This is a genomic window from Bacillus nitratireducens (assembly GCF_001884135.1).
Classification (GTDB): Bacteria; Bacillota; Bacilli; order Bacillales; family Bacillaceae_G; genus Bacillus_A; species Bacillus_A nitratireducens.
In genome coordinates this window covers 1-57545 of record NZ_MAOC01000022.1, presented here as the reverse complement: position 1 = coordinate 57545, position 57545 = coordinate 1, and the positions used below count along the sequence as shown (strand labels likewise).

Below are 57545 nucleotides of genomic sequence, written 5' to 3'. Positions count from 1 at the left end.
TTTATCCCTACCTTCTACAATGATGTAACCTTGTTCATTTACTTTTACAAGATCACCTGTGCGATAAAATCCATCCTTTGTAAATGATCGTGCATTATGCTCTTCTGCTTTATAATAGCCTCGAATTGTATATGGCCCTCTTGTTAATAAACTACCTACTTCACCAGGTTTTACATCGTTATCATTTTCATCAACAACCCGTACTTCATCGAATGTAGACATCGGTCTACCTTGTGTATGAATGATGATTTCTTCAGGATCATTTAATCTCGTGTAATTTACTAACCCTTCTGCCATACCGAACACTTGCTGTAACGTACATCCAAATGTAGGGCGAATACGCTTTGCAACTTCGGCACTAAATTTCGCACCTCCTACTTGAATCACTTGCAAGCTCGATAAGTCGTTATTACGGGAAGATGCCGCATCCAGCCAAATCATTGCTAATGGCGGAACGAGGGCGGTAATCGTAACTTTTTCTTTTTCTATAAGTGCAAATACCTCGTCTGGGCTCCCTCCAGTTGCCAACACTACTTTTCCACCTGCATAGAAAGTTCCAAATGTCCCTGGAGAACTCATCGGGTAATTATGTGCTACTGGAAGAATTGCCATATAGACGCTCTCTGCATTTAAATTACAAATTTCAGCGCTAACACGTAAACTATAAATATAGTCATCATGCGTTCTAGGAATTAATTTAGAAAGCCCTGTTGTCCCTCCCGATAATTGGAGAAACGCAACATCACTTGGCTTAACTTCTGGTAATGGAACGTAATCTATATATAGATCACTTATGTTCACAAACTCTTCTTCTTCTCCCGCTACAATTACATGTTGTAAAGTGGGCACTTTCTCTTTCACTTCTCTTGCTAGTTTTCGATAATCAAAGCCGAGAGCCTTATCTGAAATAACGTAAGCACTCGCCTCACCAAACTCACAAAAATAACTAATTTCACTGCTTCGATGTGAAGGTAGTGCAAAAACAGGAAGTGCTCCAATGCGAAATAGCGCAAAGCATATTTCGAAAAACTCGATAATGTTAGGTAATTGGATTACAACTCGATCCTCTTGCTTTACTCCTAAATTCAGTAAGCCTGCAGCTAAGCGATCTACTTTTTTATCAAGCTCACTATATGTTATATGCGTATCACCACTTACAACCGCAATTTGATCTCCATATTTTTCAGCACGCTCTCTTAATAACGAACCAAATGTTTCTCCAAGCCAACATCCTTCTTCTCGATAACGATTTGCAAATTCTTCTGGCCATTCCGTATAACCTGTTAACATTCTTTCTTCCCCCTATTTTTCATTCAGCGAATTATCTCTTAGTCCTAAAGCCTTCAGCATTGTTTGGAACTTAGCTGATGTTTCTGCTAACTCATCTTCTGGTTTTGACTCAGCAACAACTCCTGCTCCTGCAAATAATCGAAGTTTATTTTCTTGCACTTCAGCACAGCGAATTGTAACAATCCATTCACCATCTCCATTTAAATCGCTCCATCCTAGCATTCCTGTAAAGAATTCACGGTCAAATGGCTCAATTTTTTGAATAGCCTCTCTCGCTTCTTCCATCGGCGTTCCGCAAACTGCTGGCGTAGGATGAAGAGCAATCGCTAATTCCAAAGAAGTAGTATTTGGATCCTTTAGTTCACCTTTCACTTCAGTAGACAAATGCCACATCGCTTCACTATGAATAACGGATGGTTTTTCTGGAACATGTAATGTATGACAGTATGGACGAAGCGCAGCAGCAACCGCTTCCACTACTACCGCATGTTCATGTAAATCTTTCGGAGAAGAAAGTAACTCCTCTGCTCTTCTCTTATCTTCTACTGGATCATCACTACGTGGTCTTGAACCAGCTAACGGATTAGAAATAACTTGCATACCATTACGTGAAACGAGTAATTCAGGACTTGCTCCAATTAATGTCTTATTACACTCGTTTTCATCTTCCGGTAAATTCACAGCAAATGTATAACCGTGCTTATTATGCTCTGCTAATTCGCGAAGTAGTTTTTGTTTATCAATCTTCTCTGAAGATTTAACATCTAACGATCTGGATAGAACGATTTTCTTTAAATCTCCGTCCTGAATTTTTTCAATCCCTTGCTTCACACCATTCATATAAACTTCAGGAGCTGGAACTGGTGTCATTTCGAATGTCAGTTTCTCATTTCGTTTTATCTCATTTGTTGTCTCTAACTGTAAACGCTCAGTAATTCTACTATGTTCTGGTACGATAAGTTGAACTTCTTTTCTACGATCAAAAGGCAAAGCACCAACAACGATAGGATTCGGATTTCCAGCTTGTTTTGCATTACTTAATACCGCTTGTACAAGTTCTGGAAAACTTTCAATTTCATGATGCTTTACTGTAGTAAACTCTCCTTCTGTCAATATCGTTCGAGTTGGTGAAGCAAAAAAGAACGAAGATTCAGTTTTATAATCTTCTAATAATTTTTCTGACAGTTCCTTTACGGCTATAAGTTCATTCATAGTATTAAAACCTCCTGAATTTTTTATTAAACTCCTAATGTAGCTCCGCCATCGACACATAAATTGTGCATTGTAATATGACTCGCTTTATCAGAGGCTAAAAACAATACTGCTTCAGCAATTTCTGAAGGTTGTGCAATTTTTTGTAACGGAATACCGAGTCTATATGTATTTTGAGAACCAGCAATTATATTTTCAGCTCCATTCTCATCAGCCCATAATAATCTTTGCATTTCAGTTTCAGTAGAACCTGGAGAAACTAAGTTACAGCGAATGTTATACGCTGCAAGTTCTAACCCTAAACATTTCATAAACATCGTCGTTGCAGCTTTTGATGCAGCATACGCAGCCATCTCCATTCTCGGAGTATTTGCCGCATTTGAGCCAACTGTAACAATTGCCCCTGACTTTCTTACCATCATACGTTTACTTACTGCTCGGGACATATAGAAAACTCCTGTAGTATTTACAGAGAATGTTTTATGCCAATCTTCATCACTTAAAGAGTGAATCGCTCCCATGCGTAAAACACCAGCAACATTTACTAATATATCTATTGGTGCTATATCATTTTCAATACCGTTTATCATATCTTCAACAGCGGCACTATCACTCACATCTAAATGAAACGTCTTAATACGGTTTTCATTTAGTGCATAATGATTTAAGAACATATTAAGCCCTTCTGCATTTTGATCAACCGCAATAACTGTAGCTCCTCTTTCTAAAAACATTTTTGCTACAACACTACCTATACCTTGCGCTGCACCTGTTACTAAAACGGTTTTTTCATCAAATTCCCCTAGGCTCATTTCCTCTATCCCTTCATATAAAAATTAATCAAGTTTAACAACACAAATGATAACGATTTTCATTATCACTTATGATGTAAAAAATAATACACTTACTAAACTAATTGGTCAAGTGTACTTTTCATCAAATCAAACCCATTGATAATGATTTTCATTTTCTCTATCTACATCGAAATGATAATGTTTCTCAATATACTTGTCAATCTTTTTTTATTTTTCAGATAAAATATTTTTTACGTTTCTATGCCCGACTGCATCCATAAGCATTAAAATGTACTTTAAATAAAAATTTAATCCATAATTCCTTATCATCTTTTTTGAAATTGAAAAAGAGAACCTGTAGATTTCTTCGCCCACAATACTTTATCAAAAATTTAAGTTTTTCTTTTCTCAATATTTTTCTGAAAATATTTTACTTTACATCTTTCATTTCTCAATGCATATCTTATATATAATCTAAGATTTTCATATATTATGCGTGACTCAATAATATTCCAATATAATCCAATCAGATATTTTAATAACTCTTTTATCAGTAAAATTCCGTAAATAATAAAGACCGGTTAGAGAAAAACTATTAAAATTAGATCATAAATAAAAAAGGAAAGTGGTTCGATATCCACTTCCCTTTCGTAATTTTATTATGTATCGGAAAAAAGCACCCTATTTTATAGGGTACTTTTTAGTTGCCTTAGTGCTATAGAAAATTTAAATACTTACGCTACACTGCGATACTCTTCTTCTTTTTCTTTTTTCTGATTAGGTGCTTGAATTAAAATTGCGATAATAAATGATACGACACATAATACGCCGATCACCATGAATGTTGGTTTAAATCCACCTAGAACTGCACCTATAAAGGAGCCAGCGAGCGCTCCAAATCCAAATCCTTGATACACAATTCCGTAGTTTTTACTATGGTTTTTCATACCGAAGAAATCACCAACAATAGCTGGGAAAATAGTGATATTTCCACCAAAGCAAAACGCTACACTTGCTACACAGACGAAGTAGATACCATAGTTTAAATCTACGAAACTTAAAACTAAGACTGAAGCCGCCATAACAACAAAAGTACCAGTAACGATTTTTAAACGGCCGATTTTATCTGATAACGGTCCTAGAATAATACGACCTAATGTATTGAAAATTGCAACCATAGCCACCGCATTAGCTGCTGTTGCTGCGCTAAGCCCTACAAGTTGAACACCGATGTCTTTTACCATACCAATTAAGTATAAGCCACTCATACATGATGTAAATAACATAATAAATAATAAGTATACTTGTTTTGTGCCTAACATTTCTTTTGTTGTATATTCCTTAGTTTTTGTTTCATGAACTGCACCTTGATCAGCAGCTTGATGGATTAAACATGCGCCAATTACAATCATAGCTGTAACAATTAAACCCCAGTATATAAACGCTTGTGATACACCAACTGATTCAATCAACTGTGCATTAATGTATTTAAAGATTAAGCTACCCGAACCATATGCAGAGACAGAAATACCAGCAATTAAACCTTTACGCTCTGGAAACCACTTTATTAAATTGGATAGTGAAGTGATATATGCTGTACCATCTGCATAACCTACAACAACTCCCGCTAATACATAAAGCAATATTAATGAGGAAGCTTGTGAACTAAGTATTAATCCTAGTCCTAATGCTAGTCCAGCTATCATAATAAGTTTACGAAGTCCCCATTTTTCTTGCAATTTACTCGCAAATAAAGTTGAAAATGCTAAGGAAAGACTAGTAATTGAGAAAGTTATAGCAACAGCGTTTAGACTCCAACCGTATTTACTAACTAATGGCTGATTGAATAAACTCCATGTATATATCGTCCCAAGCCCCATTTGTACTATGACTGTGCCAAGGACAACAAGCCATGGATTAACAGTTGATTTTTTCATATCATTCCGCCTCCTCTTTCTATTTCAATGCTATTCGCTAAATATGCTTTTTTTATTTTCATTTTCGCCACCTCATTCGATTTAACTACTTCATTGTATAAGATGTTTTCACTTATGTAAGCACTTACAAGATAGAGCGTCAAAAATATGGAATCAGTTACAGAAAACGAAGGGTGAAATACAAAAAACTACTTGTTAAATACGTAACAGCTTTTATAATGTTTTACATCAATACGACTTATGTGTGTTTTCATATCCTCTTTTATAAAAAGTTATGCGCCCTGTTACACCATGGCTAGACTCCAAAATTTTGATTATCCTATACAACAAAAAAACACCATATTCTTTTTAACGCTCCAGCTTTGTAACCTGTTGCGCCCGCATTCCTTGATACAAGTCATTTAATAGTCCTATAAACTGGCTTTTCGTTACAAGGCTTGTGCTCAAAAATCCCACTCTTTTTGTATTTCCAATTTCGTACATAAAAATAGAAAATATACAATCTATTTACATAATGTTGCACTTTCAGTTTATTAAACAACAAATATTTTATTGATAAATAAAACTAAACATTCACTAATATATCTATACGTGGTTTAATATATATAATAAACAAACAATTCCGTCTTTTATAAGGAGGTACTATGAAAGCAAACGTAGGGGATACTATACTATTTCAACGAAGTAACTTAAAGATTACAGGATCTGTACTAAAACTATACACTGAATCGGTCTTAGTTGAAGTTACAGATGTGAGCGGTGGTACTTTTGAATTTGACCGAACAATTGTAAATCATAAAAATTATAAAATTTTAAATGCAAATAAATAAAACAATACAAAATAGCCCCTGCTTAACAGCGGAGGCTATTTTGTATAATAACACTTCATTAATTTATATATCCTAAAACACTAACAATCTTGCTTGCTTTTAAATTATTAATGTAATAATAAATTTCTAACCCTCTTCTCTCAGCTCTTAACACTTTACCTTTCATTTTTGATAAATGCTGCGAAACAGTCGATTGAGGAATATTTAATATTTCTGTTAATTGTGTTACATTACAAGTTTTGCGTGCACTTAATTCATTTACGATTTGTAATCGTATTGGATGCGCCATTATTTTTAAAATATCCACATCTTCTTCAGTTACTACACTTTTTTTTATCTCGCTCGTATGTGTTGTCATAAGACATTCCCCTTTTATTTGAATTCCTTTTTATTTATAACTGCTTCTAAATAAAATGATATCTCTAACATACAATTAAGACCCTTATATAGGAATAATTGGATTTTCATCATTTAAAAACACAAATGTTATAAAATTTTATTTATTTGGTACATATACATAATATAATTTCAATTTGTGCTGTATGTGAAGTTCGCATAAATTTAGGGTGAAGATTTTTCAAATAATTAAAACGTTTTTTGATACTATAGGATTCATTTAACTTTCTATATTTTTTTACAGAACTAATAATTCTACCTATAATTAACTATCTAGCGTTTTTAACACATGTTAGGCATTTGTATATACTATTACAAAACACATTATTATTGAGGGGGAATTATAATGCCAACACCATCACAAGAACAAGTTGAAGAAGCTCGTGAAACATATGTCAGTCGTATTATTTTAGTTGGTGGTTCAGCTTTATTTTTAACAGGTGGTGTTATATCTGCGATTTCAGCTTTTAAAAGTTATAACCGTTTGGCAAATACGCCACCTTCTTCAGACAACTCATAGATATATAGTAAAAGGCAGTCTCAATGTGAAACTGCCTTTTGTTTGTCATAATGTCCACATTTAATCCACTTGCAGAAATTATCTACTTCTCTTTTGCAAGATTTCTAGTAAAGTTAGAGATCGAGCAGAACTCGTTTCACAAACTTTGAAGAAAAACGCAAAAAATGAGGAAGGGAACATATAATCTCTCCCCTTCCCAAAGTAATTAACATTAAAGAACAATTTCAGAAAAGCTCGACGAGGTATTCGAAAAGCGTGACCAAAACTGTGACTAGTAATAAAAACCGAAAAAATCGACCTATTTCACTACAAACCTCGTCTGACTACACCCATCCTTCTGCTTCGTTACTTCTAATACAGCTGGCATTGCGTTTTTCAGCTCTTGAACGTGTGAAATGACACCGATAAAGCGGCCTGATTTTTGTAAGTCGATTAGGGCGTCAACTGCCTTCGTTAATGACTCTTCATCTAATGAACCGAACCCTTCATCGATAAACATCGTTTCGATGGAAATACCACCTTCATACGCTTGAATTACGTCTGCCATTCCAAGTGCTAGGCAAAGTGATGCGTTAAATTTCTCACCGCCAGATAATGTTTTTACATCTCGGGTTTGACCTGTGTATGCGTCATATACATCTAAGCCTAATCCACTTTGTCGATTTCTCTTTTCAACTCGTTCACTTCGTTTTAAATAAAATTGTCCATTTGATAATTTACGTAATCGTTCGTTTGCGATTTGAACGATTTGTTCTAGATACTCAATTAAGATGTAACGTTCAAAGGATATACGACTTTCATTATCGCCTTTCATTACTTCATATAAATCAACAAGTTCTTGGAATGCTTTTTCTTCCTCATGAATTTGTTCATCAATTCGTTTAATGTTTTCATGTAAATCAGAAATATATGTTACCGCATTTTGCGCACGTTGACGTTTTTCTTTTATTATATCAAGATTAATTTGTAATTCTGTTATGTGTTCACCTAACGCCGTAATATCCATGTACTCTTTATCTTTTAATTCAGCATGTAACTCTTCAATTTGTTTTGCAAGCACTTCAAGAGATGAATAATAACTTTGAATTTCTTTTTGTAACATCTCCATCTCGATATCATTTAATTTAGCTTCTTTATACATGATTTGATCTGTAAATCCGCTCTGTTCAAGCTCTTTCATAAAGCGCGCGAAAGTCTCTTCTTTCTTCACTTTTGTACTTTCAAATTGATTAGAAGCACTTTCCTGTTCTGCTTGAATACGTATATTTTCATTTTGCCAATGTTGATACGCTTCCTGCACTTTCTTCCATTCGTCTTCCATTAATCTGAGTTCATGCATAGCTTGGTCAAACTGAACTTTCCAAGCTTGTACTGTTTGTAAGCTTTCAGGAATACTTTTCTTATCATGTTCATATGACGTACGAAGCTGCATACACTCAATTTCTATACGGTGCTGCTCTATTTCTACCTCACGCTTTTGTTTCTGAAGTACATCTACTTTTTCTTCTACGCTTTTTATATTCACAGCAGTTTGCTTACGCGTTTCTTCGCTTGCTTTTAACGTATTCACTTCAGTTGCTAATTGTTTTCCCTTTTGAACAAGCGCACTGTATGTTTCAACTAATTCTTCCGAGCGATAGCCTCGCTTCTTAACCTCTTCTATTACCTGTTCATATTGAAGATGATAGAAATTCCATTTCTCCTCTAATTGAACATGTAATTTTTCAGCAACATTCTTCTTGTCTCTTAAATCATTTAACTCTTTCTCATCAATCGCATCACTTTGCTCTGTAGCTTTTTTCGGATGGTTCGTACTACCACATACTGGACAAGATTCACCATCATGTAAATGAAGAGCTAATATACCAGCTTGTTCACTTAACCAGCGACGTTCCATATTTTCATATGCTTTAACTGCCAATTGCATCTTATTATATGCCGCTTCTTTTTCTTGCTCGAATTTTTGTTTTTCTTGCCAAACATCATATGCTTGCTTTAAAATTTTTGCATCTTCTCGCATATTCGTTAGCTCTTCTACTTTAGCTACATATTGTTCAAGCGCTACTTCTAATTGCTGTAATTCATCAGACATTAGCTGTTTTTGATTTGTATGCTCCTCTAATTGTCGATCTAAGTTTTGCATACTTTCTTTTAATTTCTCTACTTGAATTTCTGTATTTTGTAAATTCAACTGTTTCTCAGCTAATGATGCAATGATCGGTTGTAACTCTTCTAATCTTTGAACGAGTTTTTTTGCATTTTCTCTCTCAGGTTCTTTATTCTTTACTGCTTCATATTTTTCCTGAGCAAGTTCAAAGTTATTCGTTATATTTTCTTTTTTGGCGATTATCTGTTTTAACAAACTTTCAGCCTTCTGCTCATTTTGCATTGCTTCTTCGTACCATTGTTCAAATGGTAATAAGCGCTTTGCTTGTTCCGCACGTTTAAAAGATTTTTCTTTCATTTCAATAACTGTACGGTTTTCTTGTAAAGTATTATATTTCTCATTCTTTTGTTGTAAATCTATAAATTTCTCATTTACAGATTTCGCTGCATGAAAACGTGTTTCAGCATCCTTTAATTGCTTCGTTTGAACATCTTGTTCTACTTGTAATTTCTCAACCTCTGCCTTATACGCAGCTGTTTCTTGTTCTAATGCCTCTACTACTTGATGTGTATTTACATGCTCTTGTTCCACTAATGTCTCTAACAATGCTCCATCACGTATTGGCAATTTAAAAACATTACGGAAATATAGCTCTCGTTCTTTTTGTTTTTCTTGTAAGACGTCCTTCCATTGTTTGCGTTTTTGGTCAAGTAATTCACGCATTAACTTATAACGATCTGTTTTAAAAATACGACGTAAAATCTCTTCTTTATTTTCTGTTTCAGACGTTAATAGCTTTCGGAACTCTCCTTGCGGTAACATTACTATTTGGCTAAATTGATGTTTACTTAATCCAATTAAATCTTCAACTTTATTATTTACATCCGTTACATGAAAACGATCGACACAAGGAACCTTTTCTTCATTAATTACTTCATATAATTCAACTGCATGTCCTGTAATTGTTTTATTCCCTTGTTTTTTATGCCCCAGTTGTCGCTTTATTTCATATCTTTTCCCTTTTAATTGAAAGGTTAATTCCACACTTGTATAAACATTATCATCAGCAAATTGACTACGGAGCATGCTTGTATCACTACGCTCTTCCCCACTAGCTTCTCCATATAACACATAACAAATCGCATCAAAAATCGTTGTCTTTCCAGCTCCTGTATTCCCAGAAATGGCGAAGATACGATGATCTCCAAGATCGTTAAAATCGATTACTTCTTTCTGTTTATAGGGCCCAAATGCTGTCATAATTAGCTGAATCGGTCTCATCCTCGCTCACCTTCCCGTTCTTGCACTGTTTGTAATACCTCTATAAATAGACGTTCTTTCTCTTCTGATAACTCTAACCCTTTCATTTCTTTATAAAAAGCTTTTAAAAGTGATAAATCATCCGTTTTATGTCTTGAAATAGTTACTTCATTTTCATCTGTGAACTCTCGTCTTTGAATAGATCTTTCAACATGCATTGCATTTGGGTATACAGAACGTATTTTTTCCATTGGCTGCAAGACTGGATTTTCGTCTAATAATTTCACAAATACATAATCCTCATCTACTGGATGATGCAATAAGTCATCTATTTTTGCTTCTACTGTGCGCATTTTACGACGTGGTGTAAGTAACCGTTTTTCAATTGTTGTTTCACCTTTTTCATCCAGTTCCACAATATAATATCCTTTTTTATGTTTTTCTTCAGAGATAGAATAGGCAAGTGGCGAACCTGAATAACGAATTGTCTCATTACGTACAAAATGCGCTTGATGTAAATGACCAAGCGCCGTGTAATGAAACTTATCAAAATAATGGCTATTTACATATTCAGCACCACCAATTGAAAGTGGTCGTTCCGCATCACTTGTATTTTCCTCAGCCTCTCCTGAAGAAGTTACAAATGCATGTCCTACAAATACATGTCTCGCTTCTTTATCCATCGTTTCAGAAAGTTCATTCATAAAAATACGCATCGCATCATCATGAGAACGAACATCTTCATTTTTCAATATATGTCTAACAATACTTGGATCCGCATACGGAATGAGATGGAAATGAACCTCTCCGTATTCATCATTTAAAACAACAGGATTATATGGAAACTGGAATTGTCCAACAATATGTAATCCTTGTTTTTTCATTAAATTACTACCAAAATGTATACGGTCCGGACTATCGTGGTTTCCTGCAACTGCGATTACTGGTGTTTGTAAATCAATAACTATTTTTTGTAATACATCATTTAATAAGTCTACTGCTTCTGTAGGTGGAATTGCTCGGTCATATAAATCTCCTGCAATAATTACAGCATCCGGTTTTTCTTCTTCAACAGCTTGTACAAACTGATCTAACACAATTTTTTGATCTTCAGTCATATATACACCATGAACAAGCTTACCTAAATGCCAATCCGCTGTATGAAAAAACTTCATATTATCCTTCTCCTTTTAGTTTACTGATTGTAGTGAAACGAGCTGATAGTTTAGTGTAGTTTTTCCGTTCTCCCATTCTAACTTTTGGACAATTGCACTACCGATTCTTTCTTCGTTTGATTTATATAAAGGCAATATTTCTTGAACAGTAAATAGATGATAACCATCTAAATTTAATTGAAATAAATTATCTTCTATATGTAATCTTACTTCTTTTTCATTTGAAATAATTTTTGTGTGCATCTCAAATTTCATGCTAGATACAACCCCTTTTTTCTAATCTCTACATTTTAATAGTATAGTGGTCATGCAAGATTGACAAGTAAATACACTACGATGTACACACTTTTTTAATTATAAGTATTTTATGTTTTTTTACATAAAGTACGGTATGTGAAATTTTAAATCTACAAAAATAAAAATGCCATTCAGGCATCCTTATTTTTGTAAGTACTCTTTCATAACGTAGTACAATACAGTTATTAAGACAATCGCTACAAAAAACGCGAATACGGCCACTACATACCCATCTTTATTTAGTAAAAAACATATGGAAATAGATATTATAAAAATCGGAAACACGAGACGCACCTTATCCTTCACTTCTTCTGTCGTATCTGTATGATGAAAATACTGTGTAATTCCTACCATAAGAGATGACAAAATAATTACCGACAATAGTAAAGGTCCTGGCATTCCGATCTCTCCTTTCTCTATTTCTAATTATATACAAACCCCACGTTCTTTAAAAGTTAGACAATTCAGCTTTTTAATTTTTTCTACATCCACTCTTTAATAAATTGTTACGCCACACATAATAACTCAATATAAATTATACATATAATAGCGCCTTCAACACTATAATTCCAAATAATTGCGCTTACAGTAATGTTGTAATATTCCTCTTCATTCTTCAAAATCCTGCAAATATAACTCGTCAAAATATGCGGAGTACATATTAATCCTTATAGCGCCAATATTAGACAAATTTATAAAGGACATTTCATCATGTATCAAGAAATAAGAATAGGAAGATATGTAAGGGAGGATTTATAATGACTGAACACGTTTTATTTTCTGTTAGCGAAAACGGCGTTGCATCTATTACTTTAAACCGTCCAAAGGCACTTAATTCTTTATCCTATGACATGTTAAAACCAATTGGGCAAAAACTTAAAGAATGGGAACAAGATGATCAGATTACAGTTATCGTTTTAAAAGGAGCTGGAACGAAAGGTTTTTGTGCAGGTGGCGACATTAAAACGCTATACGAAGCACGTTCAAATGAGATTGCATTACAGCATGCAGAACAATTTTTTGAAGAAGAATATGAAATTGATACATTTATTTATCAATATAAAAAACCAATTATCGCCTGTTTAGATGGAATCGTAATGGGCGGTGGTGTTGGTCTGACAAATGGAGCTAAATATCGAATTGTAACAGAACGTACGAAGTGGGCAATGCCTGAAATGAACATCGGTTTCTTCCCAGATGTCGGTGCTGCTTATTTCTTAAATAAAGCTCCAGGATCTACTGGCCGATATGTTGCTTTAACAGCATCCATTTTAAAAGCTCCTGATGTATTATATATAAACGCTGCTGATTATTTTATGACATCAGATTCATTACCAAATTTCCTTACCGCACTTGAAAATGTAAATTGGAATAAAGAAGATGTACATACTCATTTAAAAGAAGTTATTCGTACATTTGCAACTGCTCCAAACTTAGATGGCAATCTTTCTTCTTCATTAGAAGAAATTAATTCGCATTTTGCATTCGATACAATTGAGGGAATCATTCAATCGTTAGAGAAAGATCCAAGTTCCTTTGCCCAAGCAACGAAAGAAAAGCTATTATCAAAATCCCCTGTTTCATTAAAAGTAACATTAAAACAATTTATCGATGGCCAAGAAAAGTCAGTTGAAGAATGTTTCGCGACAGACCTTATACTCGCTAAAAACTTCATGCGACATGAAGACTTCTTTGAAGGAGTACGCTCAGTTGTAGTTGATAAAGATCAAAATCCAAATTATAAATATAAACAATTAAGTGATGTTTCAGAAGAAGATGTAAATCGTTTCTTTAACTTACTTAACGCCTAAACAACGAGGCCATATATTGTAGCTTACTCTCAGCTACTCTATATGACCTCTTCTTTTTAGTTAAATAATTTTAAATATAATTTAATTTTATTTAACTAAAATATATGTTAAACTAACGTTAATCGAATTTTCTAAAAACAACAAAGGAAGGCGGATAACATTATGGAAAATTATTTTTTGTTTATTATCATGTCTATATGTCTTATTATTCTACCCGGTCCTGATACAGCAATGGCTACGAAAAATACATTGGTTGCTGGAAAAATCGGCGGCGTAAAAACTGTTTTTGGTACTTGTGTTGCACTTTTAATTCACACTTTAGCTGCTGTAATTGGTCTTTCGGCACTTATTGTAAAGTCTGCTCTTTTATTTTCTATTTTTAAATATGTTGGTGCTGTATATTTAGTCTATATTGGTATTAAAGCCCTTTTAGCAGTAAGAAGCACAGAAGACTTAACTACAAATGAAGTTCCAATAAATAATGAAAATAAACATACTTCTTGCTTTCGCCAAGGGTTTCTTACAAATTTACTAAACCCTAAGGTTGCAGTTTTCTTTTTAACTTTTTTACCACAGTTTTTAAACCCAAATCATAATACATTTATACAACTTCTCGTTATGGGACTTACTTATCTCATTTTAACAGTCATTTGGTTTGCTTTTTATATATTTTTAATTGATAAAATTAGTGCTTTTATGAAAAAACCGAAGACACAGCGTTATATTCAAGGAGTTACAGGACTCGTCTTAATTGGATTTGGTATTAAATTAGCCTTTGAAAGAAATAATTAATACACAATAAAAAACCACTCTTTAGAGTGGTTTTTTATTGTAACAACTTACATACTATTTCTTAAAACCAACGCTCAGTTACGACTTTTTTGCGTGTATAAAATTGAACGCCATCCGTACCATTTGTACCAAGATCTCCAAAGAATGAAGCTTTGTTTCCTGCAAATGCGAAGAATGCCATTGGTGCTGGAACATTAACATTTACACCAATCATACCAGCATCAATATTGTCTCGGAATGTTTGTGCATGTTTTCCATTTGATGTATAAATAACAGCACCATTCGCAAATTTCGATTGATTTGTCAGCTTAATACCTTCTTCTAAATCTTTTACTCTTACAATACTTAATACTGGAGCGAAAATTTCATCTTGCCAAATTTTCATTTCTTGATTTACACCATCAAAGATCGTTGCACCAACAAAGTAACCTTCCCCAACTTCTTCATTGATTTTACGACCATCGACCAGTAAAGTTGCTCCATCTGTTACACCGCTATTAATATAGCCTAAAACACGTTCTTTATGAGATTCACGGATTAATGGTCCAACATAATTATCTTCGTTGAAACCGTCACCTACTTTTAGCTTTTTCGTCTCTGCTACTAGTACATCGATGAACTCATCAGCGATTTCATCTACTACTGCTACAACAGAACATGCCATGCAGCGCTCGCCACTACTTGCAAACGCAGATCCAATTACACCTTGTACTGTTTTTTCAAGATTGCAATCTGACATTACAATCGCATGATTTTTCGCACCTGCTAACGCTTGTACACGTTTTCCATGTTTCGTACCTGTTTCATATACGTAACGAGCTACCGGTTCAGACCCAACGAATGAAACAGCTTGAATATCTTTATTTTCTAAAATGCTATTTACAACATCTTTTCCGCCTTGTACTAAATTTAATACTCCTTTTGGGAAACCAGCTTCATAGAATAACTCTACAAGTCGCTCTGCTAAAAGTGGCGTTCTTTCAGATGTTTTTAATACGAATGTATTACCGCAAGCAATTGCAAGTGGGAACATCCATAATGGAATCATCATTGGGAAGTTAAACGGTGTAATACCAGCAACAACACCGATTGGATAGCGCCAAATCGACCCATCAATTCCGCTAGCAATATTCGGAAGAGCTTGTCCCATCATTAAATTTGGTGCTGATGTTGCAAGTTCTACTGCTTCAATACCACGCTGCACTTCACCAGTTGCATCCGTTAGTGTTTTACCGTTTTCTAGCGTAATGATTTTTGCAAGCTCTTCTTTGTTTCCTTGTAAAAGCTGTAAATATTTATACAATTGTCTTGAACGATTCGGAACTGGTACTTTAGACCATGTTTCATATGCTGCTTTTGCCGCTTCAACAGCTTTTTCAACATCTTCTTTCGGAGATAGCGGAACGTAAGCGATAATTTTTCCAGTCGCTGGATTTGGAACTGCTTCTACTTCTGTACCAGTAGACTCTACCCACTCACCATTAATATGATTTTTTACTCGTTTAATTTCAGTTGTAATCATTATATTCTCTCCTTTTTTATCATGGTTTTTATAAGTGCACTATTTTTGATTAGAAATTAATTGTTCGCTAACTTTCTTATATAAAGCAGCCATATCGTTTTCACCATATCCTGCCTCACTTGCTTCTTCATATACGCTTAATAGCATTTCGCTTACTGGTAAGTGAAGTTCGCTTTCTTTAGCTAAATCTACTGCAAACCCTAGATCTTTCTTTAATAAATTTACAGTAAAGCCAGGCTCATAATTTTCTGATGCAATGAAACTTTTATAATTACGCTCATAAATTCTACTTTGACCATAACTTACATTTAAAATATCAAACATTTTATCTAAATCCATATTGTTCTTTTTCGCTAATGTTAAAGCTTCACTCACACCAGCTGTATAAAAACCAATTAATAGATTGTTAATTAATTTAACAGTTGTACCGCTATCAATCTGCTCACTAACATGGAAAACATTCGCTCCAAGTACTTCCATGACAGATTCAGTTTTCTCATATACTTCTTTCGATCCACCAACCATAAACGTTAATGTACGGTTTTCTGCACCAATTACCCCGCCACTAACAGGTGCTGCTAAAAAGTCTACTTTCTTTTCCTTCGCCGCTTCCTCTAATTGTTTGTTTAATTGTGGAGATACTGTACTTGTATCAATTAAAGCAACATTCGAGTGGCTATTTTCAAATAATCCTTCTGCCCCAAAATATACCGCTTCCACAGCACGAGGTGAAGGCAAACTTGTAAAAATCACATCGCACGTCTCTGCTAGTTTTGAGATTGATAGGCCGATAATTCCTCCTTCTTTTTCAAAGGAAGCTTCCGCCTCTTTATTCAAGTCCACTCCATATACTGTGTAGCCTGATTTAACTAAATTTTTAGACATCGGAAGACCCATGTTACCTAAGCCGATAAAACCAATCTTTTTCATATCGCTTTCCTCCTATTTACACAATATATTTCCCGCGATTTATAAAAACTTTCGCAATGTCTCTCTTTTTCGTAAATAAGTTCGAGTATAAAGGCACTAATAATTGACGGATTTCAGCTAATATTTCTTGTCTATTTTGTTCTTCTGTGACAGCTGCTGAAAGAATGGAAATCGCAGCTTCTTCTACTTTACGATATCCTTCTTCACAAATAACATCTGTTATCATTTGCTTCGTACGCTCTTTTTCTTCACCATTTTTATTAATTGCTTTACTCGTACGTAAAAATGCTGATTCCATGACGTACACGTCCGTCAACATATTTGATAATACACGTGAATATTCTTGCTCCTGATCAATTTTTAAGCCCGGAGTTTTAGAGAGCGTTTTCAAAGATTGTTTCAACAATTTTTTCGCTAATAAAATGTAACGATGGTTTCTTTCTACATTTGATATATCACTTTCTACTACATGATCTTCAATTTGCTCGAATTGTTTCATTAACATTTTAGCAACCGTTAATCTATTAATTTCGTTCGTTCCTTCAAAAATACGACTAATTCTAGCATCACGATATAAACGTTCTACTTCGTATTCTTGCATATAACCGTATCCACCATGAATTTGTACAGCCTCATCTACGATATAAGCAAGTGTTTCAGAAGCGTTCACTTTATTCAGTGCACATTCAATTGCAAATTGGGACATTTTTTTCATAAGGTCCTCATCACTCTCATGAATTGCTTCATCAATTACACCTGCTGTACGGTAAGCTGCACTTTCTGCTCCATATGTAGCAATGATCATATTTGCAATTTTCTCTTGAATCATCGTAAAATCTACTAATTCCGTTTGGAACTGTTTTCGCTCTTTTCCATATTGAACTGACAAACCGATTGCTTGTTTTGCTGTTCCAATATTTCCAAAAGCAAGTTTTAGTCTAGCGAAGTTAAGAATATTAAGAGCTACGTGATGCCCTTTCCCAACTTCCCCTAAAATATTTTCAGCAGGAATAACAACATCTTCTAAAATAAGAGTCGCTGTTGAAGAACCTTTTATCCCCATCTTCTTTTCTTCTAATCCAATAGATACACCTTCACATGTTCTTTCGACAATAAACGCTGTCATTCCTTTATTTGTCTTCGCAAAAACAACGTAAACTTCTGCCATATGAGCATTTGTAATCCACTGCTTCTCACCATTCAGCTTCCAAGCAGTACCATCTTCATTCAATACTGCACTCGTTTTTGCACTTAATGCATCCGAACCAGCATTTGGCTCAGTTAAAGCATAAGCACCAATCCATTCTCCTGATGCGATTTTCGGCAAATACTTTTCTTTTTGTTCTTTCGTTCCGTAATATATGTAAGGCAACGTACCAACACCTGCGTGTATATTAAAAGAGACGCTAAATGCACCAGCGTAACCCATTTTTTCTGCTACAAGACCTGAGACAGCCTTTCCTAACTCGAACCCACCATAATCTTCTGGTACCTCAATGCCTAATAATCCAAGTTCCCCAGCTTTCTCAAATAATTGACGAGAAACTTTATAGTTATGTTGTTCAATGTTCTCAATTTGTGGAACAATTTCTTGTTTAACGAATTGTTCTGTCGTTTTTGCAATTAAATCTTCATCCCCTGAAAAATCTTCAGGTGTAAAGTAAGTATTGTTCACATCTTTATTGAGTGAAAAAAATTCATCCCAAGGTAACTTCGTTTTCTCCATCTGAATCCCCCTATCATTTCGGCCTTCATTGCTCTTTGCATATGCTCGTCTACGATGAGTGGAATATCTTTTTATTGAAAACAGAAGGCGATGAATTTTCACATCAAGCAGTTCGTTTTGCCAAAGATGTATTCTCATCGCCTTCGTTGTTTTATCTATTGATCCTCTGATAATACTGTTTTTGCAATTCCAGTATCTAGTTCTTCAAAGTCATGATATGAAATTGTTTCATATAACTCACTTCTCGTTTGCATATTAGAAAGTGCATCTTTTTGAGAACCTGTTTCCTTAATTAAAGTAAACACATTCTCATACGCTTTCGCTGCAACACGAAGTGAAGTTACAGGATAAATAACCATTTGGAAGCCCATATTCGCAAATTCCTCTGCACTATAATACGGCGTTTTCCCGAACTCAGTCATATTCGCTAATAAAGGTGCATTTACTTTACTATTAAATAGACGGAATTCCTCTTCTGATTGAAGTGCTTCAGGGAATATTGCATCTGCCCCTGCTTTTACATATGCGTTCGCTCTGTCAATCGCGGCATCTAATCCTTCTACACCGCGAGCATCTGTGCGTGCTACAATATATAAGCTTGGTGCAACTTCTTTAATCGCTTTTATTTTTTGAACTAATTCTTCTGTAGTAACAAGTTTCTTACCATTTAAATGTCCACATTTCTTTGGTAATTGTTGATCTTCAATTTGAACTGCTGCTACTTTCGCTTCTACCATTTCTACAGCTGTTCTCGCTACGTTTAATACACCGCCAAATCCTGTATCAATATCAACAAGGACTGGTAAATCTGTAGCTCTTACTAAATCTCTTGCTCTCTCTGCTACTTCAGTAGACGTCACGATGCCTAAATCTGGTAGCCCTTTACTTGCAGTGTAAGCAGCTCCCGATAAATAAAGAGCTGAGAAACCTGTATTTTTCGCAACAAGAGCCGCCATTGCATCATGAGCACCTGGAATTTGCAAAATTTCATTTGCTTCTACTAAAGCTCGGAAGCGATTCGCAAGCTCCTCTTGTGTTGACTGTTTATTCACAACCCAAGCCATTCTAAATTCCCCCTATTATTAAATTAAGAATAGATCTACAAATTCGTTTACATTCATATTTTCTAGTTTTTCTTCATTTAAACAAACTTCATGAATTTGTTCTTGTTGCTTACTAGAATAATGACCTGCCATATTTGCAGTGAATTTTTGAACAACTTTTGGAATCGCTTCGTCTCTACGGAAACGGTGACCAAGTGGGTATTCACATTCCACGTTTTCTGTTACAGTACCATCTTTAAAATGAACTTGAACAGCGTTGGCGATTGAGCGCTTGTTCGGGTCAAGGTAATCTAAACTGTACTGTTTGTTTTCAACAACAACCATCTTATTACGTAATTCATCTACACGTGGATCATTTCCTACTACATCTTCATAATCGTCCGCAACGATATCTCCTTTTAATAAACCAATTGCCGTAATATATTGTAAACAATGATCACGATCAGCTGGGTTATTTAATGGACCTTCTTTATCGATAATACGAATTGCTGACTCATGAGTTGTAATTGTAATACGATCAATTTCATCTAATCTTTCTTTAATTTCCGGATGTAATTTCACTGCACATTCTGCAGCTGTTTGTGCATGGAATTCTGCTGGATATGATACTTTAAATAATACATTTTCCATTACATAAGACTCTAGTGGTCTAGCTAATTTTAATTCTTGTTTGTTAAATAATACATCTTGGAATCCCCATCCTGGCGCAGATAATGCTGTTGGATAACCCATTTCACCTTTTAGAGCAGTCATTGCAAGATGAACACCACGGCTCGTTGCATCACCTGCTGCCCATGATTTACGTGAGCCAGTATTTGGAGCATGACGATATGTACGAAGACTAGAATTATCAATCCATGCATGTGATAATGCATTAAAGATTTCTTCACGTGTTCCGCCAAGCATTTTCGCAACTACAGCAGTTGTTGCTACTTTTACATATAATACATGGTCAAGACCAACACGGTTTAAGCTGTTTTCTAAAGCAAGTACACCTTGAATTTCATGTGCTTTAATCATCATTTCTAGTACTTCACGTACTTTTAATGGTTCTTTTCCTTCTGAAATACGAACGCGACTAATATAATCTGCTACTGCTAAAATTCCGCCTAAGTTATCAGATGGATGTCCCCATTCTGCTGCAAGCCAAGTATCGTTATAGTCTAACCAACGGATCATACATCCGATATTAAATGCACCTTTTACTGGATCTAGCACATAAGATGTTCCTGGTACACGTGTACCATTTGGTACGATTGTTCCTGGTACAACTGGTCCTAGTAATTTCGTACACTCTGGATATTGTAGTGCTAAAATTCCACATCCAAGTGTATCAAGTAATACGTAGCGAGCCGTACTGAATGCTTCGGCACTTGTAACCTCTTTATTTAATACATAGTCCGTAATTTCTTCTAATAATGCATCTTTTTGTTTGATTTCATTTGTTTTAATCATGCTAATCTTCCCTTTCTGTCGAAAATTCGTTATTATTAATGATGGGTGTCGGTCAAACACCCATCTGGCGGGCGGCGCTAACAACTCCCCAGTTGTTTTTATTTACTAAATGCATGTCGCTCGCCTATATAATTTACACGTGGACGGAACAAACGATTGTTCGCATGTTGCTCAATAACGTGCGCACATAGTCCTACTGTTCTAGAGCTAAAGAAGATTGGTGTGTAAAGTTGAATTGGAATACCAAGCATCCAATATACTGGAGCTGCGTAATAATCAAGATTCGGATAAATTCCTTTTTCCTTCTCCATGATTTTCTCTCCGGCTTCACACATTTCATATAGTGTATAATCACCTTTTACATCACAAAGCTGTTTTAAAGCTTCCTTCATCATCAGTGCTCTTGGATCCATCTTCTTCATATACACACGGTGTCCAAAGCCCATTATTTTTTCCTTGTTATAAAGTTTCTTCTGTAACAACTCTTCAAACTTCTCAACATTTCCAGCTTCTAAAAGCATGTACATAACCGCTTCATTTGCACCGCCATGTAAGCTTCCTTTTAAAGATGCAACTGCACCTGTTAAAGCACCGTATAAATCCGATTGTGTTGATGCAATTACGCGAGCTGTAAATGTAGAGTTTGGCATTTCATGTTCACTATATAAAACAAGGGAACGATCAAAGATCTTTTCCTCAAGTTCAGTTGGTTTTTTACCAGTTAACATATAGAAGAAATTCGCACTATATGACAATTCCTGAAGAGGCTCAATTGGCTCCTCATTATTTAAAATATGATAGCTATTCGCTACAATATTTGGCACTTTACTTAAAAGCTTGTACCCTCGACTTTTATTCACTTCTAACGAGCGGTTTTCGATATCACTATCGTAACCAGCTAATGCAGACACACCTGTACGTAACCCATCCATAGGATGCGTTTCCTTAGGCAATGCCTTTAGCACGTTGAATACACCTTCTGGCACTGCATATTCTTCTTTTAATTTCTTTTCAATTGTTGCTTTTTCATCTTCATTCGGTAGATGTTCTTCTAATAAAAGGTGCACAATGTCTAAATACTCTTTTGTTTTTGAGAGTTCGATTAAATCATACCCTTGAATTACAATTTCACCTTTTACTGTGTCAAGAAACGAAATTTTCGTCTCCGCTGCTACTACACCATCTAATCCCGGGGAAAATTTTTCTTCAGCTTTCATCATTATTTCCTCCAATCCTAATAGATCTTCGTGCACATAACTGTAAGCCTTTACAATACTGTGAAACTACATTTCTATTTCAATGTATCAGAGTTTTTAGAAGATTTCAATTTATTTTATAATGATAAGTTTCCTATACTTTTACCGATGTAACAATACAATTTTTCAAACATAACTTTTATTTTTTACAAAAAATTACAGACGACTTTTTACGATTTTTTAAAACGAAATATAACAATCATCCATATAATCCCACTAAATATACCTTTAACCTCTTTTCCTTTAACAAATATAAAAAAACGAGCTGTATTCATACACAGCTCGTTTTTTATAATATTCATTTCATATTCCCACAAATATAATTCTTATATAAAATTTATTTATTTTTAATAAAATTATTATTTTACATAATTAAATTAAATTTCTTCCGTTTCTTTACGATAGCTTGCAACTAATTCATAGTTTTGAAAGTACGAAAGATCATCAAAATCTATAAAAATAAACTATCATCTTTCTCAACTGACACTATTTCCCGAACTGGTTTCTCAGAAACAATTCCTAAAGAATATCCTAGATAAATTGTACTATTTCCTCCGCACATTACAATAAAGTGAAACTTTAATCAGTGGTTTTTTTGTTCATCCCCTACTGATTATTAGCCTTCATCAATCGGACGTTTACGGGCAGCAGGGCTTCCACCGAATTTTGAGGTGAGAGTCTTACTGCCCGCAAGTAGCGGGATAAATCAAATTGATTCATCATACTTTATACGCAATTCTTCCTTAAAGCATCGTCGAGCATCGTGTTCAATTGAAAATTTCACCTTCGCTCTTCCTATTTACGCAAAATCTTTTTTGCCTAATTGTTGTTTTACAGAAATGACAAATATAATTAAAGCTATTAATCCTGAAATTGCACTACCTGCGAATAAAATACGGTAACCAAACATTTGTGAAACAACTCCAAGTAAAATCGCACCTAATCCAATCCCTAAATCAAAAGCGGTAAAGAATGAAGCGTTAGCAACTCCTCTTTTACTAGGATCAACAATTGTCAGCATCGCTGCTTGCAAAGCAGGCTGTGCTGAACCGAATCCAACACCATATAATGCCGCCGCAATCATTACACCTGTCAAACCATTTGAAATCGTTAGTACAACTATCGCTAAAATAGTAATACATAGTGCCGGAAGTATGATAAAAACTTCTCCATATTTATCTAATAGTTTTCCTGAAATAGGTCTTACAATTGTTAAAGCAATTGCATATACAAGAAAGAATGTCCCAGGATTCACATCAATTGATGACGCGAATAACGGTAAAAATGTTGTTATTCCTCCATATGCAAATGATAAAAAGAATACAACAATCGTTATTGATAAAACGGATTTTTCAAACAGCTGAATTTTCCCTTTTTCTTTTTGTGGCGTGAATGGCATCTTCGTTATTAACGATAATACGACTGCCATAAAGGATAAAAGAGTTGCTAACAAGAATAGACCATGAAATGAATAATTTTGAACAACCCATAATCCAATCATCGGGCCAATTGCCATCGCGATTGTCATCGCCATGCCATACCAGCCCATTCCTTCACCACGACGTGAATCTGGAATAATATCAGTTATCGCTGTTCCAACTGCTGTTGTAGAAACAGCCCACGTCACTCCGTGAATAACACGTAAAACAGCTAAAAGGACAATAGTCGATGCTAAATTATACGAATACATCGTTATCCCAAAAAATATGAGTCCGAAAATAATAAAAGATCTTCTACCATATTGATCTAACATACCTCCAATAATCGGCCGTATTACAACTGCTGCTATTGTAAACATTCCCATCATCAGTCCAACTTGCGATTCATTTCCACCAATCTCTTTAATAAAGAGCGGGAGCGTTGGAACAAGTAAATAAAACCCCGTAAATAAAAATAACATCGCGATAGTCATTTGTATAAATGATTTCGTCCATAATCGTTCCATTAAAATCCCTCCATAAACACGTAAAATATTGCAATCAACACATCAATTGTATATTTTTCATGTTCCCTTGCCCTCCGCTAATAGACGTATCTTTTCATAATAAATGGTCTACCGTCAATTTAAGTTGGTCTTACGACTTTATACCTATGTTTTAAGCAAAAAACCTATATATGTACCTTTATATGTTCTAAAAGAATATACTATTTTATTATTAAACTTAGGAGTGATCGTTTTCATGTGGGTATCACCAAGAATAACCGCCGTTGTACCATCAGCTCCCTCAATACATGTTCCTGTCGTTCATACAGCTAGTTCCGATGTTGGTATCGAGCTTCCTGCCGCTTGGCAACAATATCAATCGACTGACCAAGTCACCCCTTCATTTTGGCATCATGGTACACACCCTAGTAGTACTACTTTTTATAGCCCTAGTTATCCAATACCTCCGACTCAAATTTTTTATCATTTCCCATCAATTTACTTTCAAAATTTCTATGGTACTTTTAACATTTAAAAATAATATTACTCTTTATAATACAAAAAGCACCAAAGAAACCGTTTTTCCCGGTACCTTTGGTGCTTTTAAAATGAATTATTTATTGTCCATTATTGGAAGGAGCCTCTCCTGTGTTCCCACCAGTAGTTGGTGGGGTTGGAGTTTCCTGCCCACCCCCAGTGGTTGGTGGATTTGGAGTTCCTTGGCCACCTCCAGTGGTTGGTGGATTTGGAGTTTCTTGCCCACCCCCAGTGGTTGGTGGATTTGGAGTTCCTTGGCCTCCACCAGTGGTTGGTGGATTTGGAGTTCCTTGGCCTCCACCATTGTTCGGTGGAGTTGTATTTCCTTGACCATTTCCATTGTTTTGTTCATTTTGCTTATTCTGTTCATCTTGTTTCTTTTGCTCTTCTTGTTTCTTTTGCTCTTCTTGCTTCTTAAGTTCATCTTGTTTCTTTTGCTCTTCTTGTTTCTTAAGTTCTTCCTGTTTCTTTAATTCTTCTTGCTTCTTCTCTTCTTCAGTTTTTTGCTGTTGGTCTTGCTTTGGTTGCTCAGTTGTATCCGGTACGCTCGTATTTGGAGATGAATCACGTTTTTCACCTTTTATACGTAACTCACTACCTTCTTGAATAACACTACTTGGCATTTTAAAGCGTGATTTATCTGTAGCCATCTCGCTCATCATTTCTTTAAAGATCAACTGTGCAATTTTCGTATTTTTACTACTAATATACTCGTCTTTACCATCTTTCATATATCCAGTCCATACTGCCATTGTATATTGCGGCGTATATCCTGCAAACCAACTATCACGAGTTGCACTTTCTGGAATTTTATATTTCGCTATTTGTTTTGAATCATAGTTTGTTGTACCTGTTTTACCAGCTACATCTAAAGAGCCCACATTTGCTGCTGTACCAGTACCAGATGTCACTACTGAACGAAGCATATCAGTAATCATATATGCTGTAGAATCAGCCATAACTTGTTTTGGTTTTTGTCCAAAACTTTGCGACTTGCCGTCTGGATAAACTACTTTCTTAACAAAGTGCGGCTTCGTATACTTACCATCATTACCAAATGCCGCATAAGCACCCGCCATTTCAGTTGGTGATACTTCGTTTGTACCAATAGCTGTAGATTCTGCTGGCGCTTTATTAAATGTAATACCTAATTTCTCAGAGAATTCCTTTGATTTATTAAGTCCTACTTCTTTTGCAGTTTTAACCGCTGGAACGTTACGTGACATTTTTAATGCTTCACGCATAGTAATTGGGCCTAAATGACTTCTGTCCGCATTTCGAAGTTCTTGTCCAGTTGAATATTTAAATGGAGAATCATCAATTTGATGATACGTAGCCCATTTTAAGTATTCAATAGCAGGGCCGTAATCAAAGATTGGCTTCATTGTCGAACCAGCTGCACGATCTAATTCAATCGCCATATTATGCCCTTTAAATACTGCTTTATTTTCACCACGCCCACTACCTATAGCGCGAACTTCTCCTGTCTTTGTATCCATAAATGTGAAAGCACCTTGGAATTTATCATTTGGGTAATCAATAATATTTGTATTTAAAATATTATCAGCTAATTTCTGTGCTTTTGGATCCAATGTTGTATAAATCTCTAAACCGTCAGAACCAATATTAGCATCTGGTAGTTCTTTTTCTACTTCTTTCACAACCGCATCCATAAATGCTGGATATGGCATTGCTTGTAGTTCAGTTGCAGTCTTAAGTCCCTTTTCTACGTCAACTTTCGATGCTTCTTCCATTTCTTGTTTTGTTATATACCCATGTCGATTCATTAATCCTAGTACAGTATTTCTTCTTTCTGTTGCCCTTTGAACATTTTCTTTTTTCGTTGGGTCATAGTTATTCGGTGCTTTTGGTAAGCCAGCTAGCATCGCAACTTCTGGTAATGTTAAATCTTTTAATTCTTTACCGTAGTAGTTTTGTGCCGCTGTTGCGATTCCATATGAACGGTTACCTAAATTAATTTTATTTAAATACATCTCTAAAATTTCATGTTTTGAATACTGTTGTTCTAGCTTATACGCTAAATATATTTCCTGAACTTTACGTTTTGACGTCTTTTCCATCGATAAGAAGTAGTTTTTAATAACTTGCTGCGTTATCGTACTTCCACCTTGAGAGCCATAATCTCCTTTAAGACTGACTAAAACCGCACGTGCAGTACCTTTAAAGTCTACTCCACTATGCTCATAAAAACGTGCATCTTCTGTCGCTAAAAATGCATTTTCTACTAATTTAGGAATTTGATCATACGTTACATTCGTCCGCTTTTCTTTCCCATATTCATATACCAAATTCCCGTCTTTATCATAAATTTTTGAGGATAACGGATTAACAAGTTTTGCTTTCTCAAGTTTTGGCGCATCCTTTATCATAACGAAAAAGGTAGCAACCCCCGCCACTAAACCAACAATACCAAGTAATAAACAACTAATTAAAAACTTACGAAAGAATGATGTTTTACCTTTTGGTTTTTGTGTTTTAGAAGCTGGCTGTTTTTTCTTTTGAACTTGTCGTCGCTCCTCTCGAGAACGATAATTTTCTGACATGTTACTTTCTCCTGCCTTTCAATTCTCCCGTTGATTTACTTAAAAATATTGAGGTCACTTTCTAAACTGAATTTAATTAAGAAAGTATATTGACCTGGAGCATTCAATATTTTCCCAATTCACAGATTATAAATTTTAGAATACTTCTTATACAAACTATTTTCACTTCTATTTTTTCTAATAATGCTGCCCCTTAAAGCATAGAATGTAAGAAGTGAATTTTTAATACCTCGTATAAATAATATACCTTTTTTTCAAATGGTCAATATTTTCTTATTTATAAATCAAAGGTGAAATAAAAATAGCACAACGATATGTACTTCGTGTGAACTTCCTTATAATTACGTATAAAGAACATTTGATATATTGCATATAAATATAATACCTCTTTAATTATTAGGATTTCAACACGACAATCCCCTTATCAAGAAGAAACCACCTAAAATGAAAAGTAAGGAGTTGCGTATTGATGAAGCTCTCTCCCGTTATCTCAAAAAATATAGTTGCTGTTGGCTATAATCCTTTTTCGATGATTTTACGTATTCAACTGAAGAATGGTATGTATGATTTCTTTAACGTACCAGAAAGTATTTACACCGGTTTATTAAACGCACACTCTAAAAGTTATTATCATAATACCTATATTAAAAATTCTTACCGCTATACTAAAATTTAAACTTGATTGGCATACAAAAAAGAAAGGCGAATCAAATTCCCTTTCTTTTTTGTATGTTTTCACTTGCAATTCACCTTCTATCTTCTTTTATTAATTTCATCGTACGCTTGAATTTGTCTTTTAAGTCGCCTGTCGGCTTTTTTATCATGTACGACAAGAACTGCGTGTATCGCTCCTGGAACCCAAAAAATTAAAGTTAAAATGAAATTAATAATCGCTTGAAACGGCTTTCCGCAAAATAAAACAGCTACCGGCGGAAGTAAAATTGCTAATAAGTACATCATGTCTAAAAAACTCCTTAATGTTTATTTTTCAATTCTCACCCATCCATCTCCTATACTAACAAACCTATGAAATTATGTTATTTCTAAAAGCATATATAAGAACTCATCATTACAAAAATCACATATAATAGTACAACTAAATGAGGAGCGTCTCACTAACGTTATCAAGTTATTTTCACTTGTTCATTTATATGTATATTCTACACCTATATGAAAAAGCCTACAAAACAATTAACACATCCATCTTGTCCTACTTCTAAAATTGAAATACTCCAAACTTCATTGAAATGAGTATTTCATCACCTTTTCTTAGATTCCAATCGTTGTTCCTCTACTATTTCGGTTAATCCAATTGCTGAAATTACAGTACCTATTGCCTGTATCCAAATACCTATTAGCCCTATTATACGTTGATCTTCTTTATCTATATTACTGTCTTCGTTTCCCTTTTCTTCTTTTGATACATTTTGAATACCTTGATATGCTTGTAATCCCGCACCTAGACTTTGCATTGAATTCCCTAATACGATAATCCACTGTATTCCATTTATCTCATTCAATGCTACTTCTACTCCTAAAAAAGCGCCAATTGATTGCAAACTATTTCCAGTAATTATAAGGAAATCATTTTCTTTCATTTGTTCATTGAGATTAAAATACGTTCCTATTACATTAGAAATATTACCTAAAGCTAATAACTCAATCCCCGTTTTTGCTAGCGCCTTATTTTTGTTATCTATAGTTACCTCTTGCTTCTCATCTTCATCTTTCGCATCATTAGTTGCTATAATTTGTAATATATATCCGAGAGCTTGTAATGAACTCCCTACAATAACAAGATCCGACTCAATCTTTTCTTCCCCTGCAAACCCTCTAGTTGTTCCAATTGCTGCTATAAGATTTCCTCCTACTTGAAACCAAGCCCCTGTCAATTCTAAATCGCGTAGGTTCATTTCCCATCACCTATATTTAAATTTTCTAGTACATTCGAAACAAACAAATATCACCTTTAATTCATTATTTTATTTTTCATATGTAATTTTGTGCATCACATAATGTACTAATAATACAAAAGAGCACCTTTCAGGTGCTCTTTTTTGACAAGGGCTTTCTCGATAAATGTCTAATTTGCAAATGCTTTCTACATACTTCAATATATGCTTGTCCTTCAAAAATGTGCATATCACATTTAATACCTATCTAAACATTAAATGCATACCGGACATGTCAATGAGTCACCGTTTTTATCTATTGATATATTTAATATATAATGAATTGCTTTATGTGACCACATTTCAGGTGTAGGAGATTCTTTTACATATTGAGGTGCACATAAGTGAAGCATTGGAGTGCTAATACTGCCACCTGGATCTAAGGCAACTACAGCCATGCCATTTGGTAGTTCCATTGCCATGGACTGCGTGATACCTTCAATAGCAAACTTCGAAGCACAATATGGCGCAAGTTCAGCCTCACCTTCTCTTCCCCAACTAGAGCTCATATTAATAATAATCCCTTTTTTTCTAGCTATCATCGCCGGGACGAACGCCCTAATGACATTTACTACCCCGTTCACATTTACACTCATTACACTTTCAAATTCTTGAGCGGGAACTTTCCATAACGGTGCGTTTTGATTAACAATCGATGCATTATTTATTAACATATCAGGAGCCCTATACTTATTAAGAATACTACTTGCCCATTTACTAACTTGTTGATGATTTGAAACATCAATTATTTGAAAATCATGTGAAGCACCATAATATTTATTAAGCTCTTCAATTTTATTTTTTGAGCGTCCACAGCCTACTATGTTCCATCCCAATTCATGAAACCTATCAACCAATGCACGTCCTAGCCCTTGCGTTACTCCAGTAATAATTACAAGTTTTCCAATGTCGTTTCGCTCCAACTTCATCTCCTCCTTTCAATTAATGTTACTCTTTTTATTCTTATTCAAATTCTTACTTAAGTATCAATTCATCTCATACTTTAGAAGTATTTTTGATAATACATATTACAAACAAAAAGAGTAACCATCATAGTTACTCTTTTTGTTTGTATCTTTATTATTTTTAAATTATATCTGCACTTTCCTACATTTCTCATATCAATAAATCTAGGTTACACAATGATGAAAGTATATTTATGTTTACGGTTCGATTTATCCAAATACTTTTCAATCCACATTTTCAACATAACATGGTCCACCTTTATCCAAGTATTTTCACGTAGACTTAAACACGCTTTTATTTAAAGTCTCAATCTCATTTTGCAACTTTTTAAATTGTTCAAAATGCATTGTTATAGATTGAGTACTATTCCTTTCAACATTTTGCTTCACTAATAAAACGCCTGTATCGTGAAAAATCGCTTCAAGTTCTTTCCTTATAGATACTTTCGTAATATATGCTGTTTTAATCGCCGATAAAATCGCTATTTCATTAAACTTTAATTTTATTTCATTAGGACAAAATGCTTTTTCGATCAATGTAACATCATTACTACAAATAAAAGCAACAAGTTTACTTGATTCTGCATCTGTTAAATCTACTGTTTTTATAACATTATCCATTACATTTTGCCTCCTTTAATTGCGTATATATTGATTATTCAAATTTATACTTTTTAAAATTCAACTCTTCGTTACTTCTAACATACTTTTTGCCCAATTAATTAAATAAAGCTTCAAACGTTTTCATATCCCACAATATTTGTCAAACGAACCAATTAGACTATACCTTCATATAGTAGTGCAAACAATTACTTATAAAGTAGGTGAAAATTATGCCCTCAGTTGTCGGGAATTTAGTTGTACAAAATAGTAACGGGTCTTTCAACTTAGGTGATTTCTATAACGTTTCTCCAAAAGAGAATACAAAAGCTTATAACGGTTCTGGCGCATCTAACGTTGGTTTCGTTGTGAACACTTTTAGTGGGGTTAGCGCGACTAATACATTTGATTCTGATTTAGCAGATCAAAACCAAGTTGGTACGGCCTAACCAGATCTGTATAATATTTTTAAATTTGTCTATACTATACTCAGGCTGATAAACAGCTATCGTTGATTTTTTGAGTACCCAATCTTTTTCTCCCTTTCCCTGGGGCTAAGCAGCTAGTTTGCATCTAGCTGCTTTTTCATTTCATTCTTCACCGCTTCAAAATAGTAAGGGGTTTGTCCATTATCCATTGACTATTAACCCATAACAATTGGGCTTTTGCAGGCAGCCTGACGTACAGTAAAATTTTGGGGTATGAATCTAACTGCCCGCCAATAGCGAGACAAATTAAAAAAGCTAAATTTCAAAATTCAGCTTCTTTTAGGTTACATCAATTATGTCCATTGTAGAAAATATATATGTTTTATAAAATGCATCTGTACATTTTACAATTTGTTGAATAGGATTTATATGAACCACTGTCATATAACTTGTAAGTATGTATCCTTCTTCAAAATATGTCACTAACAGCTCTTCTTCAGACAATAATGAAGTTAATAACTTGTCTGAAATACTTTCTTTCGCTTCATTCGTTATTAGCGGTCTTTGGACTTTTAATTTCTCTCCAATAATTTTTTTCATACTCAATAATTGTTCCGACATTACTGTAAACGGAACCCACTCTCTTCCTTTTTCTTGAATATTTACATAATTCATTTTCTTTACTCCTCAATTTTCTATATCTATCCATTCACAAAATAGAAATTTCACTTCTAAATACACTTTGTCCATCTCTTATTTAATATATAGCGTAGCTTTCCAATTCAAAACTATTTATGAATTTGTAGAAATCGCCACTACCTAAAGAACGTTTGTTCTTATTATACACGAACGAACGTTCTTTAGGTAGTGCAACATGTAAATTTTTCAAACAAAATGTAACTTTAATCTATGAAGTTTATCCATACTCATTTATTACTTCCTATTATTAATCAATTTTCTTTGCACTTCCTATCGCATCATTGAATACGTGTAGCAACAATAAAAGCGACTCCACCCAATGTGGAGTCGCTTTTATTTTTCTACTTTTCTATCCTAACTAACGTTCTTTCTGGAATACAAATTTCAGCTACATCAAAATGATTTATTTTCAAGTTTAATTCCCAAACTTTTTTCTGATCTTCATCACCAACCCAACAACTAAATAATTCAAAGTATTCCCCTTCTTTTAAATACTCTTTCATAATTGAGCATAAAATTAAAAGTTTATTTTGAGCTTCTTCCTTCTCTTTTAAGCTTTGCCACTCAACTAGTTCAATTACCCATCCTGATGATACTTCGTAAATATAATTTATTTGAAATTGATGCTCTTTTACAACTTCAAGTAAACCTTCATCTGAAAAGCACGGTCCAATTATGATTAAATCATTGGAATCTTCAGAGGTTAACGGCACTTCTACATTACAGCCTATAACTAGCTAAACTTATTTTTAACTCCTCCAATATTGTTAAACAAAGCACTTTATAAATACATTTATACATTCATCTCCTGCATAGATAAAAGAAGTTTTAGTTTTACTATTCATTAACCATCCAACGACATAAGCATATACTTTTATTATGAATCAGTAAGGACGAACAAAATCAAAACTAATCATTTCATTACTTTATTTTCTCTATTGATTAAGTTTAGGTTTCATAATAATATGTAATTCTCTCTCTGTTTCTGTTTTTTTCGGATTCCGATAATATTCCAGTTTAAATTCTAATACTTCATACTCAATCATCCCAATCTTTATCCCTTTTGTTTCTTTTAATACATCTAGTAGAATACTTATATTTTCATTAGCTGATTCGAAAATTTTCCCTCCGCCTTCTCTTTTAAAAATAACTTTCATATATTCTCCTCCAAGTTAATTTAATAATTTAGTAAATCTAAAATTATTCATATCATAATGTAGAACACTTTTTGCAATAAAAAGAGTTCTACATTTCATTTCGTATAAAGTCAATTTACTCTCCGATAATAGGGTATGTATCATTCTTTAAATTATGTCTTCTATTCATTTTCTAAGAAAATACAAAAAATATATTTAGTTTATATTTAACAAGATTAATTAACAAAACATTATCATTTCAACATTTTGCGAATTAAATTGCTTATTCCTTTTATCTACATCCAAAATTTCCCATTGTAATTCTTAATATTTAAATGTAATATTGTGTTGTCTTACTATTTATTTATAACTCACACACTAACGCGAAAAGGGAACTCTATATGAGTTCCCTTTTCTATTGAAAATAAAAAAACAGAAATATAGCATTATGCTAAATCTCTGTTTTTCTTCTAAACCTTATTTCTCATCTAAGAATTTAAATGTATCTTTAAATTCTTTATCTGTTACTTTAATATCCGCTTCTTTCAATAGATCATTGATTACTTGTTGTTTCCATTTACCTGTCGCATCTTGCAGTCTTTGTTGTTCTAAATCTTTTCGAATCGTATCTTTTACTTCATCAAATGGTTTCAATTCTTTTTTATCCGTCACTTTTATTATATGATAACCATAAGATGTTTTTATCGGTTCACTTACTTGTCCTGCATCTAATTTATACGCAGCTTCCTCAAACTCTTTCACAGTTTGACCAGGAGCAAAACCAGCAATTTCTCCGCCCTGTTCCTTTGAACCAGTATCTTCCGAATATTGTTTCGCTAAAGTAGTAAAATCTTCACCATTATTTATTTTCTCTTTTACTTCTTTCGCAGTTTTTTCATCTTTCACTAAAATGTGACTTACCTTCATTTCAGGTTTATGGTTATCTTTCACATCTTTATCTGTGACAGTCGCTTTAATCGCTTTCTCAAGTGCAATTTCTGGCTTCATTTTCTCTTTTAGTTCATCCTCATTTTTTAACCCTACTTGCTCTAAAGCCACTTCAAACTTGTCACCCATTTGTTCCTTTGCTGCGTCTACTTGTTTTTTAGCTTCTTCATCTGAAACTTCATATTTATCTAGCAATGCCTTATTTAACATCATTTGAGATAAAGTACTTTTTCCATATGTTTGCCTTAATTCTTTACTTAACTCTTTCTCTGTCACGTTTCCTACTTTTGATGTTGCAACATTTTCTGAGGAACCACACGCAGACAATGCTAGCGCCACACATGTAATAATAGTTCCCATAAATAACTTATTCTTTTTCAATTCAAATACCTCACTTTGATAATTGTATATTAGGAACTATACAGCGCTATTGTGAAATTAATGTGTTTTCCGCAAGTATTTCTCTTCATGTCAGCGGCAAGCTTTATTAAACACTATAAGCTGGCATGAATCCGATTTTTTCACATCATTTAATCTGAACATGTTCTTCTTTGATCCATTTGTTTCCACCTAGATCTACATATCCATCCTGACGATTCCAAATACGATAAGGAATTTTCCCATCGACCGCACCTGTATCATTCCCGTTTGGTCCATCGTACGTTCTAATTTCATATCCAGGTGTGTATTTTGAGTACGCATAGTACCATTGCACATTAAAATGCTCTAACTTAGCCCACTGTTGTTCTCCACCTAAACAAATCATATCTTTTTCGCCACCTCCCCAATAACCTTTATAGATTATATATGGGATTTTTTTCGTAAGTCTTCCTGTAAACTGTGGATTCGCAGGGTTCTCATATAAATTAATACCGTATCCATCATCATATTTTGAAACTGCAATACCAATTCCATTTGGTTGCTTACTATCTCCAATACTAGATTGATTTGTTTGATTTGAACCTATAAACCAAGAAAGATTTTTATTCCCAATTAATTGATTCAAATCACATTTTCCGATACCAGGAACATTTCCTGAATCAGTATATTGCCAAATATCACAAGGATATGCTGGTTTATTCCCTCCATAACGAGGAATCCATATAAAATCAGCATCAATATTGCGTGCTCCAAATGATACATACGTGTGATGTCCTACATATAAACCAATTTTTTTTGCACCTAATCGGCGTAATTCATCAATAAATGCTTGAGTCCCGCCTTGCATATCTACCATTGTTTGAACTTCTACGTCTGCTACCCAAAATTTAGCATTTTTATCGCCACGATTCCAAAAATCTTGCGCTTCTTTTTTTGCATCTGAAATAGATATAAAACGACAAAATGCATAATTCCCAAATGGGATACTACGTTTCTTCATTTCTTTCACATAACCTTGATACATAAAATCGACCGTATTCGAACCATCTTGAACTCTAGCAATAACTAAATCTAGCTGAGACGCTGCAATATCCCAATTGATATTTCCATTCCATTTCGAAATATCTACAATATAACCCATTACTAATCAACTCCTTTTTTATTAGCTTATTCAAGGCTTGTTTTATTGTTAGACCCATATGCCTAATAACAAGCTTCTATAAAACAAATAAATATATTTTCATTATTTTTTATACTATATAATTTCTTTTTATCCATAATAAACAAATTCTTCTCTTTTGCATTTATTAACGAGAGGTTTGCGTTTTCTTCATACTAAATAATGGGATAAAACTATAAATAATGTGCATACTATATATAAGCAATTTTTGCTTATACTCATGAATGACCTCCAAGATTTTTCAATCTCCCTGTAAAAAGGTAGCTAAAAAAGCTGCCTTTTTACAATTAATATTTAATTATTGCTTACTCCCTCGTATTCATATTTTTTAAGCTTTGTATTAGCATGGTATATATTTTTTCACAGCGCTATTTTGATACGTATTAGAAATAACTTTTCCTATTTATTGAAAATGTCCTTTCCTTTACATAGTTATTAAACAATTTAGAAACAGCATTTTAAATTTCCACATCTTACTTTCAAATAGCATAGTGAAATAACACCCCATCTACTAATACCGTATATATAATAATCAAATACAATAAAATTACATATTATATTAATATGTCTTCCTAATTAAAAAGTAATAAAAATATAACCCCTATTATAGAAGGAGTTGATTCAATGAAAAAAATCCCTATCGTATTCAAAGTTCCCCCGAATTCAAAGCTAAAAGTTACATTCTACGGTCCTTGTAACGAAGTAATTACAAACGTATCTTTAATTAATCAACTACTCATCCCTAACTGCCAGACTGTATCTCAATATCCAGACTTCAAGAAATATATAACTGAAGTCCGATCATTATCAAATGGTTAATCATATAATTTGTGATTTTTCCTTTCGAACCGTTCGATAATAAAAAAATAGAAAGAGCCGAATCTTTCTAAAGAAACGGCTCTTTTTTCATTTCACAAAAACATAACTTCAATAAAAAACTAAAATAACTCATTAATTGATATTCTATTGATATTTCGTTGATATTTTACACATATTAATAAAATGTGCATATATTATCTTATGGAGCTACTCCACTCATAAAACCTATCTTTCTTTTGAGTATACTTTATTTGTATACTCTTTTTTTATTCTTTACTTACCATTACCCTGTTCATATTTCCGAAGATCCCCCATACAAACATTAAGTATTTCAAAAAATCATCTTCTTATTAATCGCTATGAATATAAGTTTAACAATTTATGTATAGCTGCATTTTTAGAATCACTTAAATCGACGAAATATTGAAGTTGCCATTGTTGACTCTTCTTAGCCTGATTACTAACAGGTTTATCCCAAATAGGGTAAACCCTCATAGCCATTTTCCCTTTTTGGTTTTGAGTTTTTAATATTTTTTCTTTTAGAAGAATCTCTTTTGGAAAAATAAATTGTCCTAGTTTATTATCCGCTATACAAGTAATAACTAAAAGATTAGGAACCGAATCATAAGAAAATGCCTGATTTCTCATGGAAACATCCTTCTCCCAAAAAGAAACAAATTGTCCAATCTTATTAGGCGTAATTTTTGATACCCTAAATCGTATACTTCTATTATTTAGCTGGAATATCCCTCCTGCATATTCTGAGTTTTGCTTTTCTTCTTTTTGGTTAGTAATGAATAGATTATTAGGTTTATAAATCATTTTATCTAGTTTTTCAACTATATTACTAAAATCAGCCATGTAAACGCACCTTTTTTATTTTTCAGTATATCAAGAACACTCGTTCTTGTATATTGAACTTAAAATTTAATCAAAAACACTGTAAAGATACTTAAACAAATGATGACTTTGAATAGTCTTTTCAAAGATTATTTTATCCACTCCATCCATAACTTCATGTTTACTTTTATAGTATTTATTACATAACTCTTCCATTTTTTCTCATTATTCATTATTATATTAATATATCAACAAAAAAACGAGGTACATATTTACATGACTCAATCAAAAATTGACTTTGGCTCCATAGAGCACCCTTTCTTCCTATTAGTTTTATATCTTATCGCAATTCTTTTAACACTCGGCATTACATTTAGTATATGTCATTCCCTTTTACTAAATTTAAATGCACCGAGTTGGGTAGCAAAACTATTAGCTATCGTATTAACTCTAGGTGTCGCTTATCAAGTATTAATGAACTTATTTTAATATATTACCAATTTAACACCTTTAACTAAAAGGCCCTACCATAAGGTAGAGCCTTTTAGTTAAAAATAGTCCATAAATCACAAACATGCCTTTTATTTTATTGGAGATGGGAATCTTGCAGCTTCAAAATGCGTACTAATAAATCCTGGATCATTTTGTATAATCATTCCATCTACATCACTCTCAGCAAAAATTTCAACTACATCTCCTGCATGTAATTGAAGTATTGTTGAAACAGCTACGACATTTACAAAATTGGGTGGAGCAAAAAAGTCATTATCTATCGCTATAGCTGGATTATCATTTACCCGTATTTCTACACGCGCTCTATAATTCGTATTACTATCATTAGGTGCAAAGCTGATTGTACCAATAATAGAATAAACCCCTCTAGTCTTCGGAATAAAATCTGATGTTACTGGATTATATTCATTCGCTAAATCAAACTGTTCATTTTGGAATAATACTTTAACAAAAGTATTTGCAGTGACATTTTGATCTACTGTACTAACAGCTCTAAAAGCAGATGCCCTTACAAGTTTATCTTTCTCATTATCACAACACTTATCGTAATAATCTGTACTCTTCTTACAACAAGTATGCTGTGTCTTTTTATAGCCATTGCAATGCTTACAGTAATAATAAGACATATTTATATCCCCTTTCTAAATCTATTATTGTATACTATGCAAAATAAATTTAAAAAGTTTGGACGAGCTATTGCTATTATGAAAATAAAAAAACTCCACCGAAAAGCAGAGTTAATAATTTTTTTCCTCTTTAATATTTATACAATTGGAGATGGAAATCTAGCAGTCTCAAAATGAGAACCATCTTCTGAACTACTAATAACCCCATCTATACTACTTTGCGCAAAAATCTCAACAATATCATCTGCATGTAATTGAAGTATTGTTGAAACACTTACGACATTCCCAAAATTTATCGGACCAAAAAAGTCGTTATCTATAGCAATTGCCGCATTTCCATTCACTCGAACTTCTACACGCGCTCTATAGTTTACATTTGTATCGTTTGGAAAGAAACCAATCGTTCCAATTACGGAATAAACGCCTCTAGTCTTCGGAGTAAACTCTGATGTTGCCGGGTTATATTCATTCGCTAAATCAAATTGTTCATTTTGAAATAATACTTTGACAAAAGTATTGGCTGGAAGGTTTTGATTAACTGTATTTACCGCTCTAAAATCGGATGCTCTTACAAGGTTTTTCTCCCTATGTTTGCAAGAACAATCATCATATTTTTTACTGCACTTATTATTATAGTCACTTCTTTTTTTACAACAATCATGATTTTTCTTTTTGTAACTCTCACAATTCTTACAGTAATAATAACAAGACATATATATTGCTCCTTTCTACTCTATTACTACATATTATGCAAGCTAGATTTGAAAGGTTTAGACTAGTTTGTTGCTATTACAAAAATAAGAACGTGCTGCCATAAGACAGCTTGAAGAGAAAGTATAAGTATAAAACAAAGCTTTCATGTAAAAATTTTGATTATATCACTAATATCAATTATCCCGTTTCATCAACTCGGATTTCCAGCCTTCTCCTCCGTACAATTTTATTATTATTAAATAGATTACAATATTCAGTACGATATGCAATATTTCATATTTTGTTATTTCAATATCCCTTTATTGTCAATAAGATGATAATATCCTCTTAAATTTCCTATAAAATCAACAATCTCCCTATAATAAATTATATTCCATCTTTCGGAATTCCCCTTAAACATTATATTCAAATATTATTATTGTAAATTATCGACCTGTACAAACGTAAGGTTTTTGTGTATTCTATGGACAAGGAGTAAGGTAAGAGTTACTCTTTGCCTTTTTTCAAAAACTAAATCGGTAAAAGTTCCTTACTAATTGGCTTTCTTTACCTGAACATCATACAGTTTGTTATATACAACGCTGCTCTTCTTCGACTGTTTTTCATTTACAATCATAAGGCAATATTTAATAGTACATCGTTAAAACACTTCATGCACTACAAATAAATTACCCGTTCTTAGACAGAACCAATATAAATTTTGGAATATGCTAATATTAACTTACTTACAAGTTTTTATACCACTTATACTTTTGGAGACCGGAATCTTGCTGCTTCAAAATGCGCACCATCTTCTGAAGCGCTAATAACGCCCGCTATACTACTTTGCGCGAATACCTCGACTAAATCTCCTGCATTTAATTGAATTATTGATGAAACAGCTACAGCATTAGTAAAGTTTATTGGACCAAAAAAATCATTATCTATTGCAATTGCTGGATTTCCATTAACACGAATTTCCACTCGTGCCCTATAATTTAAGTTTGTGTTATTAGGAGCAAAAGCAATCTTTCCAATTACAGAATAAAACCACGTTCATATAAGCTCTAAAACAGTAGCAACGGATAACTACTGCCTTATTCTCATAAAAGTTATCACGTCTCATCATCAACTCGTTATAAACATAGGAGTCTTTCACTTTCTCATTCCCTAAATACTTTAACTTAATAATCTGCCGCTGATTTTTATAAAGCGCATTCTGTAACGTTCGTTCAATTTATTTACAACGCATCTCATAATTCTTTTCGTCACCTTTCATTTAGGAAAAAGGATAACGCCACCTGTTTTGGCCTGCTCTTCTTGATTTTTCATCCGGACGCACAATGCTTTGTGGTTTTTCAGCTCCTTCACCACAAGTCTTCGCATCTCCTTTTCATCGATGTCCTCAAAAAAATGGCAATTGATTCATACGATACAGTTCCCCTCTGTTCGATCTACTTACTTCTAAAAGGATTATTTTGTTCAGATTCTGAAAAAGTGTTAATATTCTTCATAAAGGAGGTCTACTGATGAAAAATTTATGGAAGAAAGTTTCTTTAATTGCTTTCATTGTAATTGTCCTTTTAATAATTTTATATTTTTGCGGTATGTCATTTTTCTGGAACCAACCCTAAATTACATAAAAAAAATTAAGCCCTCACTGAATAAAACTAAATTTCCCGTCAATACTGTAGACAACATTATATTTTCTCCGGTTCCCCCTTGGAGACGAGCAGTTAGCTTTTGCTGGCTGCTCTTTTGATTTGCCCCCCAACCAACGAATGCAGTAGTTATATAACTTTCCATCAATATGTTCTGTAAACCCATCGTATTTAGCTTTCGTCCCACAAACTTCATCCATTTCTAGGTCACTGCTTCTTGCTGTAAAAATATTATCTAAGCTTGTCAGATAAATATAGTAGTGTCCCAATCCTGAATTACGAACCACAGCTTTTCCTTTGCAATCTTACTTCAATTTATTTCTTAGTGTTTCAATATACAGTTATCACACCTTTTTCTATAAAATGCAATTTTTATATTAATCTCAATTACACATTTAATTGAATATTACTTCATCAGACACGAATCATTTCTTATAAGGGCGCTCTGTACTTGCGCCCTTATATACACACTCAAATTTATTCCCCTGCATATTTTTATAAATTGTATACAGTTCCGTATGGAATTGTTGAAACAGAAATTCCGTATGGTGTAATATGATGCATTGGGTAATAATACTCCATAGATGAATAATACGGTTGTATGCCTTGCTGCATTTGTTGCATTTGCTGCTGTGCTTGTAACGCTTGTTGAACAGCTTGAATTGTAGTTTGTGCTCCGCTATACGTAATACCCGCCGTACCATACGGACGCATTCTAGCTCGGGTATTAAAATATGAATAAAACATTATTATTCAACTCACTTCCATATAAGTTATTACAACGTATATTATGAGTATTAATTTCAGTGAGTGTTAAAAACTAGTCCACTAGCTTTTATTCAAATAGCGTTTTTGTTCACCTTCCTTCTTTTGACTCCGAACTTTCCCGGAATATTCAGACACCACTTTACATTCACGGCCAACCTTTTCACTGACAATCAATCGGTCTACATTTGCAAGCATCCACGGGTATTCAGGATGCTGTAGGATTGCATTTCTGCGTTGTACCTTTAAATCCGTACGCTTGGAATCGACTTATGGCATCTTGTAACTTTTCGGCATCGATAGACGTTGTCATGATACCTTCTTGCTCCTGTGGATCAGCTTTACCATAGCCATTGTGCATGGACATCGGTTTTTCTAGCATCTAGTTCACCTCCTTAAAAATGCAGGATTTCCCTTTCCAATATTGAATTAGTAACATTTGGAAAGGAGGTGTAACATGGCGAAAATTAAAGTGGGACTTACACAATTTTTAGACTTCACACTGAAAAGTAGTGCAGCTAAAACAAATTTTGTAAAGAATTTAAAATCTCAACCTGAATATCACCCGGTTTTTGATTACTGGAAACAATTACGAGAAACTGTTATTAAATTTCATAAAAACGAACTACCTTTTGACTGTTTTGAAACATTAGTACAAACTGTTGATCAGAAGAAAAAGCAAAACTACATTGATGTTATAAAGCAGTACAAAAAATTTATTAAAAACAAAGAAGTCTCTTGGTTTGATCCAGGTAAATCACATTGGTTATCAGATAATTTAATCGTCCGCTCATCACCTGAACTCGGTTTGCTCATTAATGATGAGCCGCATCTTATTAAACTGTTTTTCAAAGGAAAAAAAGAGCGAATTGATAAATATAACATCAACTCAACACTAACATTATTAAATGAATCAACATTTTCAAATGAATATAACGATGCGAATTATACTGTCCTTAACATCCAAAAGAACAGAATGTATACGAATAACTCTATTAATAATGATCATTTAATAGCTCTTGAATCAGAAGCCCACCAGCTTTCTTATTTATGGAATAAGGTGTAAAAGGCTATAGGTATCTATTTCAATACCTTGTTCATGCGTAATTTGGGCACAATTTTCAAAAATCCAATTCGTTTCTTTTAAGTGAAGCTCACCTTCTTGTTTCTCACAAACAATGCAAGGTGGGCGTTTTTTCGGAAATAGTTTCTTTAACCATTTCCGTATCCTAACTCACCTCCTCCGAAAGAGTGATATAATGAGCTCTTTCCACTAAATCAGCGTTACCCCCCTGATTTTTAATTGATGAAGAAGTTCTTCGTTTTTTAGAACATGCAAAAAAAAACGTTATTATATCGCTTATCTTCTTGCTATTACATGTGGAATGCGTAAAGGTGAAATCTTAGGTCTACAATGGAAAGATATTGATTTTGAGAGACGAACGTTATCTGTTAATCGATCCCTCTCTCATATTACAAAGGAATTCGATGAACCAAAAACATCTTCTGGAAAGAGATTGCTTGTTTTACCTGACATTACATTAATGGCACTTCAGGAACATCTTCAAAAAATCTCAGAGGAAAAAGAGAGATATGGTGAAGGTTATAATGACTACGATTTGGTGTGCCCAACGTATAACGGTAACCCATGTGATTTCAGAAGTTTGACACAGCTCTGGAAAAAGCTTATAAAGCAAAGTGAGATTCCTGATATTCGGTTCCATGATCTTAGACATACTCGTGTAACAATTATGTTAAAACAAAGTATACATCCAAAGATTGTAAGTGAACGATTAGGACATAAAAGAGTAGGTATCACACTGAAGACCTATTCACATGCTGTACCAGGACTTCAGGAAACTGCGGTGGATCAATTTGCAAACGAATTATTCGGAAAGAAAAACTTTTGTTAGAAGTTTTCGTTTCTAGGTAAAAATATTATTGATATTGACTTACCTGCTTTAAGAAAGGGTATTAGAGAAGGAGAAGTAACAGACGTTGCTATTTTGAGCCCTAAGCAAATAGATCGTTTAATAAAGCAAGATTCCGCAACTACAGATCATTGGAAAAATCTCGCTTTAAATTGGACTAAAAGGGATACTGAATACCTTATAAGAGGGGAAATTCCTAGTAAGTACTTTAACATTAAGAAATGAGAGGGATATTCGCTATGAAACTATACTTTAAAGACATAAGGTGATATTTCAAATGCACATGGTGATGGTTTTTGGATGTATGGGGATATTAACTTCACTAATAATATTTCTGATTTCAAAGATTTCCTTAACAAAATGGTAGATGAAAATAATCCATCTTTAGATGATGTAAGTCCAATTCTATTGGATGAAAACAATTGGTTTGTATCTAAAAATGATCAATTAGAGGGAATTGGAATACCCGCTGTCTATTTTGATTCAAATGAAATAGAATGGCGTTGGAGATAAATAAAAAGTTTCTCGGTTGAGAGAACTTTTTTTACCTCAATTCACATGGACATAAGCTTCATTTGCATTTACATATTATGTTTAGCACTTTGGATTGTACGGATGCATTTGGTTTGAATACCGAATTTAAGTTTGATGAGTTAGTGGATATCCAACAGGTCAAATTAATGCACCATTACCAGGTGGATTTACCAAATAGAGGAGGAACATAAATGTATGAAAAAGTAGATGCAGTATTATCTGAAAATAGCTCAGATAACTACTTCTATGATGATGAGTTTATGTATGTACAAGAGTTGATAAGTGAATTTACTGAAAATGATTGGGATAAATTGCTTCAAAATCTAAAGGACAGAGATGATAAATATAAAATTAGATTAGTATATTGTATAGATGAAGATACTGGGATGAATGGATTCAATTTATTACTAGATTTACTCAATGCGAATGATGAATTAGCTGAATATGTAATAGACTCTTTGCGTTCTTTTAACAATGAAGAATATAAAAAAATAATCGCTTCCAACAAGCAAATAATGGATAAAGCAGAGAGTCTACTGAAAAAATCGAGTCTGCCAGTTAAGAGAATTTTAGAAGCATTTTTACAACAAAATACACAGTCTTAGTATTTATATCTTTAGAAACAGAATTGTTTAAACTAAATAAAAACGAACTCTATTATTCGATTGGCGTCAAATAATAGAGGATTGACTAGTAAGTGTATCACCTGAGATTCCCAGAAGAGTATGGCGTGAAGCTGAAGCGTCTGAAATACAGCCTTCACATGAATTGGTTTACTTCTTATGTAATAATGCTTTAGAAGTATTTAATTCTCGTTCTATAGAAAGTGTGAATGTGGTGAATGTATGGATGTATATAAAATGGTTGATACAATGCCGTTTGATAAGTTTGAAGAGTTAGTTGAGGACAGTATTGTTGTTATTGAATTATATTTATGTCCTTCTTGTAAAAAGTGGAAGGTTAATTTTGTTGGTAGAAAAATTCTATATGGGTGAAATCATGTTAAAAAAGCTGAATTAGGAAATTACCTAGTTCAGTTTTTTATTTTAAAGAAAAGTATTATCTATATCTTTCAGCAAACTGTTCTGAATACATCTTTATATCATATTTCACATACACATAGGCTTTACTGTTACATAGTATGTTTTACCTTTACTATTGTGTACTTTGTATTGCAGTGAGCCGTTTACACTTACTTTCGCATCAATCGTAAATCCTAATCCCGCATCTACAGAACCAGCTCCATCTTTATCCTGCCAAGATGGAGCGTCATAGAAACGTAAATTGTTAATTTTAGAAACAACACGCTTACCTACAATAAATGGAAATTTCATTTTAACAGGTTATCCAGTTGACTAATAGGAGGAAATAAATATATGCAATTAAAAAAAAATCCAGAAGATCCGGTTTATCAGTTCTTAGCAGCTACATTTCACCAAGATACATTTTACGAAGAAGCATTCCAAGAGTTACTTGAAGAAGAAAGTACGGAATATTTACAAGACGCTGTTATTTTTCTAACTGAATTTATTCAAAGCGATTATAGTAATACAGAAAAAAATGAATCCATACGGGTTTCTGCAGATGGAATATATTTTGATGGGTTAGAAATAACACCATTCGAATGGCTTGAACAAACAGTTGATTTATTAAAAAAAGCATTGAAAAATAAAATATAAACAAAAAGCCGTCCTTAATTGCAGCGCACTTCAATTAAGGACGGCTTTTAATGTTTATTTTTTAATATACTCATACCACCAGTCCCACTGATCCATCCAAGCTGTTATTTTATCAAGCTCACCATTTGGCAATACTTCTGTTTCTAAGTATGCCAATCCAGTTGACGGGTCAGAAACCACCTTCCCTTTAGTTCCACGCTCATTCATAGCATTTATTACTTCTTGAACCAGTGAAATGCCAAAACCACCAGATTTAACGTATTGATACCCAACATTGGTAACAGATTGTTCAAACTGCTTCTCTTCTGTAAACCAGGATAAAGGTTTGCTTCCTACAAGATAGTTTAAATCACATTTTCCGATACCAGGTACATTTCCCGTTTCCGTGTACTGCCAAATATCACAAGGATATGCTGGCTTATTACCGCCATAACGTGGAATCCATACAAAGTCACATTTCACGTTTGCCATTCTACATAATCAATTGCTTTATGATCAATCCCTAAATTAACAAGTGCCTTTCTTGGCGCTCCGATTCCTCCGAATAATTCAAGTATTTTAATCAAAGCCACCCCTCCCTTCTTGCTGTTAAAATAGCGTTTTTATTAAATTTCCTAAATACAACCGCTTGTCGATTACACTTTGCCCTATCATTGCATTTACTATTAGTAATACGAACTTTTAGAGGTGAATTATATTGGACGAGTTTTTATCTTCTACTGCATTAAATCCGGGTTCGATTGGGCCGACACTTCCACCTATGCAACCCTTTCAATTCCCTACAGGTCCCACTGGTTCAACAGGTGCTACTGGACCGACCGGATCAATCGGGCCAACTGGGAATACGGGATTGACAGGGAACACTGGACCGACCGGCGACACCGGTTGATTTCCCGCATTATTGTTGGTCCTCTCCATATACCAGCTTGCTTCCATTCCTTTTTCACTTTCCCGACATAAGAAGGACTACGATCATACATAATGCTAATATCTTTATCTGGAATGCCTTGTTGATTCAATTCGCGCACACGCTCCGGAGTAAGTCCGATGGGTTTGTCTTTTCGTTTTCCACCGTGCTCTTTCGGTTGTGTATCAAAATATCTACCCAACTGACGTAATTCTTGACCAGTCGGGCAGTTTTTACAAACACTAATACTAAAACAAGCATTATCTGAACGATTGTAATAACAACATCTGCATTTCTGTTCGATGATATCGCCAATTTCGTATGTGATTTGAATGCGTTCTGCTTTCGTTTCACTCATTAACCAATTGGTTTCACATACACTATTCACTATCGATTCCATTCCTCTCTTCACCCCTTGAATATTTTTTCAAAACCAATACATACTATTTTCAAGCCGCCGTATCCACGGCTAATACTTCTTTCTTTTGTTACAGCAGAAGCAGGTAGGTTCTTCACTTATCTGCTTTCTCTGTATATTTTTTAAGATATCGAAAAGACTACCTACAAGCTGTTTGAACTAGCAGCTTCACTCTTCTTGTAATGGGAAAGCAATTTATCACAATTGACTAGCTCATTCGACTCGCTGGCAGACAACCAAAATTGTTGTCTGCTTTTTGTATGAGATTTTTCACTATACATATACTACTCTTGAGCCTGTTTACCAATGCAAGCCATTTTGGTATTTTGAATTCCGACTAAGCTTTTTTATTGCATAGATTATTACATCTTTGACAACACTGGTTAAAAGCGCGTTTTCTGGTTATTCGTAGTTTTAATCCAGAATAATTTTTCTCCTATAAAGGACAGCAGGTACGACTGCTTGTCCTTTTTTACTTATACTGCGTACCTTCCTTTTGGGTAGCCTCGAACAACATTGCTCACGCTGCTCCCCTTTTCCCATTCTGCAAACCTTTGTAACCAAGCTCCCCAACGTTCTTGTATGGAAGGATATTGATTTTGACAGACGTACCTTATCTGTTAATCATTCCCTCTCGCATATTACCAAAGAGTTTCATGAGCCTAAAACATCTTCAGGAAAGAGATTAATTGTTTTACCTGAAATTACTCTGCTGGCTCTTCAAGGACATCTTCAAAAAATCAATGAAGAAAAAGAACGGTATGGCGATGGAAATAATAATTATGATTTAGTTTGCCCAACCTATAATGGTAACCCGTGCAATTTCAGAAGTTTGACACAGCTCCTGAAAAAGCTTATAAAGAAAAGTGAGGTTCCTAATATTCGTTTGCAGGATATAAGGCGTAAATCCGAAAATCGTAAGTAAACGATTAGGACATAAAAGAGTAGGGATCAAATTAGACACCTACTCATATGTATACCAGACCTACAAGAAAAAGCAGTCGAAGATTTTGCAGTTACGGATTTTGCATAAAAAATACTAGCTTATCCGTGTGACATTGAGAGGAGTCAAAAACATGAAAGAAATCAAATCTGAACAAGAATTCAAAGACATCATCGCGAGCGAGGAGCCAGTAGTTGTTAAGTTCTTTACTACATGGTGCCCGGATTGCGTGCGAATGGACAACTTTATCGGAGATGTAATGGAGGAGTTCAATAAGTTTGAATGGTATTCTATTAATAAAGATGAGTTCCCAAGTATCGCGGAAGAGTATCAAGTAATGGGTATTCCAAGCCTGCTTGTTTATCAAAATGGCGAGAAGCTAGGCCACTTACATAGTGCTAACGCAAAAACTGAAGAGCAAGTTACTGAGTTTTTAGAAGCATACTAAGATTAAAACCCTCTGAAAAATATTTTCTAGAGGGTTTTAATCTTTTTTCACAATTATCTTTCGTAGTTGTTTCGTCATTTCTTCAGAAGTGTAGTATACAGTTTCTTCATGACCAATGTACATAATTACACTCCTTTCTCCTTCATCTCCGAGGTATAAGTGTATACCCTTCGTATCACTATTTTCATATGTAATTAGTAGATCGTATTGTGGTGTTTCGCCTCTTCTCTTTTGTTTTTTCATGCCATTAAACATATTATTAATTTCATTGATTATTTGTTTGTCTTCTATGTTTAGAAAATAATTTTCATTTAATCCACCGTAGCCATTAAAAGTAGATATGGATACTTTAGAAATATTATGTTCCTTCACATTTTCAATATTTGATGAATTACACCCAGTCATTATAAGAACAATACATAGTAAGAAAAATATTAGTTTTTTCATTCTCTTCCCCTCCCACACCTTTAATTGTAAAAGAATTCTAATTAATTTCACACCCTAACTTTGCACTTTACAACATATTTTTCCTTAACGAAACTTTGTTATCCCCTTCTTAAAAAGCTATAAAACGTCAACAATGTTTGTATAGACCCACACGAGTTTCGTTTGATACTCTATGTATAGAAAGAAATTCCTTATAGGAAGGTGAGTGATTAAATTGGATTCTCTTTCTCATAAAGAAGCTGATAAAGGTGCTATTGTCAGCATTATGGCCTACATATTTTTATCCTCTTTGAAAATTATCATCAGTTATATTACCCTCTCTAGCGCATTACGTGCTGATGGATTGAATAACTTAACGGATATTGGTGCTTCTTTAGCAATATTAATTGGCCTGAAAATTTCTCGTAAGCCTCGCGACCCAGATCATCCATATGGGCATTCGCGTGCAGAACAAATTGCATCACTTGTTGCTTCTTTTATTATGGCAACGGTCGGATTAGAAGTTGTGATTAGTGCAATTCAATCGTTTTTAAATCCGAAACAAGCAGCGCCTAATGTACTCGCTGCGTGGGTTGCTTTATTTTCTGCCGTCGTAATGTATTTCGTATATAAATATACGAAAAAGATTGCGATTCAAACAAAGAGTAAGTCGTTAGAAGCCGCTGCAAAAGATAATTTATCAGATGCACTCGTAAGTATTGGTACAGTAATAGGTATAGTCGGATCACAGTTCAAAATGCCTATTTTAGACCCTATTGCCGCTTTAATTGTCGGTCTTATTATTTGTAAAACCGCATGGGAAATTTTTGTAGAAGCTTCTCATATGCTAACAGATGGAATTGACCCTGAAAAAATGGATGAATATGCTGATGCTATCGGGCATATTTCAGGTGTAGAACATATTGTAGATATTCGCGCTCGTATGTACGGAAATCAAACGTATGTAGATATTACAATTGAGGTTGATGCTCGAATGGATGTACGCGAAAGCCATTGTATCACTGACAATATTGAGGAAATGCTTCGAAAGAAATTCGGAATATACCATGCTCATATTCATGTGGAGCCCATGCAAAAAGAACCTATTATGACATAGGTTCTTTTTTGATGAACGCCTTATGAAATATAACACATAAAACGAGCCAGCTACCGCCCGCTGCCCATCCGGCCAATATATCAGATGGATAGTGCACGCCAAGATAAATTCGGCTAACTGAAATAGATAATACAACGAAGCTCGCTATAAAAATAATCAGCAACTTTTTATGCAATGAAATACGATCTTCTGTAATTGTGACGTATGCAATAAATCCTAAAAAAGCAGTAGCATTCATCGTATGCCCGCTCGGAAAGCTATATCCAGTTGCCGTAACAAGCTGTGTCACATCTGGTCTTGCCCGTTCATACCATAGTTTGAGCATACTGTTCAAATAACGAGATCCGTAATAATTTATTGTTAGAAGTAATGCACTTAGCAGTTTTTTTCTAACGAGAAAATACATTACAAGTATAATGAGTAACGGGAAATATATTCTTTTTGAACCGATAAAGGACATCCAAGTAAAATAGGTTGTCAAATAATCGTTTCGGAAACTTTGAATAAAGTGTGCGACTACATTATCAATTTTTTCAATACAAGCGGTATGATACGAAAGTGATAGTGCGACAAAACAAATGAGTAATGTACAACTTAACAAGTATAAATGTCGATATCGTTTCACATACATAACCTCACTATGCAAAAAAATGGAGCGGTTGTTTTAGTTTTCCTCTCCATTTCTTTTTTATGCATAGTTTATTAAAAAATATAATTGTTAATTTTTTGCTGCATCGTTGGAATATCTTCGCTTGTTACTGTAAAGCGAATAACCTTCTCATCAAGATCAAGCGCTTCTGCGAATAAACCAGCCAATCCACGTGATTTTCTATCTACTTCCATAATAATTTCTAAACGGTCGTAAGCACTTGGCAAGATTAATAATTCTAGTTCATCTAATTTCCCATAATACTCTCCGGAAACAGGCACAAACTCAAATTCTTGCGCAAATGGGACTTGCTTACGTAATCGATACGGTAATTCTTCGCATTCTATATGACGCGCTTTAAAACCTAATTGATTTACACTGTTTAATACACTATTCAATAGTGCATTCGGCAACACTTGGATATAGTCGCGGTCACTTGGATCAATACTACGTTTAATATCAAGGCCTGTATGAACCCAAACCGTTTTCATTCCAAGTGTTAGTGGCGCTTCAATTGGCATTGAAAACGAAAATGGAATTTCCACTTTTTCATTTGGCTCTACAGAAAATGGATCTGTTAAACGAACTCGCTCCAAATCATACGTTGCCGTTACTTTTTTATCATCCACTTCTCTTACATAAGACGTCGATAACGTTAAGTAAATACTTTCAATTTGTTGGCTAACTGAGCCTCCAGTTATATGAACCTTTCCTACTATCTCTTCTCCAACTATATACTCATCTTTTTCAAGAACAGTATCTACTTTTGCACTACCAATACCAACACTTGCTAAAAACTTTTGAAACATGGGGCCTCCATCCTTTCTAAAGCGTAAGCTACATCTTTTTTCAAGTCTTGTACATTCTCATAGTATGGCGCTTTCATTTGTAACATTCGCATTAGCATTTCGCGGTTATACTCTTCCAATATTAACTCTTCATACCAAGGTTTTTCTTTTTTTTCAGTGGATTCATAACCAGCATACAGTAAAAATAATACGAAATGACCGAGCGCATAAAAATCGCTACGAAAGTGAACTTCTCGCATCAAAGCTTGTTCTCCTTCATAAGTTGTAGCTCGCTCATCACCCTCACCTTTCAATTTAGCCAATCCAAAATCAATAATACTAATTTGATTTTCTTTCATTAATATATTCGGAATACGTAAATCTCGGTGAATGATACCTTTACTATGAAAAACCGAAACAATTCCTAATATTTCATATAAAATTTCAAAAACTTCTCGTTCTTCATATACATGCCCATCCAAGAAAATATAATCTTCGAGATTTTCTCCCGGCATATACTCCATCACAAAAAAGCTCTTTTTCTCCCATACGAAATGATCATATAGACTAGGAATTGCATGATGATTTAATGTTTGTAAAATCATTTTCTCTTGTTCAAATGATTTTCTACCAGACTCATATCTTTGTTTACTTTGTCTTAATTGTTTTAAGACTTTATATTTATTTATTTGTAAATCATTAACGACATATGTAACCCCATAACTGCCCATTCCAATTACTGATTCAATGCTATAACGTTCTGCAACAATTGTATTTTTTCGCAGTGGTCTATCAAATAAAGCTAGTATACGACGCCATTTCATCAGCTACTTGAAAAGAAGCTACGGCTTTTACGTTTTCTTTTATAATGATGATGCCCATAATCAGATGAACGTCGTTTATAATCGCTACTTGAATAAGAGCGCCCTCTACGGCGATAATCACTACTTGAATACGAACGATATTTTTTCTTTCCTAATAAAGAATCAATAATTTTTTTGAACATCCCTTCACCTCTTGTATAAAATTTCTTTTAATTATACCAATAATTGTAGTCTCTGTTTGTGACAAGTTTGTAAAGAGTAAAAAACGACGAGTTAAGCCCGTCGTTACTTTCAATCTTCCTCTTCATCAAAAACTTCATCAATCATGCATTTCTCTAATAAATACTCAAATGTAATATCTGCTAGGTCCTCAACTTCTTCTCTTTTTGGAACGTATCCTCTTTCAATTAGTTGCTCATAAAAAAACTCCGCAATCTCTTCCGTATCAATTACGACTTCAATTTCCTTCATGAGCATCACTCCTTTATTTCTGTTTTATGAAAAAATCTCAAAATTATGTATATGAGATTAGAAAAATAGTTTTTCTTTTTTTATAGGTCATATCTTTTGGACGAGGTGCATACGATGGTAGTACAAGCTATCAAAAAGGGGGAAATAATTATGGAATACCAATATAAAGTAGATCAAGAAGTAGGGCAAACAAAAGAAGAGTTCATGCATGAAGATCAATGGGCAGACTCTCTTATTAAATGGCTTTTTATTTTTTTAATAATTGTAGGCATACCTTATACTGCATATGTTGTTGTTCAATTTATTCTCTCTTTCTAGTTAGCTATTTTTTCTCTGTCAATTTAACTAAATAATTATGAACAACATCCATAACAATTTTGTATTCTTCATCTTTAAATGTATCGAATAACAAATGATAATCATTATAAATATCTAATAATCCATCAATAATTTCTTGGCGATTCGTCTTTACACTTACTTTTTTCGAATTGTTAATTGACTTCAATTTTCCTAAATCCAATTTATTCATACCAGCTTTATCTTGTTTCATTTTCTTCAAAATTGCATTTGCCGTTTGTGCATTAGCAAGTAATGTTAAATCAGATTCATCAGCTTCTAACCATTCACCATCCGTAATTCGTGACAATTCATATATAGTATCTTCCCATGCATCATTTTTATATCTCCATACTTCTGTACGAAAACCAACAATACGAAAAACGTCTTTATCATACCCAGTTACTTGCACGAGATCACCAAACGTAAAGTTATAATTTAATTCAATCCACTCTGTGTCGCCCTTTTTCATTTCTTGCTCTGTTACGTGCTGCAAAGTTTGCTCAACGTAAAACCCATCGTGATTATTTACTTCGTATACGTAAACTCCATCTAAAACTTTCATATTTGTAACTTTCCCAACGGTTCCATATAGCGTAATCACGACAATGTCCCCTACGTTGTATTTAGGTTGTTTTTTCCTTGCCATCTATATCTCTCCTTTTTTTAACGTCGTGATTTTGATAACAGTATATGCAACCTACATAAAAACGCTTATCACAGAAGCTTATATTCATAAATTTTTTCAATAAAAAAAGTAGAATGTGTGTATAACTCAAAAAAGCTAGTAAATATACTAGCTTTTACTTAACATTTATGTTCTAACAGCAAGACGAACTTTAATAAAAAAACATAAGAAATACTTCACTTATTTTGAGTAATGTATTCCTTATGTTTTCATTTACGTAGCACTTCAATATCGTTATCTCTCTTGTATATATAAATCCCATGCTTCATCAAATATAGACATACTTTCTATCATTCCACTTAACTCTAAATATGAACTAATTTCATCATAGTCTTCAGATTGCTTCGGAAAGCTTAAATCATCATACATAGCCTCTGCTAAATCTGATATTTCATTTTTAAATAAAGCTGCACGGTGCTTCATCATATAATGGTAAAATGTCTTATTCAAAAATATTCCCTACCTTTCTAACTTGGGTACATTATACAAGGCGAAATAGAAAAAAACCAGCATAAAAGCTGGTTAAAAGTCGAAATAATTTCTTTTTAATAAACGTGGTCTTCCCATCAACTCTTCGTATGTTAGTTGTTTTGGCAAATCTTTCGTATAAATTAAAAACAACTGGTCTTCAATTTCTTTTACAGTATGGTCTGATTGATAGTCCATTCCACATGAGGAACAAGTAATACATGGTGTCTTTTGGATTTCAATGGCTTTCGTACCATCTGGTAACTCCCAATATACAGTATTCAAGCTTTCTTTCGCTTCTGTACTGTCACACCACATACAATTCATACTGCGTCACCCTCATTTTTTTTGTCATCATCTAACTTTGCCATTTGCGCTTGATATTTTTTATCTTTTAATTGATCACGCTTATCACGTTTATCTTTTAAAGAAGCATGCGTTTCATTGACTTCATAATCTTTACGGCGATTCATACGTTGTAAATCATCTGGAACAAGATTAAATTTCTTATCACTCATCAATCCTGCAACACCGATATCAGAACGTTTCTCTTCATAAGTCGGATAAATTTCTTTAAAGTAGCCTTCTGCTCTTCCTGGGATATAGTTTTCTGGTTCTGGATACGTTGTAATAACCCCTTCAAAGTTACGAAGAACAACTTTATCCGCACTTTGTGAAATTAAATAGTTTGGCTGAAGCGCAATTTTTCCGCCTCCACCCGGTGCATCGACAACGAAAGTTGGTACTGCATAACCAGACGTATGTCCACGTAAGCCTTCAATAATTTCTAATCCTTTAGAAACTGGTGCACGGAAATGACCGATACCTTCTGATAAATCACATTGGTAAATATAATATGGACGAACACGAATTTTCACTAAATCATGCATAAGTTTTTTCATAATTGGAACGCTGTCATTAATTCCAGCTAAAATTACAGCTTGGTTTCCAATTGGAACACCTGCATTTGCAAGCATTTCACATGCTAGTTTCGATTCTTCTGTAATCTCAATTGAAGTATTAAAATGCGTATTTAACCATACTGGATGGTATTTTTTAATTATGTTACACAGGTTTTCTGTAATACGCTGTGGGAATACAACTGGCGCTCTCGTTCCGATACGAATAATCTCAACATGCGGGATTGCTCGTAAATTCTTTAATACATATTCTAAAATTTTATCATTAATTAGAAGTCCATCACCGCCAGAAATTAAAACGTCACGTACTTGTGGTGTTTCACTAATATAAGCAATCGCATCATCTAATTGCTTTTTCGGTACGCCCATCCCAATTTGTCCACTAAAACGACGACGTGTACAGTAACGACAATACATAGAACATTGATTCGTTACTAAAAATAGTACACGGTCTGGATAACGATGCGTTAATCCTGGAACTGGTGAATCTTCATCTTCATGAAGAGGATCTTCTAAATCATATTTTGTTTTATATAACTCTTCCGAAATCGGTACTGATTGCATCCGAATCGGACAGCGTGGGTCATCAGGATTCATTAGCCAAGCATAGTACGGTGTAATGTTTAACGGGATCGTTTTCGTTGAAATTTTAACGCCTTCTTCTTCGTCAGGTGTTAAGTTAATTACTTTCTTTAAGTCATCTAAAGTTTTGATCGTATTCGTTAATTGCCAAACCCAATCATTCCATTGTTCTTCTGTAACATCTTTCCATAATTCAATATCCTTCCAGTGACGATTTGGTTTGTATACATCATGTAACATTGCTATTCCCCCTTTTTATACGCTCATCCTTTATATAAGCAATAATTATGCCAACTTCATATTCTTGATAAGTAAATGTGAGAAATACCCTATTATATATGAGGAAAAATATTTTCAAGTGCAGTACTAACACAATATTTACTATCATATTCATTACTTTTTATATATGTAAACGCTCTTTTATTGGTGCAAACACACAAAAACCGCCGATTATTCGGCGGTTTTGTCGTACTTGCTCAGTTTATATTGAAGCGTTTGACGCGGAATACCTAACATTTTTGCTGCTTGCAAAATATTCCCTTCCGTTTCAATTAACGCTTGATCTATTAATTCCTTTTCCGTTTGATGAAGAGCTTCCCTAAGCGGTAATATACTTTTATTTTTCGGAAGTTTCTCTTTCCTAAATGTACGTGGTAAACACTTTGCGGTTAATGAACTCCCTTCCGCAATAATGACAGCATGTTCAATCGTATGTTTTAACTCACGAACGTTTCCAGGCCATTGATAAGCTTGTAATCTTTCTTTCGCTTCCTTATCCATTTGAAGTACACCTTTTTTATAACTTTTATTATATTCTTTCAAAAAGTAAGACGCTAATAACAGTACATCCTCAGTTCTTTCGCGAAGTGGCGGGATATATAATGAAAACACATTTAATCGATAGTATAAATCAGTGCGGATTTTATTTTCTCTTAAACATACTTCTGGAGGCTGATTCATTGCAGTAATAACGCGAACATCTACTTTTCTCGTCTTATTATCACCAATGCGACGAATAACTCCATCCTCTAATACACGTAGCATTTTCGCTTGTAAATCGAGCGGCATTGAATTCAGTTCATCTAAAAACAATGTTCCACCATCCACAAGTTCAAATAATCCAGCTCGTTCAATTGCCCCTGTATAGCTTCCTTTTGTCGTTCCAAACAATAAACTTTCTAATAGCGACTCTGGCAAAGCTGCGCAGTTTTGTGCAATAAAGGGCTTACTTTTCCGTTTTGAAGCTTCATGAATCGCTTGCACAAATAGCTCTTTACCTGTTCCGGTTTCACCATATATTAAAACATTTGCATCAGTTGGCGCTACTTTTTGCGCTAATTCTTTCGTCTGTTTAAACCGAGCATCATTAGTTACTATCGTCTCAAATGCAACATGCTTTTTTAGCGCTTTTTTGCCAGATGATCGCTTTATTTTTGACTGTAAATCAACTATTGTATCAGTAAGTTTTTGAATTGTAGAATAGTCCTTTGCAATTTCAACAGCACCAGCAATATTCCCATCTATTAAAATAGGTAACGTCGTATTTACGGTACAAACATCTTCTCCATTTAAATTTTGATAATGCTGCACTTGATGTACAATTGGTTTTTTTGTATCTAACACCTTCATCAATGTACTCGTGTCCCTAGATAAAGAAGGGAACGCTTCTAACAAATGCTTTCCTAACACTTTTTCAATTTTCGATCCATCATGTTTTGCCGCAACGGTATTGTAAAAAATCGTAATACCATTTTCATCTACTGCGTGTATAGCCTCATCAATACTGCCCAAAATCGCTTCAATGACTTCTT

The 57545-nt window shown here is 34.0% G+C and carries 59 protein-coding genes and 10 pseudogenes (1 of these 69 running past the window's edge); 19 read left to right on the top strand and 50 right to left on the bottom strand.

Annotated elements, in window-relative coordinates; genetic code table 11:
• The 4 genes from BAU23_RS08905 to BAU23_RS08890 form a co-directional block, all read right to left on the bottom strand.
• On the bottom strand, positions 1 to 1290 hold the 5' portion of the coding sequence (locus BAU23_RS08905; RefSeq protein WP_071734152.1) for a (2,3-dihydroxybenzoyl)adenylate synthase. It extends 327 nt beyond the left edge of the window; the window shows 1290 of its 1617 coding nt (coding positions 1-1290); its start codon is at positions 1288 to 1290; its stop codon lies off the left edge, out of view.
• Between the two features lie 12 nt (positions 1291 to 1302).
• Positions 1303 to 2502 (bottom strand): isochorismate synthase DhbC, encoded by a 1200-nt coding sequence (gene dhbC, locus BAU23_RS08900; RefSeq protein WP_071734150.1) that lies wholly within the window; start codon positions 2500 to 2502, stop codon positions 1303 to 1305.
• A 26-nt stretch (positions 2503 to 2528) separates the two neighbouring features.
• Positions 2529 to 3314 (bottom strand): 2,3-dihydro-2,3-dihydroxybenzoate dehydrogenase, encoded by a 786-nt coding sequence (dhbA, locus tag BAU23_RS08895; RefSeq protein ID WP_000051962.1) that lies wholly within the window; start codon positions 3312 to 3314, stop codon positions 2529 to 2531.
• Positions 3315 to 4030: 716 nt separating this feature from the next.
• Positions 4031 to 5233, bottom strand: a complete 1203-nt coding sequence (locus tag BAU23_RS08890; RefSeq protein WP_000750123.1) for an L-lactate MFS transporter — start codon at positions 5231 to 5233, stop codon at positions 4031 to 4033.
• Positions 5234 to 5877: 644 nt separating this feature from the next.
• Between BAU23_RS08890 and BAU23_RS08885 the strand changes: the two genes are divergently transcribed.
• On the top strand, positions 5878 to 6063 hold the full coding sequence (locus tag BAU23_RS08885) for a YkvS family protein (RefSeq protein ID WP_000646796.1): 186 nt from the start codon (positions 5878 to 5880) through the stop codon (positions 6061 to 6063).
• Positions 6064 to 6121: 58 nt separating this feature from the next.
• Here BAU23_RS08885 and BAU23_RS08880 read toward each other — a convergent pair whose 3' ends face one another.
• On the bottom strand, positions 6122 to 6421 hold the full coding sequence (locus tag BAU23_RS08880) for an ArsR/SmtB family transcription factor (protein ID WP_000207284.1): 300 nt from the start codon (positions 6419 to 6421) through the stop codon (positions 6122 to 6124).
• 384 nt (positions 6422 to 6805) lie between these two features.
• On the opposite strand from BAU23_RS08880, the gene BAU23_RS30140 reads away from it, so the two are divergent.
• Positions 6806 to 6979: a hypothetical protein gene (locus BAU23_RS30140; protein ID WP_001143088.1), complete on the top strand. Its 174-nt coding sequence runs from the start codon at positions 6806 to 6808 to the stop codon at positions 6977 to 6979.
• A 298-nt stretch (positions 6980 to 7277) separates the two neighbouring features.
• On the opposite strand, the gene BAU23_RS08870 is transcribed toward BAU23_RS30140, so the two are convergent.
• From BAU23_RS08870 to BAU23_RS08855, 4 genes are all read right to left on the bottom strand, one after another.
• A complete protein-coding gene (locus BAU23_RS08870) occupies positions 7278 to 10367 on the bottom strand; it encodes an AAA family ATPase (RefSeq protein ID WP_071734148.1) in 3090 nt (1029 codons plus the stop codon).
• A complete protein-coding gene (locus tag BAU23_RS08865; RefSeq protein ID WP_000667658.1) occupies positions 10364 to 11521 on the bottom strand; it encodes an exonuclease SbcCD subunit D in 1158 nt (385 codons plus the stop codon). Before BAU23_RS08865 ends, BAU23_RS08870 begins: the two co-directional genes overlap by 4 nt.
• A gap of 15 nt (positions 11522 to 11536) precedes the next feature.
• Positions 11537 to 11776 carry a DUF2584 family protein gene (locus tag BAU23_RS08860; RefSeq protein ID WP_000667340.1) on the bottom strand — a complete coding sequence of 80 codons (240 nt, stop codon included), beginning with the start codon at positions 11774 to 11776 and terminating at the stop codon, positions 11537 to 11539.
• Positions 11777 to 11959: 183 nt separating this feature from the next.
• Positions 11960 to 12217 carry a hypothetical protein gene (locus BAU23_RS08855; RefSeq protein ID WP_001119412.1) on the bottom strand — a complete coding sequence of 86 codons (258 nt, stop codon included), beginning with the start codon at positions 12215 to 12217 and terminating at the stop codon, positions 11960 to 11962.
• Positions 12218 to 12576: 359 nt separating this feature from the next.
• Here BAU23_RS08855 and BAU23_RS08850 point away from each other — a divergent pair, with 359 nt between their 5' ends.
• Entirely contained in the window at positions 12577 to 13629 is a 1053-nt protein-coding gene (locus tag BAU23_RS08850) for an enoyl-CoA hydratase/isomerase family protein (protein WP_000134895.1), read from the top strand.
• Positions 13630 to 13788: 159 nt separating this feature from the next.
• Positions 13789 to 14421 carry a LysE family translocator gene (locus tag BAU23_RS08845; protein ID WP_080018077.1) on the top strand — a complete coding sequence of 211 codons (633 nt, stop codon included), beginning with the start codon at positions 13789 to 13791 and terminating at the stop codon, positions 14419 to 14421.
• A gap of 61 nt (positions 14422 to 14482) precedes the next feature.
• On the opposite strand, the gene BAU23_RS08840 is transcribed toward BAU23_RS08845, so the two are convergent.
• From BAU23_RS08840 to BAU23_RS08810, 8 genes and pseudogenes are all read right to left on the bottom strand, one after another.
• A complete protein-coding gene (locus tag BAU23_RS08840; RefSeq protein WP_071734146.1) occupies positions 14483 to 15943 on the bottom strand; it encodes a CoA-acylating methylmalonate-semialdehyde dehydrogenase in 1461 nt (486 codons plus the stop codon).
• A 39-nt stretch (positions 15944 to 15982) separates the two neighbouring features.
• Positions 15983 to 16873 carry an NAD(P)-dependent oxidoreductase gene (locus tag BAU23_RS08835; protein WP_000719405.1) on the bottom strand — a complete coding sequence of 297 codons (891 nt, stop codon included), beginning with the start codon at positions 16871 to 16873 and terminating at the stop codon, positions 15983 to 15985.
• A 16-nt stretch (positions 16874 to 16889) separates the two neighbouring features.
• Complete coding sequence (locus BAU23_RS08830) at positions 16890 to 18599, bottom strand: acyl-CoA dehydrogenase family protein (RefSeq protein ID WP_071734144.1); 1710 nt, start codon at positions 18597 to 18599, stop codon at positions 16890 to 16892.
• A 155-nt stretch (positions 18600 to 18754) separates the two neighbouring features.
• On the bottom strand, positions 18755 to 19663 hold the full coding sequence (gene prpB, locus BAU23_RS08825; RefSeq protein ID WP_000312647.1) for a methylisocitrate lyase: 909 nt from the start codon (positions 19661 to 19663) through the stop codon (positions 18755 to 18757).
• Between the two features lie 18 nt (positions 19664 to 19681).
• A complete protein-coding gene (prpD, locus tag BAU23_RS08820; protein ID WP_071734142.1) occupies positions 19682 to 21118 on the bottom strand; it encodes a 2-methylcitrate dehydratase in 1437 nt (478 codons plus the stop codon).
• A gap of 98 nt (positions 21119 to 21216) precedes the next feature.
• Positions 21217 to 22338, bottom strand: coding sequence for a citrate synthase (gene mmgD / locus BAU23_RS08815; protein WP_002099992.1), 1122 nt, complete (start codon positions 22336 to 22338; stop codon positions 21217 to 21219).
• Positions 22339 to 22751: 413 nt separating this feature from the next.
• Positions 22752 to 22945: pseudogene (locus BAU23_RS30540) on the bottom strand (HesB/YadR/YfhF family protein); the annotation flags it as partial.
• Positions 22946 to 23173: 228 nt separating this feature from the next.
• Positions 23174 to 24319, bottom strand: coding sequence for an MFS transporter (locus BAU23_RS08810; protein ID WP_071734140.1), 1146 nt, complete (start codon positions 24317 to 24319; stop codon positions 23174 to 23176).
• Between the two features lie 235 nt (positions 24320 to 24554).
• Between BAU23_RS08810 and BAU23_RS08805 the strand changes: the two genes are divergently transcribed.
• Entirely contained in the window at positions 24555 to 24833 is a 279-nt protein-coding gene (locus BAU23_RS08805; RefSeq protein ID WP_000270172.1) for a hypothetical protein, read from the top strand.
• A gap of 82 nt (positions 24834 to 24915) precedes the next feature.
• On the opposite strand, the gene BAU23_RS08800 is transcribed toward BAU23_RS08805, so the two are convergent.
• Positions 24916 to 27399 (bottom strand): PBP1A family penicillin-binding protein, encoded by a 2484-nt coding sequence (locus tag BAU23_RS08800; RefSeq protein ID WP_071734138.1) that lies wholly within the window; start codon positions 27397 to 27399, stop codon positions 24916 to 24918.
• Positions 27400 to 27868: 469 nt separating this feature from the next.
• Here BAU23_RS08800 and BAU23_RS08795 point away from each other — a divergent pair, with 469 nt between their 5' ends.
• On the top strand, positions 27869 to 28075 hold the full coding sequence (locus BAU23_RS08795) for a KTSC domain-containing protein (protein WP_000777813.1): 207 nt from the start codon (positions 27869 to 27871) through the stop codon (positions 28073 to 28075).
• 77 nt (positions 28076 to 28152) lie between these two features.
• Here the strand turns inward: BAU23_RS08795 and BAU23_RS08790 are convergent, their stop codons facing one another.
• From BAU23_RS08790 to BAU23_RS08775, 4 genes are all read right to left on the bottom strand, one after another.
• The gene (locus BAU23_RS08790) at positions 28153 to 28359 is read right to left on the bottom strand and encodes a YqaE/Pmp3 family membrane protein (RefSeq protein WP_000990221.1); all 207 of its coding nucleotides are present in this window, start codon (positions 28357 to 28359) and stop codon (positions 28153 to 28155) included.
• A gap of 299 nt (positions 28360 to 28658) precedes the next feature.
• Positions 28659 to 29312 (bottom strand): DUF6944 family repetitive protein, encoded by a 654-nt coding sequence (locus BAU23_RS08785; RefSeq protein ID WP_001053415.1) that lies wholly within the window; start codon positions 29310 to 29312, stop codon positions 28659 to 28661.
• Between the two features lie 254 nt (positions 29313 to 29566).
• Positions 29567 to 30274 carry an SDR family oxidoreductase gene (locus BAU23_RS08780; RefSeq protein WP_000440729.1) on the bottom strand — a complete coding sequence of 236 codons (708 nt, stop codon included), beginning with the start codon at positions 30272 to 30274 and terminating at the stop codon, positions 29567 to 29569.
• A gap of 315 nt (positions 30275 to 30589) precedes the next feature.
• The gene (locus BAU23_RS08775; protein WP_000370914.1) at positions 30590 to 30937 is read right to left on the bottom strand and encodes a hypothetical protein; all 348 of its coding nucleotides are present in this window, start codon (positions 30935 to 30937) and stop codon (positions 30590 to 30592) included.
• A gap of 212 nt (positions 30938 to 31149) precedes the next feature.
• Between BAU23_RS08775 and gerPF the strand changes: the two genes are divergently transcribed.
• Positions 31150 to 31365, top strand: coding sequence for a spore germination protein GerPF (gerPF, locus tag BAU23_RS08770; protein WP_001141569.1), 216 nt, complete (start codon positions 31150 to 31152; stop codon positions 31363 to 31365).
• A 318-nt stretch (positions 31366 to 31683) separates the two neighbouring features.
• On the opposite strand, the gene BAU23_RS08765 is transcribed toward gerPF, so the two are convergent.
• From BAU23_RS08765 to BAU23_RS08745, 5 genes and pseudogenes are all read right to left on the bottom strand, one after another.
• On the bottom strand, positions 31684 to 32019 hold the full coding sequence (locus BAU23_RS08765; protein WP_071734136.1) for a YolD-like family protein: 336 nt from the start codon (positions 32017 to 32019) through the stop codon (positions 31684 to 31686).
• Positions 32020 to 32384: 365 nt separating this feature from the next.
• Positions 32385 to 32790, bottom strand: a pseudogene (locus BAU23_RS08760) (hypothetical protein).
• A 188-nt stretch (positions 32791 to 32978) separates the two neighbouring features.
• On the bottom strand, positions 32979 to 33200 hold the full coding sequence (locus tag BAU23_RS08755; RefSeq protein WP_000864199.1) for a hypothetical protein: 222 nt from the start codon (positions 33198 to 33200) through the stop codon (positions 32979 to 32981).
• A gap of 456 nt (positions 33201 to 33656) precedes the next feature.
• On the bottom strand, positions 33657 to 34508 hold the full coding sequence (locus tag BAU23_RS08750) for a peptidylprolyl isomerase PrsA (RefSeq protein ID WP_071734133.1): 852 nt from the start codon (positions 34506 to 34508) through the stop codon (positions 33657 to 33659).
• 145 nt (positions 34509 to 34653) lie between these two features.
• Positions 34654 to 35649, bottom strand: a complete 996-nt coding sequence (locus tag BAU23_RS08745; protein ID WP_016129357.1) for a glycoside hydrolase family 25 protein — start codon at positions 35647 to 35649, stop codon at positions 34654 to 34656.
• Positions 35650 to 36312: 663 nt separating this feature from the next.
• Between BAU23_RS08745 and BAU23_RS08740 the strand changes: the two genes are divergently transcribed.
• Positions 36313 to 36507 (top strand): hypothetical protein, encoded by a 195-nt coding sequence (locus BAU23_RS08740; protein ID WP_000723691.1) that lies wholly within the window; start codon positions 36313 to 36315, stop codon positions 36505 to 36507.
• Positions 36508 to 36864: 357 nt separating this feature from the next.
• Here BAU23_RS08740 and BAU23_RS08735 read toward each other — a convergent pair whose 3' ends face one another.
• A complete protein-coding gene (locus tag BAU23_RS08735; RefSeq protein ID WP_071734131.1) occupies positions 36865 to 37368 on the bottom strand; it encodes a MepB family protein in 504 nt (167 codons plus the stop codon).
• A 255-nt stretch (positions 37369 to 37623) separates the two neighbouring features.
• On the opposite strand from BAU23_RS08735, the gene BAU23_RS08730 reads away from it, so the two are divergent.
• Positions 37624 to 37836: a hypothetical protein gene (locus BAU23_RS08730; protein WP_000194439.1), complete on the top strand. Its 213-nt coding sequence runs from the start codon at positions 37624 to 37626 to the stop codon at positions 37834 to 37836.
• Positions 37837 to 37928: 92 nt separating this feature from the next.
• On the opposite strand, the gene BAU23_RS08725 is transcribed toward BAU23_RS08730, so the two are convergent.
• From BAU23_RS08725 to BAU23_RS31015, 6 genes and pseudogenes are all read right to left on the bottom strand, one after another.
• A complete protein-coding gene (locus BAU23_RS08725; protein ID WP_016129355.1) occupies positions 37929 to 38486 on the bottom strand; it encodes a C1q-like domain-containing protein in 558 nt (185 codons plus the stop codon).
• Positions 38487 to 38623: 137 nt separating this feature from the next.
• Complete coding sequence (locus BAU23_RS08720; protein ID WP_071734129.1) at positions 38624 to 39199, bottom strand: ABC transporter permease; 576 nt, start codon at positions 39197 to 39199, stop codon at positions 38624 to 38626.
• Between the two features lie 745 nt (positions 39200 to 39944).
• A pseudogene (locus tag BAU23_RS08715) lies at positions 39945 to 40226 on the bottom strand (ABC transporter permease); the annotation flags it as partial.
• Positions 40227 to 41335: 1109 nt separating this feature from the next.
• Positions 41336 to 41587 carry a DUF3947 family protein gene (locus BAU23_RS08705; RefSeq protein WP_016129352.1) on the bottom strand — a complete coding sequence of 84 codons (252 nt, stop codon included), beginning with the start codon at positions 41585 to 41587 and terminating at the stop codon, positions 41336 to 41338.
• 135 nt (positions 41588 to 41722) lie between these two features.
• Positions 41723 to 41869: pseudogene (locus tag BAU23_RS30915) on the bottom strand (YqaJ viral recombinase family protein); the annotation flags it as partial.
• A complete protein-coding gene (locus BAU23_RS31015) occupies positions 41814 to 41987 on the bottom strand; it encodes a hypothetical protein (protein ID WP_165615087.1) in 174 nt (57 codons plus the stop codon). The pseudogene BAU23_RS30915 and the gene BAU23_RS31015, both read right to left, overlap by 56 nt.
• Before the next feature lie 75 nt (positions 41988 to 42062).
• Here BAU23_RS31015 and BAU23_RS08700 point away from each other — a divergent pair, with 75 nt between their 5' ends.
• Complete coding sequence (locus BAU23_RS08700) at positions 42063 to 42671, top strand: hypothetical protein (protein WP_016129351.1); 609 nt, start codon at positions 42063 to 42065, stop codon at positions 42669 to 42671.
• On the opposite strand, the gene BAU23_RS30910 is transcribed toward BAU23_RS08700, so the two are convergent.
• Complete coding sequence (locus BAU23_RS30910; protein ID WP_071734201.1) at positions 42654 to 42833, bottom strand: hypothetical protein; 180 nt, start codon at positions 42831 to 42833, stop codon at positions 42654 to 42656. The genes BAU23_RS08700 and BAU23_RS30910 overlap by 18 nt on opposite strands.
• A 157-nt stretch (positions 42834 to 42990) precedes the next feature.
• On the opposite strand from BAU23_RS30910, the gene BAU23_RS08690 reads away from it, so the two are divergent.
• The 3 genes and pseudogenes from BAU23_RS08690 (at position 42991) to BAU23_RS08675 (ending at position 44675) form a co-directional block, all read left to right on the top strand.
• Positions 42991 to 43518: a site-specific integrase gene (locus BAU23_RS08690; RefSeq protein WP_016129350.1), complete on the top strand. Its 528-nt coding sequence runs from the start codon at positions 42991 to 42993 to the stop codon at positions 43516 to 43518.
• Positions 43519 to 43775: 257 nt separating this feature from the next.
• Positions 43776 to 44049, top strand: a pseudogene (locus BAU23_RS08680) (hypothetical protein).
• Positions 44050 to 44261: 212 nt separating this feature from the next.
• Complete coding sequence (locus BAU23_RS08675) at positions 44262 to 44675, top strand: hypothetical protein (protein ID WP_000273070.1); 414 nt, start codon at positions 44262 to 44264, stop codon at positions 44673 to 44675.
• 454 nt (positions 44676 to 45129) lie between these two features.
• Here BAU23_RS08675 and BAU23_RS08670 read toward each other — a convergent pair.
• Positions 45130 to 45389, bottom strand: a pseudogene (locus BAU23_RS08670) (hypothetical protein); the annotation flags it as partial.
• 57 nt (positions 45390 to 45446) lie between these two features.
• On the opposite strand from BAU23_RS08670, the gene BAU23_RS08665 reads away from it, so the two are divergent.
• Positions 45447 to 45749, top strand: coding sequence for a contact-dependent growth inhibition system immunity protein (locus BAU23_RS08665; RefSeq protein WP_071734123.1), 303 nt, complete (start codon positions 45447 to 45449; stop codon positions 45747 to 45749).
• 54 nt (positions 45750 to 45803) lie between these two features.
• Here BAU23_RS08665 and BAU23_RS08660 read toward each other — a convergent pair.
• Together BAU23_RS08660 and BAU23_RS29705 are read right to left on the bottom strand one after the other, a co-directional pair.
• A pseudogene (locus BAU23_RS08660) lies at positions 45804 to 46220 on the bottom strand (N-acetylmuramoyl-L-alanine amidase C-terminal domain-containing protein); the annotation flags it as partial.
• A pseudogene (locus BAU23_RS29705) lies at positions 46220 to 46315 on the bottom strand (DNA (cytosine-5-)-methyltransferase); the annotation flags it as partial. The pseudogenes BAU23_RS29705 and BAU23_RS08660, both read right to left, overlap by 1 nt.
• Before the next feature lie 131 nt (positions 46316 to 46446).
• Here BAU23_RS29705 and BAU23_RS08655 point away from each other — a divergent pair.
• A pseudogene (locus BAU23_RS08655) lies at positions 46447 to 46635 on the top strand (exosporium leader peptide-containing protein); the annotation flags it as partial.
• On the opposite strand, the gene BAU23_RS30535 reads toward BAU23_RS08655, so the two are convergent.
• Complete coding sequence (locus BAU23_RS30535) at positions 46556 to 47014, bottom strand: hypothetical protein (RefSeq protein WP_116733284.1); 459 nt, start codon at positions 47012 to 47014, stop codon at positions 46556 to 46558. The pseudogene BAU23_RS08655 and the gene BAU23_RS30535 sit on opposite strands and share 80 nt — an antisense overlap.
• Before the next feature lie 769 nt (positions 47015 to 47783).
• Between BAU23_RS30535 and BAU23_RS30900 the strand changes: the two are divergent.
• Both BAU23_RS30900 and BAU23_RS08640 read left to right on the top strand, forming a co-directional pair.
• Positions 47784 to 48107, top strand: a pseudogene (locus tag BAU23_RS30900) (site-specific integrase).
• A gap of 43 nt (positions 48108 to 48150) precedes the next feature.
• Positions 48151 to 48465 (top strand): thioredoxin family protein, encoded by a 315-nt coding sequence (locus BAU23_RS08640; protein ID WP_000658777.1) that lies wholly within the window; start codon positions 48151 to 48153, stop codon positions 48463 to 48465.
• Positions 48466 to 48501: 36 nt separating this feature from the next.
• On the opposite strand, the gene BAU23_RS08635 is transcribed toward BAU23_RS08640, so the two are convergent.
• Positions 48502 to 48912: a YhfM domain-containing protein gene (locus tag BAU23_RS08635; protein WP_000733265.1), complete on the bottom strand. Its 411-nt coding sequence runs from the start codon at positions 48910 to 48912 to the stop codon at positions 48502 to 48504.
• Positions 48913 to 49126: 214 nt separating this feature from the next.
• Here BAU23_RS08635 and BAU23_RS08630 point away from each other — a divergent pair, with 214 nt between their 5' ends.
• On the top strand, positions 49127 to 50008 hold the full coding sequence (locus tag BAU23_RS08630; protein ID WP_000377834.1) for a cation diffusion facilitator family transporter: 882 nt from the start codon (positions 49127 to 49129) through the stop codon (positions 50006 to 50008).
• On the opposite strand, the gene BAU23_RS08625 is transcribed toward BAU23_RS08630, so the two are convergent.
• The 5 genes from BAU23_RS08625 to BAU23_RS08605 form a co-directional block, all read right to left on the bottom strand.
• Positions 49998 to 50633 carry a phosphatase PAP2 family protein gene (locus BAU23_RS08625; RefSeq protein ID WP_016129318.1) on the bottom strand — a complete coding sequence of 212 codons (636 nt, stop codon included), beginning with the start codon at positions 50631 to 50633 and terminating at the stop codon, positions 49998 to 50000. The two genes, BAU23_RS08630 and BAU23_RS08625, sit on opposite strands and share 11 nt — an antisense overlap.
• Positions 50634 to 50710: 77 nt before the next feature.
• The gene (locus BAU23_RS08620; protein ID WP_000486615.1) at positions 50711 to 51466 is read right to left on the bottom strand and encodes a sporulation protein; all 756 of its coding nucleotides are present in this window, start codon (positions 51464 to 51466) and stop codon (positions 50711 to 50713) included.
• Entirely contained in the window at positions 51448 to 52269 is an 822-nt protein-coding gene (locus tag BAU23_RS08615; RefSeq protein ID WP_071734119.1) for a serine/threonine protein kinase, read from the bottom strand. The genes BAU23_RS08620 and BAU23_RS08615 overlap by 19 nt, the downstream gene beginning before the upstream one ends.
• Positions 52269 to 52451 (bottom strand): hypothetical protein, encoded by a 183-nt coding sequence (locus BAU23_RS08610; protein WP_002075813.1) that lies wholly within the window; start codon positions 52449 to 52451, stop codon positions 52269 to 52271. Before BAU23_RS08610 ends, BAU23_RS08615 begins: the two co-directional genes overlap by 1 nt.
• 109 nt (positions 52452 to 52560) lie before the next feature.
• Positions 52561 to 52740: a YozD family protein gene (locus BAU23_RS08605; protein ID WP_000658453.1), complete on the bottom strand. Its 180-nt coding sequence runs from the start codon at positions 52738 to 52740 to the stop codon at positions 52561 to 52563.
• Positions 52741 to 52890: 150 nt separating this feature from the next.
• On the opposite strand from BAU23_RS08605, the gene BAU23_RS08600 reads away from it, so the two are divergent.
• Positions 52891 to 53058, top strand: coding sequence for a DUF3930 family protein (locus BAU23_RS08600; protein ID WP_000456539.1), 168 nt, complete (start codon positions 52891 to 52893; stop codon positions 53056 to 53058).
• Positions 53059 to 53062: 4 nt separating this feature from the next.
• Here BAU23_RS08600 and BAU23_RS08595 read toward each other — a convergent pair whose 3' ends face one another.
• From BAU23_RS08595 to rocR, 5 genes are all read right to left on the bottom strand, one after another.
• Positions 53063 to 53725, bottom strand: coding sequence for a hypothetical protein (locus BAU23_RS08595; RefSeq protein WP_000101504.1), 663 nt, complete (start codon positions 53723 to 53725; stop codon positions 53063 to 53065).
• Positions 53726 to 53998: 273 nt separating this feature from the next.
• Positions 53999 to 54214 (bottom strand): YozE family protein, encoded by a 216-nt coding sequence (locus BAU23_RS08590; RefSeq protein WP_001044016.1) that lies wholly within the window; start codon positions 54212 to 54214, stop codon positions 53999 to 54001.
• A 72-nt stretch (positions 54215 to 54286) separates the two neighbouring features.
• On the bottom strand, positions 54287 to 54559 hold the full coding sequence (locus BAU23_RS08585; RefSeq protein WP_000995768.1) for a YokU family protein: 273 nt from the start codon (positions 54557 to 54559) through the stop codon (positions 54287 to 54289).
• Complete coding sequence (gene kamA / locus BAU23_RS08580) at positions 54556 to 55974, bottom strand: lysine 2,3-aminomutase (RefSeq protein ID WP_000902139.1); 1419 nt, start codon at positions 55972 to 55974, stop codon at positions 54556 to 54558. The genes BAU23_RS08585 and kamA overlap by 4 nt, the downstream gene beginning before the upstream one ends.
• A 210-nt stretch (positions 55975 to 56184) precedes the next feature.
• Positions 56185 to 57545: arginine utilization transcriptional regulator RocR (gene rocR / locus BAU23_RS08575; RefSeq protein ID WP_071734117.1), on the bottom strand; the 1361-nt coding region annotated here is incomplete at its 5' end.

Coding starts and splice junctions, on each gene's coding strand:
- dhbC (WP_071734150.1), bottom strand. CDS start 2,502: ATGAATGAACTTATAGCCGTAAAGGAACTGTCAGAAAAATTATTAGAA.
- dhbA (WP_000051962.1), bottom strand. CDS start 3,314: ATGAGCCTAGGGGAATTTGATGAAAAAACCGTTTTAGTAACAGGTGCA.
- BAU23_RS08890 (WP_000750123.1), bottom strand. CDS start 5,233: ATGAAAAAATCAACTGTTAATCCATGGCTTGTTGTCCTTGGCACAGTC.
- BAU23_RS08885 (WP_000646796.1), top strand. CDS start 5,878: ATGAAAGCAAACGTAGGGGATACTATACTATTTCAACGAAGTAACTTA.
- BAU23_RS08880 (WP_000207284.1), bottom strand. CDS start 6,421: ATGACAACACATACGAGCGAGATAAAAAAAAGTGTAGTAACTGAAGAA.
- BAU23_RS30140 (WP_001143088.1), top strand. CDS start 6,806: ATGCCAACACCATCACAAGAACAAGTTGAAGAAGCTCGTGAAACATAT.
- BAU23_RS08870 (WP_071734148.1), bottom strand. CDS start 10,367: ATGAGACCGATTCAGCTAATTATGACAGCATTTGGGCCCTATAAACAG.
- BAU23_RS08865 (WP_000667658.1), bottom strand. CDS start 11,521: ATGAAGTTTTTTCATACAGCGGATTGGCATTTAGGTAAGCTTGTTCAT.
- BAU23_RS08860 (WP_000667340.1), bottom strand. CDS start 11,776: ATGAAATTTGAGATGCACACAAAAATTATTTCAAATGAAAAAGAAGTA.
- BAU23_RS08855 (WP_001119412.1), bottom strand. CDS start 12,217: ATGCCAGGACCTTTACTATTGTCGGTAATTATTTTGTCATCTCTTATG.
- BAU23_RS08850 (WP_000134895.1), top strand. CDS start 12,577: ATGACTGAACACGTTTTATTTTCTGTTAGCGAAAACGGCGTTGCATCT.
- BAU23_RS08840 (WP_071734146.1), bottom strand. CDS start 15,943: ATGATTACAACTGAAATTAAACGAGTAAAAAATCATATTAATGGTGAG.
- BAU23_RS08835 (WP_000719405.1), bottom strand. CDS start 16,873: ATGAAAAAGATTGGTTTTATCGGCTTAGGTAACATGGGTCTTCCGATG.
- BAU23_RS08830 (WP_071734144.1), bottom strand. CDS start 18,599: ATGGAGAAAACGAAGTTACCTTGGGATGAATTTTTTTCACTCAATAAA.
- prpB (WP_000312647.1), bottom strand. CDS start 19,663: ATGGCTTGGGTTGTGAATAAACAGTCAACACAAGAGGAGCTTGCGAAT.
- prpD (WP_071734142.1), bottom strand. CDS start 21,118: ATGATTAAAACAAATGAAATCAAACAAAAAGATGCATTATTAGAAGAA.
- mmgD (WP_002099992.1), bottom strand. CDS start 22,338: ATGATGAAAGCTGAAGAAAAATTTTCCCCGGGATTAGATGGTGTAGTA.
- BAU23_RS08810 (WP_071734140.1), bottom strand. CDS start 24,319: ATGGAACGATTATGGACGAAATCATTTATACAAATGACTATCGCGATG.
- BAU23_RS08805 (WP_000270172.1), top strand. CDS start 24,555: ATGTGGGTATCACCAAGAATAACCGCCGTTGTACCATCAGCTCCCTCA.
- BAU23_RS08800 (WP_071734138.1), bottom strand. CDS start 27,399: ATGTCAGAAAATTATCGTTCTCGAGAGGAGCGACGACAAGTTCAAAAG.
- BAU23_RS08795 (WP_000777813.1), top strand. CDS start 27,869: ATGAAGCTCTCTCCCGTTATCTCAAAAAATATAGTTGCTGTTGGCTAT.
- BAU23_RS08790 (WP_000990221.1), bottom strand. CDS start 28,359: ATGATGTACTTATTAGCAATTTTACTTCCGCCGGTAGCTGTTTTATTT.
- BAU23_RS08785 (WP_001053415.1), bottom strand. CDS start 29,312: ATGAACCTACGCGATTTAGAATTGACAGGGGCTTGGTTTCAAGTAGGA.
- BAU23_RS08775 (WP_000370914.1), bottom strand. CDS start 30,937: ATGGATAATGTTATAAAAACAGTAGATTTAACAGATGCAGAATCAAGT.
- gerPF (WP_001141569.1), top strand. CDS start 31,150: ATGCCCTCAGTTGTCGGGAATTTAGTTGTACAAAATAGTAACGGGTCT.
- BAU23_RS08765 (WP_071734136.1), bottom strand. CDS start 32,019: ATGAATTATGTAAATATTCAAGAAAAAGGAAGAGAGTGGGTTCCGTTT.
- BAU23_RS08755 (WP_000864199.1), bottom strand. CDS start 33,200: ATGAAAGTTATTTTTAAAAGAGAAGGCGGAGGGAAAATTTTCGAATCA.
- BAU23_RS08745 (WP_016129357.1), bottom strand. CDS start 35,649: ATGGGTTATATTGTAGATATTTCGAAATGGAATGGAAATATCAATTGG.
- BAU23_RS08740 (WP_000723691.1), top strand. CDS start 36,313: ATGAAAAAAATCCCTATCGTATTCAAAGTTCCCCCGAATTCAAAGCTA.
- BAU23_RS08735 (WP_071734131.1), bottom strand. CDS start 37,368: ATGGCTGATTTTAGTAATATAGTTGAAAAACTAGATAAAATGATTTAT.
- BAU23_RS08730 (WP_000194439.1), top strand. CDS start 37,624: ATGACTCAATCAAAAATTGACTTTGGCTCCATAGAGCACCCTTTCTTC.
- BAU23_RS08725 (WP_016129355.1), bottom strand. CDS start 38,486: ATGTCTTATTATTACTGTAAGCATTGCAATGGCTATAAAAAGACACAG.
- BAU23_RS08720 (WP_071734129.1), bottom strand. CDS start 39,199: ATGTCTTGTTATTATTACTGTAAGAATTGTGAGAGTTACAAAAAGAAA.
- BAU23_RS08705 (WP_016129352.1), bottom strand. CDS start 41,587: ATGTTTTATTCATATTTTAATACCCGAGCTAGAATGCGTCCGTATGGT.
- BAU23_RS31015 (WP_165615087.1), bottom strand. CDS start 41,987: ATGCTAGAAAAACCGATGTCCATGCACAATGGCTATGGTAAAGCTGAT.
- BAU23_RS08700 (WP_016129351.1), top strand. CDS start 42,063: ATGGCGAAAATTAAAGTGGGACTTACACAATTTTTAGACTTCACACTG.
- BAU23_RS08690 (WP_016129350.1), top strand. CDS start 42,991: ATGCGTAAAGGTGAAATCTTAGGTCTACAATGGAAAGATATTGATTTT.
- BAU23_RS08675 (WP_000273070.1), top strand. CDS start 44,262: ATGTATGAAAAAGTAGATGCAGTATTATCTGAAAATAGCTCAGATAAC.
- BAU23_RS08665 (WP_071734123.1), top strand. CDS start 45,447: ATGCAATTAAAAAAAAATCCAGAAGATCCGGTTTATCAGTTCTTAGCA.
- BAU23_RS30535 (WP_116733284.1), bottom strand. CDS start 47,014: ATGAGTGAAACGAAAGCAGAACGCATTCAAATCACATACGAAATTGGC.
- BAU23_RS08640 (WP_000658777.1), top strand. CDS start 48,151: ATGAAAGAAATCAAATCTGAACAAGAATTCAAAGACATCATCGCGAGC.
- BAU23_RS08635 (WP_000733265.1), bottom strand. CDS start 48,912: ATGAAAAAACTAATATTTTTCTTACTATGTATTGTTCTTATAATGACT.
- BAU23_RS08620 (WP_000486615.1), bottom strand. CDS start 51,466: ATGTTTCAAAAGTTTTTAGCAAGTGTTGGTATTGGTAGTGCAAAAGTA.
- BAU23_RS08615 (WP_071734119.1), bottom strand. CDS start 52,269: ATGAAATGGCGTCGTATACTAGCTTTATTTGATAGACCACTGCGAAAA.
- BAU23_RS08610 (WP_002075813.1), bottom strand. CDS start 52,451: ATGTTCAAAAAAATTATTGATTCTTTATTAGGAAAGAAAAAATATCGT.
- BAU23_RS08605 (WP_000658453.1), bottom strand. CDS start 52,740: ATGAAGGAAATTGAAGTCGTAATTGATACGGAAGAGATTGCGGAGTTT.
- BAU23_RS08600 (WP_000456539.1), top strand. CDS start 52,891: ATGGAATACCAATATAAAGTAGATCAAGAAGTAGGGCAAACAAAAGAA.
- BAU23_RS08595 (WP_000101504.1), bottom strand. CDS start 53,725: ATGGCAAGGAAAAAACAACCTAAATACAACGTAGGGGACATTGTCGTG.
- BAU23_RS08585 (WP_000995768.1), bottom strand. CDS start 54,559: ATGAATTGTATGTGGTGTGACAGTACAGAAGCGAAAGAAAGCTTGAAT.
- kamA (WP_000902139.1), bottom strand. CDS start 55,974: ATGTTACATGATGTATACAAACCAAATCGTCACTGGAAGGATATTGAA.